Source organism: Gemmobacter aquarius, assembly GCF_003060865.1.
Classification (GTDB): Bacteria; Pseudomonadota; Alphaproteobacteria; order Rhodobacterales; family Rhodobacteraceae; genus Paragemmobacter; species Paragemmobacter aquarius.
Map to the genome: position 1 here is coordinate 1,795,807 of NZ_CP028918.1, position 57,500 is coordinate 1,853,306.

48 protein-coding genes, 1 tRNA gene and 3 pseudogenes (2 of these 52 only partly in view) are annotated in these 57,500 nt (G+C 64.6%); 22 read left to right on the forward strand and 30 right to left on the reverse strand.

The window, feature by feature from the left end; genetic code table 11:
• From HYN69_RS08655 to HYN69_RS08665, 3 genes are all read left to right on the forward strand, one after another.
• On the forward strand, positions 1-927 hold the 3' portion of the coding sequence (locus tag HYN69_RS08655) for a WD40/YVTN/BNR-like repeat-containing protein (protein ID WP_108435388.1). Its footprint begins 216 nt before the window's first position; the window shows 927 of its 1,143 coding nt (coding positions 217-1,143); its start codon lies off the left edge, out of view; its stop codon occupies positions 925-927.
• Between the two features lie 64 nt (positions 928-991).
• Positions 992-1,930, forward strand: a complete 939-nt coding sequence (locus HYN69_RS08660) for a ParB N-terminal domain-containing protein (protein WP_159082407.1) — start codon at positions 992-994, stop codon at positions 1,928-1,930.
• 91 nt (positions 1,931-2,021) lie between these two features.
• Positions 2,022-2,477, forward strand: a complete 456-nt coding sequence (locus tag HYN69_RS08665) for a hypothetical protein (protein ID WP_230426533.1) — start codon at positions 2,022-2,024, stop codon at positions 2,475-2,477.
• 11 nt (positions 2,478-2,488) lie between these two features.
• On the opposite strand, the gene aroB is transcribed toward HYN69_RS08665, so the two are convergent.
• On the reverse strand, positions 2,489-3,598 hold the full coding sequence (gene aroB / locus HYN69_RS08670) for a 3-dehydroquinate synthase (protein WP_108435390.1): 1,110 nt from the start codon (positions 3,596-3,598) through the stop codon (positions 2,489-2,491).
• Between the two features lie 4 nt (positions 3,599-3,602).
• Positions 3,603-4,148: a shikimate kinase gene (locus HYN69_RS08675; RefSeq protein WP_108437112.1), complete on the reverse strand. Its 546-nt coding sequence runs from the start codon at positions 4,146-4,148 to the stop codon at positions 3,603-3,605.
• Positions 4,149-4,379: 231 nt separating this feature from the next.
• Here HYN69_RS08675 and HYN69_RS21690 point away from each other — a divergent pair, with 231 nt between their 5' ends.
• From HYN69_RS21690 to HYN69_RS08690, 4 genes and pseudogenes are all read left to right on the forward strand, one after another.
• Positions 4,380-4,514 carry a hypothetical protein gene (locus HYN69_RS21690; protein WP_268902879.1) on the forward strand — a complete coding sequence of 45 codons (135 nt, stop codon included), beginning with the start codon at positions 4,380-4,382 and terminating at the stop codon, positions 4,512-4,514.
• Positions 4,504-6,054, forward strand: a complete 1,551-nt coding sequence (locus HYN69_RS08680; RefSeq protein ID WP_108435391.1) for a hypothetical protein — start codon at positions 4,504-4,506, stop codon at positions 6,052-6,054. Before HYN69_RS21690 ends, HYN69_RS08680 begins: the two co-directional genes overlap by 11 nt.
• 1 nt (position 6,055) lies before the next feature.
• Entirely contained in the window at positions 6,056-6,991 is a 936-nt protein-coding gene (locus tag HYN69_RS08685) for a site-specific tyrosine recombinase XerD (RefSeq protein ID WP_108435392.1), read from the forward strand.
• Positions 6,946-7,857: pseudogene (locus tag HYN69_RS08690) on the forward strand (transporter associated domain-containing protein); the annotation flags it as partial. The gene HYN69_RS08685 and the pseudogene HYN69_RS08690, both read left to right, overlap by 46 nt.
• A 7-nt stretch (positions 7,858-7,864) precedes the next feature.
• Here the strand turns inward: HYN69_RS08690 and HYN69_RS08695 are convergent.
• Positions 7,865-9,436, reverse strand: coding sequence for a helicase HerA-like domain-containing protein (locus tag HYN69_RS08695; RefSeq protein WP_108435394.1), 1,572 nt, complete (start codon positions 9,434-9,436; stop codon positions 7,865-7,867).
• A gap of 423 nt (positions 9,437-9,859) precedes the next feature.
• Here HYN69_RS08695 and HYN69_RS08700 point away from each other — a divergent pair, with 423 nt between their 5' ends.
• Positions 9,860-10,513, forward strand: coding sequence for an invasion associated locus B family protein (locus tag HYN69_RS08700; protein ID WP_108437113.1), 654 nt, complete (start codon positions 9,860-9,862; stop codon positions 10,511-10,513).
• Positions 10,514-10,559: 46 nt separating this feature from the next.
• On the opposite strand, the gene HYN69_RS08705 is transcribed toward HYN69_RS08700, so the two are convergent.
• Genes HYN69_RS08705 through HYN69_RS08720 form a run of 4 tightly spaced genes read right to left on the reverse strand, consistent with a single transcriptional unit; the run spans position 10,560 to position 14,755 of the window.
• Positions 10,560-11,768 (reverse strand): beta-ketoacyl-[acyl-carrier-protein] synthase family protein, encoded by a 1,209-nt coding sequence (locus tag HYN69_RS08705; protein ID WP_108435395.1) that lies wholly within the window; start codon positions 11,766-11,768, stop codon positions 10,560-10,562.
• Entirely contained in the window at positions 11,765-12,025 is a 261-nt protein-coding gene (locus HYN69_RS08710; protein WP_108435396.1) for an acyl carrier protein, read from the reverse strand. Before HYN69_RS08710 ends, HYN69_RS08705 begins: the two co-directional genes overlap by 4 nt.
• 27 nt (positions 12,026-12,052) lie before the next feature.
• On the reverse strand, positions 12,053-13,147 hold the full coding sequence (gene lpxD / locus HYN69_RS08715) for a UDP-3-O-(3-hydroxymyristoyl)glucosamine N-acyltransferase (protein WP_108435397.1): 1,095 nt from the start codon (positions 13,145-13,147) through the stop codon (positions 12,053-12,055).
• Positions 13,148-13,177: 30 nt separating this feature from the next.
• Complete coding sequence (locus HYN69_RS08720; protein WP_230426534.1) at positions 13,178-14,755, reverse strand: L,D-transpeptidase family protein; 1,578 nt, start codon at positions 14,753-14,755, stop codon at positions 13,178-13,180.
• Positions 14,756-15,107: 352 nt separating this feature from the next.
• Here HYN69_RS08720 and HYN69_RS08725 point away from each other — a divergent pair, with 352 nt between their 5' ends.
• Positions 15,108-15,677 (forward strand): YcbK family protein, encoded by a 570-nt coding sequence (locus HYN69_RS08725; RefSeq protein WP_108435399.1) that lies wholly within the window; start codon positions 15,108-15,110, stop codon positions 15,675-15,677.
• A 47-nt stretch (positions 15,678-15,724) separates the two neighbouring features.
• Here HYN69_RS08725 and HYN69_RS08730 read toward each other — a convergent pair whose 3' ends face one another.
• Entirely contained in the window at positions 15,725-16,465 is a 741-nt protein-coding gene (locus tag HYN69_RS08730) for an RlmE family RNA methyltransferase (RefSeq protein WP_108435400.1), read from the reverse strand.
• On the reverse strand, positions 16,462-17,601 hold the full coding sequence (locus HYN69_RS08735; RefSeq protein ID WP_108435401.1) for a Ppx/GppA phosphatase family protein: 1,140 nt from the start codon (positions 17,599-17,601) through the stop codon (positions 16,462-16,464). The genes HYN69_RS08730 and HYN69_RS08735 overlap by 4 nt, the downstream gene beginning before the upstream one ends.
• 277 nt (positions 17,602-17,878) lie before the next feature.
• On the opposite strand from HYN69_RS08735, the gene HYN69_RS08740 reads away from it, so the two are divergent.
• The 10 genes from HYN69_RS08740 (at position 17,879) to HYN69_RS08785 (ending at position 26,177) form a co-directional block, all read left to right on the forward strand.
• The gene (locus HYN69_RS08740; RefSeq protein ID WP_108435402.1) at positions 17,879-18,184 is read left to right on the forward strand and encodes a virulence factor; all 306 of its coding nucleotides are present in this window, start codon (positions 17,879-17,881) and stop codon (positions 18,182-18,184) included.
• Between the two features lie 35 nt (positions 18,185-18,219).
• Entirely contained in the window at positions 18,220-19,140 is a 921-nt protein-coding gene (locus tag HYN69_RS08745; RefSeq protein WP_108437114.1) for a methylenetetrahydrofolate reductase, read from the forward strand.
• A 15-nt stretch (positions 19,141-19,155) separates the two neighbouring features.
• Positions 19,156-20,136, forward strand: a complete 981-nt coding sequence (locus HYN69_RS08750; RefSeq protein WP_108435403.1) for a methyltetrahydrofolate cobalamin methyltransferase — start codon at positions 19,156-19,158, stop codon at positions 20,134-20,136.
• A gap of 38 nt (positions 20,137-20,174) precedes the next feature.
• Positions 20,175-20,402, forward strand: a complete 228-nt coding sequence (locus HYN69_RS08755) for an N-(5'-phosphoribosyl)anthranilate isomerase (protein ID WP_108435404.1) — start codon at positions 20,175-20,177, stop codon at positions 20,400-20,402.
• A gap of 183 nt (positions 20,403-20,585) precedes the next feature.
• Positions 20,586-21,734 (forward strand): CaiB/BaiF CoA transferase family protein, encoded by a 1,149-nt coding sequence (locus HYN69_RS08760; protein WP_108435405.1) that lies wholly within the window; start codon positions 20,586-20,588, stop codon positions 21,732-21,734.
• A gap of 113 nt (positions 21,735-21,847) precedes the next feature.
• The gene (locus tag HYN69_RS08765) at positions 21,848-23,884 is read left to right on the forward strand and encodes an ASKHA domain-containing protein (protein WP_108435406.1); all 2,037 of its coding nucleotides are present in this window, start codon (positions 21,848-21,850) and stop codon (positions 23,882-23,884) included.
• A gap of 69 nt (positions 23,885-23,953) precedes the next feature.
• Positions 23,954-24,499 carry a sigma-70 family RNA polymerase sigma factor gene (locus HYN69_RS08770; RefSeq protein WP_108435407.1) on the forward strand — a complete coding sequence of 182 codons (546 nt, stop codon included), beginning with the start codon at positions 23,954-23,956 and terminating at the stop codon, positions 24,497-24,499.
• Positions 24,496-25,155 (forward strand): anti-sigma factor, encoded by a 660-nt coding sequence (locus HYN69_RS08775; protein ID WP_159082408.1) that lies wholly within the window; start codon positions 24,496-24,498, stop codon positions 25,153-25,155. The genes HYN69_RS08770 and HYN69_RS08775 overlap by 4 nt, the downstream gene beginning before the upstream one ends.
• Before the next feature lie 222 nt (positions 25,156-25,377).
• On the forward strand, positions 25,378-25,935 hold the full coding sequence (locus HYN69_RS08780) for a fasciclin domain-containing protein (protein ID WP_108435409.1): 558 nt from the start codon (positions 25,378-25,380) through the stop codon (positions 25,933-25,935).
• 168 nt (positions 25,936-26,103) lie between these two features.
• A tRNA-Gly gene (locus tag HYN69_RS08785) sits at positions 26,104-26,177 on the forward strand.
• A gap of 44 nt (positions 26,178-26,221) precedes the next feature.
• On the opposite strand, the gene HYN69_RS08790 is transcribed toward HYN69_RS08785, so the two are convergent.
• Together HYN69_RS08790 and HYN69_RS08795 are read right to left on the reverse strand one after the other, a co-directional pair.
• On the reverse strand, positions 26,222-27,859 hold the full coding sequence (locus HYN69_RS08790; RefSeq protein WP_108435410.1) for a radical SAM protein: 1,638 nt from the start codon (positions 27,857-27,859) through the stop codon (positions 26,222-26,224).
• Positions 27,860-27,977: 118 nt separating this feature from the next.
• On the reverse strand, positions 27,978-29,615 hold the full coding sequence (locus HYN69_RS08795; RefSeq protein WP_159082409.1) for an SPASM domain-containing protein: 1,638 nt from the start codon (positions 29,613-29,615) through the stop codon (positions 27,978-27,980).
• Positions 29,616-29,827: 212 nt separating this feature from the next.
• On the opposite strand from HYN69_RS08795, the gene HYN69_RS08800 reads away from it, so the two are divergent.
• Together HYN69_RS08800 and HYN69_RS08805 are read left to right on the forward strand one after the other, a co-directional pair.
• The gene (locus HYN69_RS08800) at positions 29,828-30,181 is read left to right on the forward strand and encodes a RidA family protein (RefSeq protein WP_108435412.1); all 354 of its coding nucleotides are present in this window, start codon (positions 29,828-29,830) and stop codon (positions 30,179-30,181) included.
• Between the two features lie 626 nt (positions 30,182-30,807).
• A complete protein-coding gene (locus HYN69_RS08805) occupies positions 30,808-32,004 on the forward strand; it encodes a glycosyltransferase (RefSeq protein WP_108435413.1) in 1,197 nt (398 codons plus the stop codon).
• Positions 32,005-32,021: 17 nt separating this feature from the next.
• On the opposite strand, the gene pgi is transcribed toward HYN69_RS08805, so the two are convergent.
• The 12 genes from pgi to HYN69_RS08865 form a co-directional block, all read right to left on the reverse strand.
• The gene (gene pgi, locus HYN69_RS08810; RefSeq protein WP_108435414.1) at positions 32,022-33,623 is read right to left on the reverse strand and encodes a glucose-6-phosphate isomerase; all 1,602 of its coding nucleotides are present in this window, start codon (positions 33,621-33,623) and stop codon (positions 32,022-32,024) included.
• A 4-nt stretch (positions 33,624-33,627) separates the two neighbouring features.
• A complete protein-coding gene (gene pgl / locus HYN69_RS08815; RefSeq protein ID WP_108435415.1) occupies positions 33,628-34,299 on the reverse strand; it encodes a 6-phosphogluconolactonase in 672 nt (223 codons plus the stop codon).
• Positions 34,296-35,750 (reverse strand): glucose-6-phosphate dehydrogenase, encoded by a 1,455-nt coding sequence (gene zwf, locus HYN69_RS08820; RefSeq protein WP_108435416.1) that lies wholly within the window; start codon positions 35,748-35,750, stop codon positions 34,296-34,298. Before zwf ends, pgl begins: the two co-directional genes overlap by 4 nt.
• 135 nt (positions 35,751-35,885) lie before the next feature.
• Positions 35,886-36,575, reverse strand: coding sequence for an MgtC/SapB family protein (locus tag HYN69_RS08825; protein WP_108437115.1), 690 nt, complete (start codon positions 36,573-36,575; stop codon positions 35,886-35,888).
• A 98-nt stretch (positions 36,576-36,673) separates the two neighbouring features.
• Positions 36,674-37,258, reverse strand: coding sequence for an HNH endonuclease (locus HYN69_RS08830; RefSeq protein ID WP_108435417.1), 585 nt, complete (start codon positions 37,256-37,258; stop codon positions 36,674-36,676).
• A gap of 248 nt (positions 37,259-37,506) precedes the next feature.
• The gene (locus HYN69_RS08835; RefSeq protein ID WP_108435418.1) at positions 37,507-38,295 is read right to left on the reverse strand and encodes an FAD binding domain-containing protein; all 789 of its coding nucleotides are present in this window, start codon (positions 38,293-38,295) and stop codon (positions 37,507-37,509) included.
• Positions 38,296-38,310: 15 nt separating this feature from the next.
• The gene (locus HYN69_RS08840) at positions 38,311-40,689 is read right to left on the reverse strand and encodes a xanthine dehydrogenase family protein molybdopterin-binding subunit (RefSeq protein WP_108435419.1); all 2,379 of its coding nucleotides are present in this window, start codon (positions 40,687-40,689) and stop codon (positions 38,311-38,313) included.
• Positions 40,690-40,710: 21 nt separating this feature from the next.
• Entirely contained in the window at positions 40,711-41,196 is a 486-nt protein-coding gene (locus tag HYN69_RS08845) for a (2Fe-2S)-binding protein (RefSeq protein WP_108435420.1), read from the reverse strand.
• Positions 41,197-41,228: 32 nt separating this feature from the next.
• Positions 41,229-41,795, reverse strand: a complete 567-nt coding sequence (locus HYN69_RS08850; RefSeq protein WP_108435421.1) for a CoxG family protein — start codon at positions 41,793-41,795, stop codon at positions 41,229-41,231.
• Between the two features lie 72 nt (positions 41,796-41,867).
• Positions 41,868-44,063, reverse strand: a complete 2,196-nt coding sequence (locus HYN69_RS08855) for a hybrid sensor histidine kinase/response regulator (protein ID WP_108435422.1) — start codon at positions 44,061-44,063, stop codon at positions 41,868-41,870.
• A 2-nt stretch (positions 44,064-44,065) separates the two neighbouring features.
• The gene (locus tag HYN69_RS08860; protein ID WP_108435423.1) at positions 44,066-45,229 is read right to left on the reverse strand and encodes an FIST N-terminal domain-containing protein; all 1,164 of its coding nucleotides are present in this window, start codon (positions 45,227-45,229) and stop codon (positions 44,066-44,068) included.
• Between the two features lie 148 nt (positions 45,230-45,377).
• Complete coding sequence (locus HYN69_RS08865; RefSeq protein WP_230426535.1) at positions 45,378-46,037, reverse strand: response regulator transcription factor; 660 nt, start codon at positions 46,035-46,037, stop codon at positions 45,378-45,380.
• A gap of 189 nt (positions 46,038-46,226) precedes the next feature.
• Here HYN69_RS08865 and HYN69_RS08870 point away from each other — a divergent pair, with 189 nt between their 5' ends.
• Positions 46,227-46,676, forward strand: coding sequence for a transglycosylase SLT domain-containing protein (locus HYN69_RS08870; protein WP_108435425.1), 450 nt, complete (start codon positions 46,227-46,229; stop codon positions 46,674-46,676).
• On the opposite strand, the gene HYN69_RS08875 is transcribed toward HYN69_RS08870, so the two are convergent.
• The 7 genes and pseudogenes from HYN69_RS08875 to HYN69_RS08905 form a co-directional block, all read right to left on the reverse strand.
• Entirely contained in the window at positions 46,673-48,205 is a 1,533-nt protein-coding gene (locus HYN69_RS08875) for a trimethylamine methyltransferase family protein (protein WP_108435426.1), read from the reverse strand. The genes HYN69_RS08870 and HYN69_RS08875 overlap by 4 nt on opposite strands.
• Positions 48,206-48,432: 227 nt before the next feature.
• Positions 48,433-50,061, reverse strand: a complete 1,629-nt coding sequence (locus tag HYN69_RS08880; protein WP_108435427.1) for an alpha-D-glucose phosphate-specific phosphoglucomutase — start codon at positions 50,059-50,061, stop codon at positions 48,433-48,435.
• Positions 50,062-50,071: 10 nt separating this feature from the next.
• Positions 50,072-52,120 (reverse strand): glycogen debranching protein GlgX, encoded by a 2,049-nt coding sequence (gene glgX, locus HYN69_RS08885; protein WP_108437116.1) that lies wholly within the window; start codon positions 52,118-52,120, stop codon positions 50,072-50,074.
• A gap of 74 nt (positions 52,121-52,194) precedes the next feature.
• Positions 52,195-53,627 (reverse strand): annotated as a pseudogene (glgA, locus tag HYN69_RS08890) (glycogen synthase GlgA).
• An 88-nt stretch (positions 53,628-53,715) separates the two neighbouring features.
• Positions 53,716-54,986: pseudogene (glgC, locus tag HYN69_RS08895) on the reverse strand (glucose-1-phosphate adenylyltransferase).
• Positions 54,987-55,032: 46 nt separating this feature from the next.
• Entirely contained in the window at positions 55,033-57,219 is a 2,187-nt protein-coding gene (gene glgB / locus HYN69_RS08900; RefSeq protein WP_108435429.1) for a 1,4-alpha-glucan branching protein GlgB, read from the reverse strand.
• A 39-nt stretch (positions 57,220-57,258) separates the two neighbouring features.
• A protein-coding gene (locus tag HYN69_RS08905) for a glycogen/starch/alpha-glucan phosphorylase (RefSeq protein ID WP_108435430.1) crosses the window boundary here: on the reverse strand, positions 57,259-57,500 show its 3' end. It continues 2,137 nt past the right edge of the window; only the last 242 of its 2,379 coding nucleotides appear in the window; its start codon lies beyond the right edge, outside the window; the stop codon is at positions 57,259-57,261.

Here is a 57,500-nt window from a genome sequence, read left to right on the forward strand (position 1 = left end):
AAACTGGCCAATGGCCAAGGCGATGCCTTCCTTGCCGAACACCCCGAAATCGCCGCGAAGATCGGGATGGAGCCAGCACCCCCCGCCCCGTTCACCGGCCGCCTTTGCGCGATCTGGTCGTTGCACAAGGTCGGGCGCACCCTCTATTGCGGGGCCAAACCCGCCACATTGCTGCAAAGCACCGACGACGGCCTGACATGGTCGGTGGTCGAGGGGCTCTCGAACCACCCCTCGGGTCCAAGCTGGGAACCGGGTGCAGCAGGTCTCACCCTTCACACCATCCTGAGCGACCCCGATAATCCCGCCCACCTCTGGATCGGCATCTCTGCGGCAGGGGTCTTCGCCTCGGAAGACGGCGGCGCATCGTGGGACCGCCGCAACCGCCTCGCGAACGAGTGGGGTCAAGTCAGCGGCGGCCACAGCAACGACGGCTGCGGCCACGAGGTCGGCTACTGCGTCCATAACATGGCCCTCGCCACGGGATCCGACCTGATCTACCAGCAAAACCACCACGGCGTGTTCCGAAGCCCCGATGGCGGGCGCAGCTGGCATGACATCACCGCAGGCCTGCCCTCGTCTTTCGGCTTTCCGGTCGCCGTCAACCCGCATGATCCCGCGATGATCTGGACCTTGCCGCTGAACGGCGACACCAAGGGCCGCTACCCGCCCGACGCACGCGCCCTTGTGTGGAAATCCTGCGATGGCGGCGCGACGTGGCAGGGTCATGGCAAGGGCCTTCCGGACCGCAACTGCTTTTTCACCGTGCTCCGGCAAGCCATGGCAACCGACCGGAACAGCCTGTCGGGCCTGTATTTCGGCACGAACAGCGGCAGCATCTTTGCAAGCCATGACGAAGGCGAGACGTGGCAGACCGCCGCCCAGCATCTTCCAACAGTGCTTTGCGTCGAAACCGTGCCGGACAATTGACCATGCGCGGAACTCTGCCGTCCCGAAATCCGTTAAGCAGTCCACGCATCAACCGAGGCGGCCCGTGTCCGATACGACAGTCTCCATCACCACTGTGTCCAGCCCACCCGGTTCCCGCGTCGCCGAACAAAAGCGCGGCGTCCGCCAACGCCTGCTCGCCTGGCTGTCCAATCGTTTCCAGCACCATGTCCCGGCCTGCACCGACCTGCGCGGCGTCACATCCGACCCGATGCACGCAGCCTATCTCTGGCCGGAAAGCCCGTTCCTGATCGACGTCGCCTCTGGCGCCTGTCTCGGCCTGCATTCGGTCGCCTTTCCTATGTCGCCGCGCGGGCAGAACCCCTTCGTCCAGACCGTCCGCGCCATGGACAAGGGGCTGGACACCTACGCAGGGTCCGCTCTCTACGCCTATTATGAACGCTTCCGGCCCGCCACTGCCGCTGCCGCGATCGGCGTGTCGCCACAGGTTGCCCATCCCGATCTGCTCCGCCCCGCCTCTGCCGCCACCCTGCCGTGGGATTTTCGCGACCCTGCTGCGGCACAGGCCTTCTGGACCGGTGTCTGCGCCCATGATTACCGCCAGCACGGCTTCGATCTGACCTTCAGCGACGGATGGAAGGCATGGGGTCCAGCCACCGAAGTGGCCGGTGCCGCCGAGTTCACCCGCCTTGCCCGCCTGCACCGTTCGATCAAATCGCGCGGCTACCTGCGCCATCCGGCGCATGACGGCGACATACAGGGTGTCATCCTGCGCCATCATGACCAGACCCGCATCCTGTTGACCGCAGGCCAGCACCGCGCCGCCGTCCTCGCGGCCTTGGGTCACGAAACCCTGCCCGTCCGGCTGACCGCTTCGGTGATAGACCGGTCCGGGGTCGCCCATTGGCCGAACGTCAAGCGCGGCATCTTCAGCCAGACGCTCGCGCTTTCCGTCTTCGACCGCATCTTCGCCGGTCGCCAACCCTACGGCCAAGCGTCCAACCGCCTGCGCACCGTTCGGTGATCGACCTGCGGCCTTGGCGTTCTTGACACGCCCACGGCACTGGTCCACACCCGCCGCAACCCCTTCATGACGAGCTGCAAGGATCGACCAAGTGCCCCGTTTCCTGCCCCTCTCCCTCGCCCTTCTTGCCACGGCCGGCCTGACCGCCTGCGGCTCCTCGACCGAGATCCGCATGTATCCCGTGTCCGGCCCCCTCGCGCTAGAACAACCGCTTCCGGTGATCGAGGCGACCGCCAAGAATGCCGACGGCGCTTCGGGCAACCTGAAATTCCGCCTGCCCGACGGCACGCGCTGCGATGGCACATGGGCCTCGGTCGCGCCCAAGGTGGTGTCACGCAACCGTGGCCTGTCGATCCGCCTGTCGGGACCGGGCGGCGATCTGGGCGGCAAGACCGAAACCGTCGGCGGGGTGAACCCGGGCGAGCTGTTCGCCGTCTGCCGTGACAACACCCAGGTGCAGGGCGATTTCGTCATGGGCTCGGGCACCACCAGCGGCACCGGCCAGGCGACCGACACGCGCGGCAACGCCTACCGCTTGCTGTTCTAGCGTCCCGCCTTCTAGCGTAACGCCTCGGCCAGCAGCCCGGTCACCAGACCGGGCGGCACATCCTCGGCCACGAAAGCCTCGCCGATCCCGCGCGCCAGCACGAAACGCAGCCGCCCGTCGATCACCTTCTTGTCCTGCCCCATCAACCCGACCAGCGTCGCCGCATCCGGCAAATCGCCCGGAATGTCGCGCAGATCGGTCTTCATCCCCATCGCCTTCAGATGCGCCCGCACACGGCTTGGCGCTTCCTGCGAACAAAGCCCCATGCGCTGCGACAGCTCGAAGGCCAGCGCGCAGCCGATCGCCACCCCTTCACCATGCAGCAACCGGTCGGAATAGCCCGTGGCCCTTTCCAGCGCATGGCAGAACGTATGGCCAAGGTTGAGCAGCGCCCGCTCGCCCTCTTCCGTCTCGTCACGCGATACGATCCCCGCCTTCATCTCGACCGACCGGCGCACCGCGTATTGCCGCAAGCCCGCATCGCCCGCCGCCATGGCAGGCGCGTTCGCCTCCAGCCAGTCGAAGAAATCCGCATCCCCCAGAAGCCCGTATTTCACCACCTCGCCATAACCGGCCAGAAAATCGCGCGCGGGCAGCGTGGCCAAAGCGTCGATATCGGCCAGCACCAGCGACGGCTGATGGAACGCCCCCACAAGGTTCTTCCCCTGCGGCGTGTTGATCCCGGTCTTGCCGCCAACCGAACTGTCGACCTGCGCCAGCAGCGTCGTCGGTATCTGCACGAACCGCACGCCCCGCCGCAGCACGGCACTGGCGAACCCCACCAGATCGCCGATCACCCCGCCGCCGAATGCTACCACCACATCGCGCCGCTCGATCTTTTGCTCCAGCAGCCATTCCACGCAGACCGCGAACTGCGCCCAGCCCTTGGTCCCCTCGCCCGCAGGCAGCGCAAGCGACGTGACCGCGATCCCCTCGGCCTCGAAACTTGCCACCAAGGCCTCCAGATGCACCGCAGCCACGGTTTCATCCGTCACGACAGCCACCTTGCGGCGTTTCAGCAACGGCGCGATCTCGGCCCCTGCCCGCCCGATCAGCCCCGGCCCGATCCGCACCTCGTAAGACCGCAGACCCAGATCTACGGCGACGGTCTCAATCCTCATTCGTTCATTCCTGTCCCAGAACCTCGGGGCGCGCCGCAAGGGCCGCCACCACCTTCGCTGCCATATCCTCGACCGACAGATCGGCCGCCGAATCCACGACAATTTCGGCCTGCGCGTAAAGCGGCACCCGTGCCTCGTAAAGCTGGCGCAGCGTCTCGCGCGGGTTGGCGGTCCGAAGCAGGGGACGCGTCGTCTTGTGCCGCACCCGCTGCCAGAGCAGGTCAAGATCAGCCCGAAGCCAGACCGAAACCCCCGCCCCCGCGATCAGCGCGCGGTTCTGTTCCGCCAGAAACGCCCCGCCCCCCGTCGACAGGATGCACGGCTCGCCGCGCAACAGCCGCCCCAACACCTCGGTCTCGCGGGCGCGAAAGAACGGCTCGCCGTCGCGGGCAAATATCTCGGCAATCGACCGGTGCGCCGCCTTGACGATTTCTTCGTCCGAATCAACAAACGGCACGCCAAGCAACCGCGCCGCGGCAGTGCCCACGGCCGTCTTGCCCGCCCCCATCATTCCGACCATCACGACCGTCTTCTTCAGCCGCAGCACGATCAAAACTCCGTCATTTCGTTCCCAAAGGCCGCAAAGCGGCACGAACCCGCCACCCTGCACCCCGTTCTTGCCGTCCTGAATGGCGTGATCTTGCAGCGAAAGCCATATATAATCGCGCAAGGTGCCGTGGCATTCATGCAGGAAAGGCCGTATCACCTGTCAAAAGCCGCACGATCCCGTCAGACGGATCGCAACGAATGGCGCGTCGTCGGGCAGAAAAAGGGCAAGCGAATGGGTCGGATCCTCAAGGCGCTGTTGGTGCTGGTACTTCTCGGGCTGGTTGGCCTGACCGGCTTTGCCTATGTCGCCGACCTGACGCCCGCCAAGGGCGAAGTCAAGGTTCCGGTGACGTTGAATGCCGACTGACAAGCCGACCGGACTGGCACTGGCCCTTTTCCTTTTCGCCGCTCCGGCTTGGGCCGAAGACCCGCTGTCCGCCATCGACTGGCTGTCGCAATCCGTCTCGCAACCCGCAGCGCCGGCCAAGACCGGCCCCGTCGAACCGCCCGTGTCCGAGGGCGTGACCAACGGCGATGTCTCGGTTTCGGTCATCGGCGGCCCGTCGCAAGACGCCATCGGCCTGCTGCGCCCCGAGGTGACGGGCCTCCCCGCCAACCTCTGGGGCCTCGGCACCACCGACGGCATCGCCAGCGCCATCGCCCGCGAACGCACCACCACGCTTCCCGCCCTGCGCGGCCTGCTGATGTCGGTCCTGCTGGCCGAAGCTACGCCGCCCGCCGACAGCAAACCCGGCGCGAAACTGCTGCTGGCCCGCATCGACAAGCTGCTCGACCTCGGCGCGCTCGATCAGGCCCGCGCGCTTCTCGACGCCTCCGGTGCCCGCAGCCCCGACCTCTTCCGCCGCTCCTTCGACGTGGCACTGCTGACGGGTGAAGAAGACCGCGGTTGCCGCATCATGGTGTCGTCCCCCGGCCTTGCGCCCACCTTTCCCGCGCGCATCTTCTGCCTCGCCCGCTCGGGCGACTGGAACGCCGCCGCCCTGACCCTGCGGACCGCGCAAGCCCTTGGCTACGTCACCCCCGAGGAAGACGCGCTTCTGTCGCGCTTTCTCGACCCCGACTTGTACGAAGGCGACCCCGCCCTTACCCCGCCCGAACGCGTCACCCCGCTGGCGTGGCGCATGTTCGAAGCCGTGGGTGAACCCCTGCCCACCGCCACCCTGCCCATCGCCTTTGCCCATGCCGAACTGCGCCCGCAAGCCGGCTGGAAAAGCCAGATCGAAGCCGCCGAACGCCTCGCCCGCGCCGGAGCCATCGCCCCGAACGCGCTTCTGGGCCTTTACACCGAACGTGCCCCCGCGGCATCGGGCGGGGTCTGGGACCGAGTTGCCGCCTTCCAGCGGTTTGAATCCGCGCTGAACGGCCTTGAACGGCTCGACATCGAGAAAACCCTGCCCGACCTCTGGTCGCGCCTTGCCGAAGTCGAACTCGAATCCCCCTTTGCCGAACTTTACGGCGAACCCCTCAACGCGCTCGTGCTGGACGGCGACGCCCGCCGCATCGCCTTCGAGGCGGGCCTGCTCTCCCCCGCCTTCGAGACCGTCATCAAAGATCACACCCCCGCCACCCCGCGCGAGATGTTCCTGACCGGCATCGCCAAGGGCGATGTCGCCGCCATCCCCGCCCCCGACAGCCTGTCACGCGCCATAAAACCCGCCTTCACCGGCGCGGCCCTGCCCGATACCCTGCCCGCCGACCTGCAAGCCCTGCTTGACGACAACCGCACCGGCGAGGCGATCTTGTCGGCCATCGACCGCATTGAAAGCGGGGTGCAAGGCAACCTCGTCGCCGTCACCGAGGGGCTGACGCTGCTGCGCGTTGTCGGTCAGGAAAAGATCGCCCGCCGCACTGCGCTGGAACTGATGCTTCTGGAACGGCGTGGCTGACATGGCACCCGACAGCCCCGACCAGTGGATTTCCACCTTCCTCGCCGCCAGCGCAGCCGAGCTTGACGCAGCGCGCAACACCCAGCTTGCCTATGGCCGCGATCTCAAGGATTTCGCCGCATGGCTCGCCCACCGTGGCCAGTCTTTCGCCACCGCCGATCGCGCCGCCGTCGAGACCTACCTGATATCCTGCGAAGCCGAAGGCCTTGCCAAGGCCACCCGCGCCCGCCGCCTGTCGTCGATCCGCCAACTCTACCGCTTCGCCCATGGCGAAGGCTGGCGCAGCGACAACCCTGCCCTGCGCCTCACCGGTCCCGGTGCGACCAAATCGCTGCCGAAAACCCTGACCGTGGATCAGGTCGACCGCCTGCTCGACGCCGCCCGCACCAAGGGCCGCTCGGAACCCGAACGCCTGCGAAACCGCGCCCTGATGGAACTGCTTTACGCCACCGGCATGCGCGTGTCCGAACTCGTCGAACTGCCGGTCGCCGCCGTGCGCGGCGATCCTGCAATGATCCTCGTGCGCGGCAAGGGAGGCAAGGAACGCATGGTCCCCCTGTCCACCCCCGCCCGCGCCGCCCTGCAAGATTGGCTCAAATCCCGCGACGCCGCCGAAGACCGGGCCCGCAAACTCGGGCATCCGCCCGCAAGACACCTTTTCCCCGGCCCCGGTGCCGCAGGCCATCTGACACGCCAGCATTTCCACCTGATGCTCAAAGACATCGCCGTGCTTGCGGGCATCTCGCCCGCCGCCGTCACGCCCCACACCCTGCGCCACGCCTTCGCCACCCACCTTCTAGCCGGAGGCGCCGACCTGCGCGTGATCCAGATGCTGCTCGGCCACGCCGACCTTGCCACCACCGAAATCTACACCCACGTCCTTGATGAACACCTCAAGGCCCTCGTCCTCGACCATCACCCGCTGTCGCGCAAATGACCGGTTTCCTCATCCTCCTCGGCCTCGTCGCCCTGCTGCTTGCCGTGCCGCAATCGCGCCATCGGCTCATCCGGCTTGCCCGCCGCTTCGACCCGCGCGACAAGGCCGATGCGCTGCGCTCCGACATCCTCGGCGGTCCGATGGAGAAAGAGAACCGCGACCGCCTGATCGGTGCGCTCGACCTTGACCAGCGCACCGTCGATGAAATCATGCGCCACCGCCGCCAGATCGAGATGATCGACGCCGACCATCCGCCCGATGCGATCCTCACGCAAATCCTCGCTTCGCCCCACACCCGCCTGCCGGTGTTCCGCGACAGCGACGAAAACATCCTAGGCGTGGTCCATGCCAAAGACGTGCTGCGCGAGGTCGACCGTCTGGTGCGCGGCGAAGGCGAGGGGCTGGCCGCCCTCGACATCGTCAAGGTGGCGATGAAACCCTATTTCGTCCCCGAAACCACCGCGCTCGATGAACAGATGCGGCAATTCCTCAAACGCCGCACCCATTTCGCCCTCGTGGTCGATGAATACGGCGCGCTTCAGGGCCTCATTACCCTTGAAGACATCCTCGAAGAGATCGTGGGCGAGATCAACGACGAACACGACGTCACCCCCAAGGGCAGCACTCTGACCCGAACCGAGGCGGGCGACTACCTCGTCGATGGGGCCATGACGATCCGCGACCTCAACCGCGCGCTCGACTGGAAACTCCCCGATGACGAGGCGAACACGATCGCGGGCCTCGTGATCCACGAGGCCCAGTCGATCCCCGCCGAAGGCCAGGCCTTCAGCTTCCACGGCTTCCGCTTCGAGGTTGTGCAGCGTCGCGAAAACCGCCTGTCCCGCCTGCGTATCCGCCCGCTTTAACGCCCGCTCAACGGCTGCGGAACAACGACCCGAGGATGCCGCGCACCACCGCCTGCCCCGCCTTGGTGCCGATCTGGCGCGCAAAGCTCTTGGCCATCGTCGTCCCGATCGAATCCGCCCGACTTGCCGGTGCCCGTTTCGGTGCCGCCTCGCGCGCCCCGCCGTCATAGCGCCGCGCATTCCGCAGCCCGTCATCCTCGGCCGCCGGACGCTGCTCCCATGGCGAACCACCCCGCGCCTCGGGTGCAGCCTCTGCCGCCGCCTCCTTCGCCGCCGCATCCGCCCGCGCGCGCAGCTTTTCATAGGCGCTCTCGCGGTCGATAACCGTGTCGTATTTCCCCTTCAGCGGCGAAGCCACCATCAACCGCGCCCGCAAGGCCGGATCTATCGGCCCAAGCTGGCTCGACGGCGGACGGATCAGCGTGCGCTGTACCACCCCCGGAATCCCCTTTGCTTCCAGAAACGAAGTGACAGCCTCGCCCGTGCCCACATCCCTGATCGCCTCTTCGGTCTTGAAGGCCGGATTGTCGCGATAGGTCTCGGCTGCCATCTTCAGGTCTTTCTGGTCCTTGGCCGTGAACGCCCGCAGCGCGTGCTGCACACGGTTGCCCAACTGCCCCAGAATGGTTTCCGGCACATCCGCAGGGTTCTGCGTGATGAAATAGACGCCAACCCCCTTTGACCGGATCAACCGCGCCACCTGTTCGACCTTGCTCACCAAAGCGCGCGGAGCATCCTGAAACAGCAGATGCGCCTCGTCGAAAAAGAACACGAGCTTCGGTTTGTCCGGATCGCCCACCTCGGGCAGCGTCTCGAACAGTTCCGACAGCAGCCACAACAGGAACGTCGCGTAAAGCCGCGGGCTCTGCATCAGCTTGTCGGCGGCCAGAATATTGACCCGCCCGAACCCCGCCGCATCGCACAGCATAAGATCGGCCAGATCCAGCGCAGGCTCGCCGAACAGCTTGGCCCCGCCCTCGTTCTCCAGCACCAGCAGCCGCCGCTGGATCGCCCCGATCGACGCCGTCGCCACCAACCCGTAGCGGGTGGAAATCGTGTCCGAATTCTCGCCGATGAACACCAGTAGCGCCTGCAAATCCTTCAGGTCCAGCAGCGGCAAGGCCTCCTCGTCCGCCAGACGGAAGGCCACGTTCAGCACCCCCTCTTGCGGATCGGTCAATTCCAGCAGCCGCGACAGCAAAAGCGGCCCCATCTCGGCCACGGTCGCGCGGATCGGATGGCCCTGATCGCCGAACAGATCCCAGAACGTCACCGGAAACGACCGGTACTGCAAATCCAGCCCGATGGTCTTGGCCCGCGCCATGAACGGTTCGTGCAGCTTGTGCGTCACCGACCCCGCCGCCGCGATACCGGCCAGATCGCCCTTCACATCGGCCATGAACACCGGCACGCCAGCCGCCGAAAACCCTTCGGCCAGCACCTGCAAGGTCACGGTCTTTCCCGTTCCCGTAGCCCCCGCGACCAGCCCGTGCCGGTTGCCATAGCGCAGCAGCAGCGATTGCGGAGCCGCATGCCCCTCGCCGCCGCCACCTACGAAAATGCTTGCCTCGTCGGCCATGACCCGCCCTCCGTTACCCGTCCCACACGCAAGGCGCGACACCGCCCGCGCCATTGCCCGCCAAGATACATGCAACGCCCCGCACCGCCACTGCGTTCTTGCCGGATCCTTCGAGATTCCCTGAAACTGTTAGCGCCCAAACTTAACGATGATTGCGATTTTTTCCATGAATTTCATGTAACTAGTCGCAAATCACATTCCTGTTGACGCATTCGGCATGTTCGCATAGCGTCCCATTCATGAAGTCGGCCAGTCCGACAGGGAGCAAATAATACCGATGGAAAGGGCCGGTCACTCCGGCCCTTTTCCGCATTTGGCAACCGCCCCTTCACGACCGCGCGTTCTGCCTTATTTCGGCGCTGACAGTCACACCCTGCCGTGCTAGACGCACCGTCAAAGAAACCGCGATAAATGGACGATCCCATGTCGAGCATTCTGCCCCGCCTCGTCGTTGCAGGCTTCCTTGCCCTTTCGGGCACGGCGCTTCTGGCACAAGAAGCCACGACCGACGCCCCCGCCGCCCAGGCACCGGCCACCGAAGCACCGGCCACCGAAGCCCCCGCCTCCGATCCGGCCCTGTCGATGGGCACGCCGCCCGCCGATGGCGTGGGGTCGACCTATTCCAAAGCCGCCTTCGACGCATGGGAACAGCGTTGCGTCAAGACCGCCGATGGCAACGACCCCTGCCAGCTTTACCAGCTTCTCAAAGACGCCGAGGGCACTTCGGTTGCCGAGATCAACATGTTCTCGCTGCCCGAAGGCAATCAGGCCGCCGCGGGCGCAACCATCATCGTCCCGCTTGAAACCCTGCTGACGGCTGGCCTGCGTTTCGGCATCGACACCGCCGAACCCAAGGTCTACCCCTTCACCTTCTGCGCCCAGATAGGCTGCGTCGCACGTGTCGGCTTTACCGCCGAAGAACTCGCCGCTTTCAAAAAGGGCGCAAAGGGCGTGCTGACCATCGTTCCCGCGGTCGCCCCCAAGAACACCGTCACCGTCGATGTCTCGCTCAAGGGCTTCACGGCGGGCTTCGATGCCGTCAAGGTGTCGAACGAAGCCCTGCCCAAACAGCCGTGATCCAAGGCTAAACGGACCAACCCGCGCCTTCCCGGCGCGGGTTTTTTCATGCCCGCCGCAGCGCCAGCACCGCGTTCAACCCGCCAAAGGCAAAGGCATTCGACAGCGCCGTGTCCACCCGCGCCTCGCGCGCAACGTTCAGCACCAGATCAAGCGCGCAATCGGGATCGGCGACGCGGTGGTTGATCGTGGGCGCAATCACGCCGTCCTGCAACGCCATCAGGCAGGCCAAAAGCTCGATGGCCCCCGTCCCCCCGATCACATGGCCATGCATCGCTTTGGTCGACGACACCGCAACGCCGCCCACCTCCGCCCCGAACACCGCCCGCAGGGCTGCCGACTCCACGCGGTCATTCGCCGCCGTGCCCGTGCCATGCGCGTTCACATAGCCCACATCCGCCGCCGTCATCCCCGCATCACGCAGCGCCCCCGCAATCGCGCGACCGGCCCCTTCGACACTGGGCATCACAATATCCCCCGCGTCCGAGGTCATGGCAAAACCCGCCACCTCGGCAAGTATCACCGCCCCCCGTGCCCGCGCATGTTCGTAGTCCTCGAACACGAACACCGCCGCCCCCTCGCCCTGCACCATCCCGTTGCGGTCGGCGCTGAACGGGCGGCAAACGTCGGGCGACATGACCCGCAACCCCTCCCATGCCTTGATCCCGCCAAAACACAGCATCGCCTCCGACCCGCCGGTCAGCATCGCCGTGACCGTGCCTGCGCGGATCATCTGGAACGCCAGCCCCATCGCATGGTTCGACGACGCGCAGGCGCTCGACACGGTGAAAACCGGCCCCTTCACCCCGTAAGCCATGCTCACATGCGACGCCGCCGCGCTGTTCATCAGTTTTGGCACCACAAAGGGATGCACGCGGTTCTTCCCCTCGGCATAGACCGCGCGGTAACTTTCGTCCCAGGTTGTCATGCCACCCGCCGCCGTGCCAAGGATCACGCCGCTCTCGAAGCCAAGCGCGCCGTCGAAAACCAGCCCCGACTGCGCCACCGCCTGCCGCGCCGCTTCCAGCGTGAACTGTGTGAACCGGTCGTAAAGCGCCAATTGCCCCCGGTCGAACCGCGCCGCCGAGTCCCAGCCCTGCACCTGCGCGCCCACCCGTATTTGCAACCGCTCGGCATCGGGCACATCCAGCGGCCCGATCCCGCAGCGCCCCTCGGCCATCGCCGCAAAGGTGCCCGCAACGTCATGCGCCAGCGCGTTGACCGTGCCTGCCCCGGTGATGACGACCCGCCTCATGCCGCCTTTTGCGCCAAAAGCCCCTCGACCGCCGCCACCACAGACGCGACCGAGGTCAGGTCGAACCCGCCCGCCGCCGGATCGTTGGCGTTGAACGGCACCGAAACGTCGAACGCCTCTTCTATGGCAAAGATCGCCTCTACCAGCCCCAGACTGTCCACACCCAATTCCGCAAGCGTGCTGTCCGGCGTCACATCCGCAACATCCAGAACCGCCTGTTCCGCAATGATTGCAATGATCTTTTCTTCGATCGTCATGACAGGTCCCCCGTTGTCGCCCGTCTTTTATCCGGCATCCGGCAACCGTTCGGTGACGGTTTTCTCAAGCTCGCCCACGCGCACGGCAAGGCGAGGCAACCGCCGCAGCGCCTTTTGAATCTCGACATGCGTCTCCATCTTAACCGCAGGATAACCCAAGAGCACCCGCCCCGCTGGCGCATTGGTGAAAATCTTGGTCGCCCCGCCTGCGATCACATCATCGCCGACAAAGATGTTGTCATTGACCCCGCATTGCCCCGCCAGCACCACACGGTCCCCGATCCGCGCCGATCCGGCAACTCCGACCTGCCCGCACAACAGACAATCGCGCCCGATCTGCACATTATGCCCGACATGCACCAGATTATCGAGCTTGGTCCCGGACCCGATCACCGTATCGCGGATCGTGCCGCGGTCGATGCAGACATTGGCCCCCAACTCCACATCGTCGCCAATCGTCACACCACCCAGCGAATGGATACGGCTCCAGCTTTGGGCGCGGATTTCCCCGCGTTCCCCGAGCGTTTCGCGGATTTCTTCAACCCCCGACTTTTCAGGCGTGACAAAGGAAAACCCGTCCGACCCCACCACCGCACCGGGCTGCGCGATGAAACGGTCGCCGATCGTGACCCGTGCCCCGATCCGCACACCTTGCAAGATCAGCGCATCCTCGCCGATCACCGCGCCCTCGGCCACCGATACATGGCTCGCAATCCGCGCCCGTGCCCCGATCCGCACGCCCCGCCCGATGGTGACAAACGGCCCGACCGAAGCCCCCGCGCCGATCACCGCGTCAGGATGCACGACCGACAGCACATGCACCCCCGCCGCGATCTCCGGCCCCGCGTCGAACAGCACCGACAGCCCCGCCATCGCCAGCCGCCCGCGCGGTGCAAAAATTGCCGCCTTCAGCCCCAGCCCCTGCCAATCGGCACCGGCCCATAGCAGTGCTGCAACCGCCTGCCCCTCGGCCAGCCCGCCCGCGTATTTCGGGTCCATCGCAAGGGCCAGCGCATCCGCAGCCGCCATCTTCGGCTCGGCGGCGCGCGCCACGGTCAGGTCAAGATCGCCCGCCGCCTCGGCGCCAATCGCTGCGGCAATCTCGCGGATCGTATGGGCCATCGTCAGGTCTCCCGGTCAGTTACGCCGGATTTACCCCTGAACGCCGCGCAAGACCACCCCGGCCTCGGACAAGGCCTGATAAATCCGCGCGTCACGCCCGTAGATATCGCGCCGATAGGTCATCTCGCCTTTCACGGTCGGCCATGCGGTGAAATAGACCAGATGCACCGGCACCGGTTTCACCAGCTTCACCATCGTCTCCACATCGCTGTCGAGCGCGGCCTGAAACACCCCCTTGGGGTCATCGCTTTGCGCCGAAAGCAGCGCATAGGCGAAATCGAACGGGTCGGCCAACCGGATGCAGCCATGGCTATAGGCCCGGATTTCCTTGGAAAACAGGTCTTTGGCCGGCGTGTCATGCAGATAGATGTTATAGGGATTGGGGAACATGAACTTCACCTTCCCCAGCGCATTCCCGTCCGAAGGCGGCTGGCGCAGGCCAAAGGGAAAGGTCTTGGCGCTGAATGACGCGAAATTCACCTGGCCCCGCGGCACCACCCGCCCGTTGCGGTCGACCACCTGCAAATGCCCCACCGCATTGGGGTTCTGCTGCAACAGCGGCAGGTATTCCTTTACGATGATCGACCGTGGCACGCCCCAACTGGGGTTGACGATCATATGCTCCATCAGGTCGGAAAATTCGGGGCTTCGCATATCGGCGACGTTCTTGCCCACCACCGACCGCGTCTGGAACGTGACCTTGCCATGGTCGATGATCTTGGCGGTGAAATCGGGCTGGTTCACCCAGATGTATCGCCCCGTCCGGTCGATATCGCCCATCCAGCGCAACCGCTCCATCGCCACGATCACCGATTGCAGCCGCGCCTCGGGGCTTACGTTGATCTCGGCAATCGTGCCCTCGCCCGCAACGCCATCAGGCAGCAGCCCGTGGTCAAGCTGGAACCGCTGCACCGCTGCGGTGATCGTCGCCTCATAGCTTGCGACCGCCGACACCGGCAGATAGCCCTGCGCCACCAAACGGTCGCGCAGCGCGATCACGGCGCTTCCCTCGTTGCCCGGCTCCAGTTTGCCGCCCGCAACCGGGGCGCCCCAGCCCGCATCCCCCGACACCGCCTCGAGCGCCAGCTTTTCCTTCATCAACCGCGCGTATTCCGGCAGTTTCGGCGGCAAGGACATCAGCACGCCAAGCGGATCCTCCCCCGCTATCGCAACCATCAGCGCCGTCTCGTCCGGCCGCACCACCGTCCGCACGATTCCGGCATCGACCTTCGACGGCTCGAGCACGCCGCTATGCACGTCGCGCGCATAGGCCAGATAGGCGCGTGACCACGCCGCCTCGATCCGCCCCCTGTCGCCCTCTGTCACCGCAGCCCGAAGCATGGCAACCAACGCACCCGCGTCATATCGGGCCACCGGCAAACCGTGGTCGCCTGCCCGCGCGAGAACACCCAGAAGCGCCGAACGCCGCTCCGCATCTGCCGCCCCGGTCCAGACCGGCGCGTAATTCCGGCTTTGGTAAAAGCCAGCCAGCGCGCTATCTTCCGACACATCCGCTGCCAGCGCCTGCACGAAAGCTTGCTCTTCGGCCCGAAGCGGCGCCCCCGCCATACCAAAGGCCAGCCCAAAGCCGACAGCGGTAGCAAGCATCGACGAACGCAGGGAAAACCTGGAAAACACGGCCATCGATACCCTCGCTAACGGCGCCAAAAGTCAACATATCCCGACAGTTAAACGATTCCCGCGTCCTGTCTATTCACATCGCCGCCACCCCGCAGCCAAGGCCCGCAAAGCGGCATGGCGGCAACAGTTACGTAAATCCCCGCTTTGTTCCGGCAGTTTAAGCAAGAATTTGCCTATCGCAGCGCACAGCGTGATCGGGGCTCAATCCGGACTTGGGACGATTTCAATCATGTGCCATAAAGTTGCTGCACTTGGGGAAAAGTGGCACGAAAGCTGCCGATACAGGCGGCAAGGCGAAATTTCGGGGAACGGGCAGTCCATGACCAATACGGCAAAATCGGGTATCACTCGGCGCGGAGTACTGGGCATATTTGCCGCAACCGCCGTCATCGCTGCCCCGACCTACAGCCACGCCTTCGGCGTTTTGCGCGGCGCAGGCGATATCCGCCGCGTGAAGATGTACTCGGGCCGCACCGGCGAAAGCCTCGACACGATCTACTGGGTCGAAGGCGAATATATCCCCGAAGTCATGGACGAAATCACCCATTTCATGCGCGACTGGCGCACCAACGACACCAAGCATATCGACCCGCGCACCGTCGATATCATGGCCGCCGCCCATTCGCTGATGGATGTGACCGAACCCTACATGCTGCTGTCCGGCTACCGCTGCCCCAAGACCAACGCCATGTTGCGCGAATCCTCGCGCGGGGTCGCCCGCAATTCGCTGCACCTCAAGGGTCAGGCCGCCGACCTGCGCTTGAAATCACGCTCGGTCGGCCAAATGGCCAAAGCCGCCGAAGCCTGCGCCTCGGGCGGTGTCGGCCGCTACCCCCGCTCGAACTTCGTCCACATGGATTGCGGCCCGATCCGCCACTGGGGCGGCTGAACGCCACCGCAATCTGCCAAAGAACAGGGCGCCGAAGGCGCCCTTCTTTATTCCCCGGCCTCGTCCACCACTGCGACGCTGCGCCCGCGAAACCCCTGCGCCACCACGAACTTTTCCGAACTGTCCGCACGGCTGGCCGGAGGCTTCACATTGGCCACCTTCTTGAAATTCTTCTTCAGCATCACCTGCATTTCGTTCTCGGCCCCGCCTGCCAGAACCTTGGCGACGAATGTCCCGCCCTCTTCCAGCACGTCAAAGGCAAAGGCCAGCGCCGCCTCGATCAGCGCCACGATCCGCAAGTGGTCGGTTCCCTTGTGCCCCGATGCCGCCGCCGCCATGTCGCTCATCACCACATCGGCACGCCCGCCCAGCCAGCCCTTTACCAGCTCGTCCGCATCATCCGACAGGAAATCCAGCTGGTGCAATTCAGCCCCCGGAATCGCCTCGACCTCCTGCAAATCGATGCCCAGCACGGTGCCGACCGGCTTTTTCGGATTATCCCCCAAGGCGTTCACCCGCCCCACCGCCACCTGCGTCCACCCGCCGGGCGCACAGCCAAGATCAACCACGCGGCACCCCGGTTTCAAGAAACCGTAGCGGTCGTCCAGCTCCAGAATCTTGTAAGCCGCCCGACCGCGATAGCCGTCCTTCTTGGCCTGAATGACATAAGGGTCGTTCAACTGCCGCTCCAACCACAGCGTCGACGACAGCTTGCGCCCCTTGGCGGTCTTGACCCGCACCCGCAACTCGCGCTGGCCGCGCCCCGATGTTCCCTTGATAGCCGTCATGCGTATGGTCCGTCTTCCAGAACGCCATCTGCGCTCATCTGTGCATAAAGAAGCCCCTCGCGCAAACCCCGGTCGGCCACGCTCAGGCGATCCGTCGGCCATATCCGCATCAGCGCCTGAAGGATAGCCGCCCCCGACATGATCAGCGCATGCCGGTCGCGCCCGATGCGCGGATCGGTGCGCCGCCCCTCGGGCCCCAGCGTCAGATATTCGCGGATCACAAGGTCGATCTGGTCCGAGGTCATCTGCAAACCGTCCACCTTGGTCCGGTCATAGCGCCGCAGGTTCAGGTAGCTCGCCGCCACCGTCGTCACCGTACCGCTGGTCCCGATGATCTGGAACCCCTCGCGCGGGTTCTCGGCATTATAGGGCGAGAAACTCGCCAGATTTTCCTCGAAGAACCACGACATCAGCGCAAACCGCGCCCCGTCATCATCGACATCCGCGAACTGGTCCTTAAGCGTCGCCACCCCCAAGGGCACCGAAATCCAGTCCACCACCCGCGCCTCGCGCTCTCCTTGCGCGTTGAAGCCGCGATGCAGCCGCATGATCGACCGCGGGCGTTCCTCGGGCGGCACGGCGGAAAGGTCGATCCAGACCAGTTCCGTCGACCCCCCGCCGATATCCACCACCAGCAACTGCTCGGTCTTGGGGTTGACCAGCGGCGCGCAGGAGATCACCGCCAGCCGTGCCTCCTCTTCCGTGGCGATGATCTCGAGGCTCAGCCCCGTCTCGCGCCGCACTTGCCGGATGAAATCCTTGGCATTCCTTGCCCGCCGACACGCCTCGGTTGCCACCAGCCGCATATTCCGCACGCCGTGCTTTTCGATCTTCTTCTGGCAGATCCGCAGCGCCTGCACCGTCCGCGCCATGGAAGCACGCGACAACCGGCCTGAAGCTTCAAGCCCCACGCCAAGCTGGACAGTCTTTGAAAAGCTGTCCACGACCTGAAACTGGCTGCCCTTTGGCTGGGCAATCAGCATCCGGCAACTGTTTGTCCCCAGATCGAGCGCAGCATAAAGCAGCGCCGATCCGGGATCGGCAGGGGGTGACGGTTCGACCGCAAAAGGCATGCCAAAGGGCACCTCTGCTTCCTGCGGGATCGCGTCCGCCCCCCGGGGACGCTCGGGCGCCATTACCGCCCTCCATTCATGGTTGCTCTCAGGCTAGCCCCTACGCCCCTACAGCGCAAGGCCGCGTTACCCCCTTCGACGCGCTTCATGATCCAGATGAATATTTCGGCGGATCGAAGACCGCGAAACATATCGCCCGCTTGGCTGATCTCGGTTAGTCAAGGTCAGGCGCAAGGCAGGGTCGCTGCTATGGTCGCTAGCCGTCTGCGCCATGTCGAAAACCGACATCGCCAGTCGCGGATCGGCGCTATTACGGAACGAACAAACAAGGGTGACTCGGATGCCAGAAGTAACGGTAGTCTATTGGCGCGACATTCCGGCCCAAGTGATCGTGGGCAAGGGGCGGCGCGGATCAAAGGTCCAGCTTCCCGAACGGTTCGAGCAGGCAATCGACCGCTGCGCCATGAAGATCGGCGCCAAGGACGCAGACGCCTACCTCGCCGAATGGCGCAAGGCTGACCCCTACACCGTCGAAGGCGACGACCCCGACACGATAGCAAAGGCCGAGGCTGACAGGTTGGAAGCCGAATTCGACACCGCCCGCATCAAGCAACTTATCGACGCCGACGGCTGGCACAAAGCCTGATCCCCCCGATCCGCATGACCCTTACGGAGACCCTGATGGCCCTCTTCAACTTCCGCCGCGAGGCAGCCCCCACCCAGCAGACCCCCGCCGCGGTCGAAGCCTTCCTGCAAGGCTACTCCATCGAGGTCATGCCCCGCACGGCTGAAAAAGTCGAAAGCTTCCGCGACCTTCTGCCCGCAGGCACCCGTGTCTACATCGCCCACATCGACGGCACCCCGATCGAAGACATGGTCGCCACCGCCAAGCGGCTGAACGCCGAAGGCTACCCCGTGATGCCGCACTTTCCCGCGCGTATCATCAAGGACCGCGCCACGCTGCTCGACTGGGTCGCCCGGTATCAGGGCGAAGCCAACGTCAAGCAGGGCCTGATCCTCGCAGGCAACCCCGCAGCCCAGGTCGGTGATTTCGGCACCTCGATGCAGCTTCTCGAATCCGGCGCGTTTGACGGTTTCGACCGCCTGCACGTCGCAGGCCACCCCGAAGGCAACAAGGACATCGACCCAGACGGTTCCGACCGCATGGTGATGGAAGCCGCGCGCTGGAAATCGGCCTTCGCCGAACGCACCGATGCGAAAATGGCCATGGCCACCCAGTTCTGTTTCGAGGCCGATCCCGTCATAGCATGGGTCGACCGCCTGAAAGCCGAGGGCGTGAACCTCCCCGTCCACATCGGCGTGGCAGGCCCCGCCAAGCTGCAAACCCTGATCAAATTCGCCATCGCCTGCGGTGTCGGCCCCTCGCTTCGCGTTCTGCAAAAGCGCGCGATGGACGTGACCAAGCTTCTGTTGCCCTACGAGCCGACCGAATTCATCGCATCCTTGGCCGCGCACAAGGCGGAAAACCCCGATTTCGGCATCGAAAGCGTCCACTTCTTCCCGCTCGGCGGCATCAAGACCAATGCCGCATGGGTCACCGAAAACGGCGGCGCCTCGGGCGTCCCTGCCGCACAAGCTTAACGCAAAGGTTCAAGAATGACCCGTACTGTACTGGAATCGAAAACGAAAACCGTCATCATCGGTTTTGACGAACCCTTCTGCGTGATCGGCGAACGCATCAATCCCACGGGGCGCAAGAAGCTGGCCGCCGAGCTGGAAATGGGCAATTACGAAACCGTCATCCGTGACGCGCTGGAACAGGTCGCCTGCGGCGCGACCGTGCTCGACATCAATTCGGGCGCGGTTTTCACCAACATGATGGCGCAAGACCCGCGCTACGCCGACAACAACTTCGTCGAACCGCCGCTAATGAAGGCGCTGATCGAGATCGTGCAGCAAACCGTCGACGTGCCCCTGTGCATCGACAGCTCGGTCCCCGGTGCGTTGGAAGCGGGCCTGCTGGCGTGCGAAGGCCGACCGCTTCTCAACTCGGTCACGGGTGAGGAAGAGCGCATGGAACTCGTCCTGCCGCTGGTCAAGAAATACAACGTGCCGGTCGTGGCGATCTCGAACGACGATACCGGCATCTCGCCCGACCCTGATGTCCGCTTCGCCGTGGCCAAGAAGATCGTCGAACGCGCCGCCGATTTCGGCATTCCGGCCCATGACATCGTGGTCGACCCGCTTGTCATGCCCATCGGCGCCATGTCGTCCGCGGGCCAGCAGGTCTTTGCCCTCGTCCGCCGCCTACGCGAAGAACTGGGCGTCAACACCACCTGCGGCGCCTCGAACATCTCCTTCGGCCTGCCGCACCGTCACGGCGTGAACGGCGCCTTCCTGCCCATGGCCATCGGCGCGGGCATGACCTCGGCCATCATGAACCCCGTGCGCCAGCAGGAAATGGAGGCGATCCGCGCCGCTAACATGCTGATGAACCATGACGCCAACGGCGGCGAATGGATCCGCTTTGCCAAGGTTCTGGAAGCTGTCGAAGGCGGCATGAGCTTTGCCGAAGCCTCTGCCGCAGCTTCCCAAGCCGCCGGTGGCCGCCGCGGCGGGCGCAAGGGCCGCGCCTGATAACGCATCGTTAAGTATGGGGCGGCTAGGCTCGCCCCATGCAGATGATTCGAACCACCGCACCCGAACCTTGGATTGCCGAGATCTTTTCGGCAAAGGCCGCCCTCAGGGGCGGCGTCATCCGTCGTGACGTCGATTGGGTCGAACGCGAAGTCGGCCATGACCGCTTCTGCCACGAGGTACGAAGGCGCGGCTTCCACCTGCTCAGGGCGGGACGCCAATACGTGATCGTCTGTTCACCCGACCCCGTTCAAATCCTGTTTTGACTGACAGAATTTTTCTGCGAAAAATTCCGCAAACGAACTTTCTGCGAAAGTTCCCCAAAGCGCATCACCGATCCTTCGCAGAAGGATCGCCTACAGATTTTTCGCAGAAAAATCTTTCCCTTCATCCTTGCCAACCGCACCCCGCCGCGCTTTCCTCGCACCCAAAGCGCAAAGGCCAGACCCATGCCAGCTCCCCTCTCCGGCGTCACGATCCTCGACCTCACCCATGTCCTCGCCGGACCCTTCTGCTCGACCACCCTCCTCGACCTCGGCGCGCATGTGATAAAGGTCGAACGCCCCGCAACCGGCGATGACACCCGCGCCTTCCCGCCCTTCGTGCAGGGCCAATCCGCCTATTTCGCCGCTCTGAACGCAGGCAAGCAATCCATCGCGCTTGACCTCAAATCTCCACCCGACCGCGCAATCTTCGAAGCCCTCCTCGTCCGCGCCGATATCCTGCTGGAAAACTACCGCCCCGGCGTGATGGAGCGTCTGGGCTACGGCTATGACTTCCTCCGCACGAAACACCCCCGCCTGATCTACGGCGCGGTGTCCGGCTTCGGCCACAGCGGCCCCGATGCCGCCAAACCCGCCTATGACATGGTCGTGCAAGCCCGCGGCGGCGTCATGTCGATCACGGGCGAAGAAGGCGGCCCCCCCGTCCGCGTCGGCGCTTCGATCGGCGATATCGTCGCGGGCATGTATCTCGCCCAAGGCGTCCTCGCCGCGCTCTACGCCCGCGAGAAAACCGGCACAGGCGCGAAAATCGACATCGCCATGCTCGACGCGCAAATCCCCATACAGGAACACGCGCTCGCCATCACCACCGCCACGGGCGAGGCCCCGAAACCGACCGGCGCACGCCACCCCACCATCACCCCCTTCTCCACCTTCCGCACCGCTGACGGTTTCGTCGTCATCGCCGCCGGAAACGACGCGCTCTTTGCCAAACTCTGCGCCACGCTCGGCCTCGACCAATCCGACCCGCGCTTTGCCACCAACACCGCCCGCTGCGACAACGTCCACCTCCTCAAACGCCTGATCGAATCCACCACTCTGACCGCCTCCACCGACCACTGGATCGCCACCTTCGAAGCCGCAGGCATCCCCACCGGCCGCGTCCAGACCATGGCCGAAGCCCTGCACGACCCCCAACTCATTGCCCGCAACATGTTCCTGCCTGTCCAACCGAACGGAACAGGCCCCGCCTTCACCGCCGCAGGCAACCCGATCAAGATGTCCACCCTGCCCGAAGCCACCAGCCGCCCGCCCGCCCCCGCCCTGAACGGCGACCGCGCCGCCATCCTGAACTGGCTGCAAAGCGACCCGTAATCGCACCGCTTCGCCCCGCGTGACGCCCTGAACGCGATTTTTGCCGCGAACAGACATTGCCGTTCCCGTCTTGCGCCTTATGAACAACAGGCGCGAACAGAATTGGTGACCAGATGTCCTCTCAAGATGCCCTCGTGATCTTCACCCCCTCGGGCAAGCGCGGGCGCTTCGCCCTCGGCACGCCGGTGCTGACCGCCGCCCGCCAACTGGGTGTCGACCTCGACTCGGTCTGCGGCGGGCGCGGCATCTGTTCCAAATGCCAGATCACCCCGTCTTACGGCGATTTCCCCAAACACGGCGTTTCCGTCGAATCCGACGCGCTGACCGAATGGAACTCGGTCGAGGAACGCTACAAATCCAAACGCGGCATGGCGCCGGGTCGGCGCTTGGGCTGTCAGGCGCAGGTCATGGGCGATGTGGTCATCGACGTGCCGCCGGAATCACAGGTCCACAAGCAGGTCATCCGCAAATCCGCCACCCAGCGCGATATCGTGATGGACCCCGCCACCCGCCTTTTGTACGTCGAGGTCGCGGAACCCGACATGCACGAACCCACCGGCGATTTCGAACGTCTCGCAACGGCCCTCGATACCCAATGGCAGGTCAAAGACCTCACCGCTGGCCTGCCCCTGATGCGCCGCCTGCAACCCGCCCTGCGCAAGGGTGAGTGGAAGGTCACCGTGGCCATCCACAAGGGCAACCACGACGCAAGCCCCCGCATCCTCGACATCTTCCCCGGCTTCTACGAGGGCGGGCTTTACGGCCTCGCCATCGACCTCGGCTCGACCACCATCGCAGCCCATCTGTGCGATCTGCGCGACGGCTCGGTGCTGGCGTCCTCGGGCCTGATGAACCCGCAGATCCGCTTCGGCGAAGACCTGATGTCGCGCGTCTCCTACGCCATGATGAATCCCGGCGGCGATGTCGAAATGACCCGCGCCGTGCGCGAGGCGATCAACGCGCTCGCCACCTCCATCGCGACCGAGGCGAACATCGACCCCGCCCTGATCTACGAGGTGGTCTTCGTCTGCAACCCGGTCATGCACCACCTGCTTCTGGGCATCGACCCCGTCGAGCTTGGCCAAGCCCCCTTCGCACTCGCCACCTCCGGCTCCATGTCGCTCGACGCCAAAGAGCTTGACCTGACCAACATCAACACCGCCGCCCGCGTCTATATCCTGCCCTGCATCGCAGGCCATGTGGGGGCAGATGCCGCAGCCGTCGCCCTGTCAGAAGAACCCAACAAATCCAAGGACATGGTCCTGATCGTCGATGTCGGCACCAATGCCGAGATCCTGCTCGGCAACGAAACCCGCGTCCTCGCCTGCTCCTCCCCCACCGGCCCCGCCTTCGAGGGCGCGCAAATCTCATCGGGCCAGCGCGCCGCCCCCGGTGCGATCGAACGCGTCGAAATCGACCCCGTCACCAAAGAACCGCGCTTCAAGGTCATCGGCTCCGACCTGTGGTCCACCGATGCAGGCTTTGACGAGGCGACCAAGCAGACCGGCATCACCGGCATCTGCGGGTCAGGCATCATCGAAGCCGTCGCCGAACTGCGCCTCGCGGGCCTCCTCGATCCGGGCGGCCTGATAGGCTCGCCCGACCAGACCGGCACGGCGCGCTGCAGCCCCGAAGGCCGCACACACAGCTACATCCTGCACGACGCCAGCGCGACCGGCGGAGCACGGATCATGGTTACCCAAGGCGACATCCGCGCCATCCAGCTTGCGAAATCCGCGCTCTACGCGGGCGCACGCCTGTTGATGGACGAAATGGGCATCGACCACGTCGACCGTGTCACCCTTGCGGGCGCGTTCGGTGCCCATATCAGCCCCAAACACGCCATGGTGCTCGGCATGATCCCCGATGTTCCGCTCGACAAGGTCACCTCGGCGGGCAATGCTGCAGGCACGGGTGCCCGCATCGCATTGTGCAACATCGGCCTTCGCAACCAGATCGAGGCGACCGTCCACAACATCCACAAGGTCGAAACCGCCATCGAGCCGCGCTTTCAGGAACATTTCGTCGCCGCCAACGCGATCCCGCACAAGACCGACCCCTTCCCGAACCTCAATTCCATCGTCACCCTCCCGGATGTCAGCTTCAACGCGGGCGGCGCAGGCAGCGAAGGGCGCAGACGGCGGCGGTAAGCACCCGCACTCAATAAACTTTCCTTTTCTCCGTCCTGCCTTATAACCGATCCATCTGACAGGACGGACATGACCGAAGACCCGATAGCCGATCTGATCGCCAAGGTGGCAGCGCAGGACCGCGCAGCCTTCCGCGATCTCTATTCTGCGGCCTCGTCGAAACTTCTGGGCGTGCTCCTCCGTATCCTCGGCACAAGAACCGAGGCAGAAGATGCATTACAGGAAGTATTCACCCGCGTCTGGCTGCGTGCCGCACGCTTCGACGCGACAAAGGGGCGCGGCATGACATGGCTCATCGCCATCGCGCGCAACCATGCCATCGACCGCCTCCGCACCAAATCCCCCGCGCAGGCCGGGGCCGAGGGCGACGAGCTCGATGCCGTGCCCGACAGCCGCGCCAATGCCGAAGGCACGCTGATCGCCAAGGGCGAAGCCCGCCGCATCGCCGATTGCTTCGCCACGCTCGAACCTGAAAAGGCGCAAGCCGTGCGCGGCGCCTATCTCGACGGTCTGTCTTACATCGACCTTGCCGACCACTACGCCGTGCCGCTCAACACCATGCGGACATGGCTGCGCCGCAGCCTCCTCAAACTGCGCGAGTGTATGGACCAATGACCGCGGATGACCTCCCCCTCACCCCGCAGGACAACGACGATGCGCTCGCCGCAGAATATGTGCTGGGCGTTCTCGACCTTGCCGACCGCATCGCCGTCGAAAGCCGCGCCGCGAAAGACCTGTCCTTCGCCGCCCGCATCACCGCATGGGAAAACCGCCTCGCCGACCTGAACGACGGATTCGAGGACGAACCCGCCCCGAACCTGATGCCGCAGATCGAGGCCCGCCTCTTCGGCAAACCCGCACCCAAGCGCCGCCCGCTCTTCGGCTGGCTCGCCGGTGCCCTGACCGCCGCCGCCGTTGCGGTTGCCGCCGTGGCTTTCCTCGCCCCCGCACCCCAAGCGCCCGTCGTCGCCACCCTCGGGGCCGAGTCTGACCCGCTCCAGTTCGAGGCCCGCCACAACGGCGCACAGTTGATCGTCGCCCGCGTCGCAGGCACGCCGGCGCCGCAGGGACAGGTGCAGGAACTGTGGATCATCGCCCCCGATGCCGCCCCCGTTTCGCTGGGCCTGCTGGGCGACCAACCCCTGACGGTCGATTACCCCGATGCTCCCGCAGGCTGGACCCTCGCCGTCTCGCTCGAACCGGCAGGCGGCTCGCCCACAGGTGCCCCGACCGGCCCCGTCCTCGCCGCTGGCACCATCACCGACATCTGACAAGCATCCCTCGGCGCCGCAGGTCCAACAACCTGCACGCCCCCTCGCCCCTTCACCCTTGCCCAAATACTCAAACTGCATCGCGATCAGCCTGCGCTGGCGTTCAGGACCGCGCGAAAAATTTTCGCCGAAAATTTTTCTGTCCTGAAACTTCCCGTCACCCTCCCCCGTAACTTGATGGCAAGGCGGGATTGGCCCGCCGCACCAACCGGAGAGAAATCCATGAAGTTCCGTCTCGCAACCGCCATCCTCGCCCTGACCGCCTGCGCCGCCTTCGCCGAATCGCATGGCGGCGACAATCCGATGGTCGGCGGTGCACCCATGTTCGCCGACAAGAACATCGTCGAAAACGCGGTGAACTCGGCCGACCACACCACCCTCGTCGCCGCCGTACAGGCCGCAGGCCTTGTCGAAACCCTGCAAGGCGCGGGTCCCTTCACCGTCTTCGCCCCCACCAACGACGCCTTCGCCAAACTGCCCGCAGGCACGGTCGAGACCTTGCTGAAGCCCGAAAACAAGGAAACGCTCACCAAGATCCTGACTTGCCACGTGGTCGGCAAGGCGGTGATGGCTGAAGCGCTGAACAAGATGATCGCCGACGATGGCGGCAAGCACCCGGTCCCGACGCTCGGCGGTTGCACGCTGCAGGCCAGCTACGAAGGCGACATGATCAAGCTGACGGATGAAAACGGCAACGTGGCGACCGTCACCATCGCCGACGTGAAACAGTCCAACGGCGTCATCCACGTCATCGACACGGTCATGCTGCCGAAGTCGTAAGCCGCGCGCAGGCGCAAGGCAGCGGAACGTCACGCCCTGCCTTGCGTCCGGGAAGGGTCTGGCAACCATAGTCCCCGGTTGCGGGACCATCCCAAGGGGGTCTGCCATGTGCAGGCCCCCTTCTTGCTTGACGCGGCCCGCCCCATCGCTTACCTCACACCCCATAAGGCGGGTGTAGCTCAATGGCAGAGCAGCAGCTTCCCAAGCTGAATACGAGGGTTCGATTCCCTTCACCCGCTCCAGCATCCCCCCGCCGCCCGAACGCCTGACGCGCAGCCTGACAGGCTCAGGCCGGCGGTTGCATCAGCGCATAAAGCTCCGGCATGGCGTCCGACAGGCTTTGCCCGCGCGATGCGTCCATTTCGCGCGTGAACGTCCAGAACTTTGCATTCTCCTCGGGCGAGTAGGATTCCTTTTCAATCGCCGCCGCCAGCGATTCAAGCGGGACGGCATAGGCCCAATCGGGGGCATCCGCCGTCCGCTTTGCGATATGCCCGCGCAACAGGCTGACCGACCGCTCGCGCGCCGCATCGGGCATCGCCCTTATCCCCAGATGCGGTGGATATTGCAGCAGATGCCCGCTGAACTCGATCCCGACCTCCTCGCAGTAATCGACAAGCTCGACGATCCGCAGCGCATTGTAGGCCTGCACCGTCACCGCGGCCCTCATCTCGATCATCTCAAGCGCGGCGAAAGCACGGATGTTGCGGTCTATGACCGACCAGTCCGACGGGTAGCGGATGTATTCGTTGACGGCCCCGAAACCGTCGACACTCATGGCGAGGAGAGTAAACTTGAAGCTGGTAAGGATATCGATCCACTCGTCACCCGCCTGAGTGCCATTTGTCGCCATCTCGAGTCTGATATTCTGCGCGACCCCGCGCTCGATCAGACGGCGCGCAAAGGTCTGCGCTTCCTTGATCAGCAAAGGCTCGCCGCCGATCAGCCGCACAATCTCGAGGCTCTCGGCCCGCTCGAGCAGTTCGTCGGTCATGAAGGCTTCGCTCTGGAACCATTGATCGCCATTCTCGAACCGGCTGAACACCAGCTTGCTGCCGCCTTGGTTCGACCGCAGCAGTTTCACGGCCTCGACCGCGACAGGCCCGCCCGCCACCACGATCTTCACGTCGAGATAGGCCGCAGCCTCCACCCCCTCGACATCGAAGCGCCGCTCGTAGCGACCCGAAACCTGCGCCGTCTCCAGCAAGACATCGTTGGCATAGATGCTGGCTTCGGTCGCCTCGGCAGCGAAGAGCTGTATCGAAAAGCCGCTGACCCCGACCCCGTAGACCGATGCCTTGACGGTGCCGCTGCCATGCACCCAGCTTCGCAGGGTGCCGTCTTCCTGCGCGGGATAGGTCAATCCCGCATAGGTCACGCCAAGCACATGATTTGGCGCGATCAGCGATCCGTCGCGGCGCCACCGCGCCGCAACCGGCCCCGGCGGGGCCCAACGCGAATGCACCGGATCGGCAGCAATCGCCGAAGAATAGGAACTGTTGCACATCCGGCATTTAAGGTTGCACAGGTTGCCGATATCGAGGTCGAGCGCAGAGACGCCTTCTTCAATGCGGAAATCGGCCTCGGCCAGTTTCTTGGCATCCTCGGGCGTCCAGGCCCTTGAAAGCTCGGTCCGCTCCGTCCCCATGCTCTTCATTCCTCCCGCCTCTTGGCGGTAGCAGTAAGAGCACCCCTTGGCTGGCTTGCCGTTCGAAAGATCACGGCGCAGGTCGCGCATGTCCTGCGAATTCCAGATTTCTTCAAGCGTATGCTCATAGACCGACATCGGCGCTCCGTCCTTGTGGATCGGCGTCGTATAGGCGCAGCAGGGCTTGACCTGACCGGAGGGCATGACGTTGAGCGCGCTGAACGGATAGATGCAAAACGGGTCGGCAAGCAGTCCGGTCTTTTCACGCACGGTCATAACTCGCCCCTCATAAATTTACCCGGCGAAACATCGCACAGCTTAATGACCGCGCAAAGCGGTTTGATCCCTGCACCGGTCCCCGCCATCCGAACACCTGACGCGCAGCCCGACCGGCTCAGGCAGGCGGCTGCATCAAAGCGTAAAGCTCTGGCATGGCGTCCGGCAGGCTCTGCCCGCGCGATGCGTCCATTTCGCGCGTGAACGTCCAGAACTTGGCATTTTCCTCGGGCGAATAGGATTCCCTTTCGATCGCCGCCGCCAGCGACTCGAGCGGGACGGCATAGGCCCAATCGGGGGCATCCGCCGTCCGCTTTGCGATATGCCCGCGCAACAGGCTGACCGACCGCTCGCGTGCCGCATCGGGCATCGCGCGTATCCCCAGATGCGGCGGATATTGCAGCAGATGGCCGCTGAAAAGTATTCCCACTTCCTCGCAGTAATCGACAAGCTCGACGATCCGCAGCGCATTATAGGCCTGCACCGTCACCGCCGCCCTCACATCGATCGTGCTTTGCGCGGCGAAAGCGCGGATGTTACGGTCGATCACTGCCCACTCCGACGGGTAGCGGATAAATTCGTTGACCGCCCCGAAACCGTCCAGACTGATGGCAAGATAAACCTTCTTGAACTGCGTCAGCAGCCCGATCCACTCCTCACCCGCCTGCGTTCCGTTCGTCGTGATCGCGAGTGTTATATTCTGCGCCACTCCGCGCTCGATCAGGCCGCGCGCGAAGGCCTGCGCTTCCTTGATCAGCAAAGGCTCGCCGCCGATCAACTGCACGATCTCGAGACTCTCTGCCCGCTCGAGCAGTTCTCCGGCCATGAAGGCTTCGCTCTGGAACCATTGCTCGCCATTCTCGAACCGGCTGAAGACCAGCTTGTTGCCGCCCCGGTTCGACCGCAGCAGTTTCACGGCCTCGACCGCGACAGGCCCGCCCGCCACCACGATCTTCACGTCGAGATAGGCCGCCGCCTCCAACCCTTCGACATCGAAGCGCCGCTCGTAGCGGCCCGAAACCTGCGCCGTCTCCAGCAAGACCTCATTGGCGTAGATGCTGGCCTCGGTCGCCTCGGCAGCGAAGAGCTGTATCGAAAAGCCGCTGACCCCGACCCCGTAGACCGATGCCTTGACGTTGGCACTTTCATGCACCCAGCTTCGCAGGGTGCCGTCTTCGCGGGCAGGATAGGTCAATCCGGCATAGGTGACGCCAAGCACGTGGTTTGGCGCGATCACCGACCCGTCCCCGCGCCAGCGCGCCGCAACAGGCCCCGGCGGGGCCCAACGCGAATGCACCGGATCGGCAGCAATCGCCGACGAATAGGAACTGTTGCACATCCGGCATTTCAGATTGCACAGGTTCCCGACGTCGAGATCCAGCGCAGATACGCCTTCGGCCATCCGATAATCGGCCCCGGCCAGTTCTGCACGGTCCTCGGGCGTCCACGCCTTCGAACTCTCGTTCCGCACCGTCCCCATGCTCTTCATGCCCGACGCCTCTTGGCGGTAGCAATAGGAACACCCTTTGGCCGGCTTGCCGTTCGAAAGATCACGGCGCAGGTCGCGCATATCCCGCGAATTCCAGATTTCCTCGAGCGAATGCTCGTACACCGACATAGGCGCACCGTCCTTCTGGATCGGCGTCGTATAGGCGCAGCAGGGCTTGACCTGACCGGAGGGCATCACATTGAGCGCGCTGAACGGATAGATGCAAAACGGGTCGGCAAGCAGTCCGGTCTTTTCACGCACAGTCATCACTCGCCCTTCAACAAAACACATATTCTTTCCAACATTGCACAGCTTTGGGGCCGCGCAAAGCGGTTTGATCCCCGCGCAGGTTCCCATGTCCGCATCCCGCCGCAGCGGCGGCACGCAGCGCCAAGCTAGCGCACCCCCCCTTTTCTTCCCACCGCGCCACGGCTAGCAAAGACGCCAGAAACCGCCATAGGAAACAGGAGCTTTTCCTCATGAACACCGACATCACACGCTACGGCACCGGACCCCGCATGTCTGAAGGTGTGGCCTATAACGGCATCCTATGGGTTGCCGGTCAGGTCGGCAATCCGGGCGATTCCGTCGCCGACCAGACACGCACCTGCCTGGCCGAGGTCGACCGCATCCTCGCCGCCGCCGGCACCGACAAGACCCGCATCCTGTCGACCCAGATCTGGCTCGCCGACATGGCCGATTTCGCCGAGATGAATTCGGTCTGGGACGGTTGGGTCCCCCAAGGCCACACTCCGGCCCGCGCCACCGGCGAAGCCAAACTCGCAACCCCCGCCTACCGCGTAGAAGTCATCGTCACGGCAGCCCTTCGCTGACCATCAAGCGGGGGACATCCGTCCCCCGCACCCCCTTGCGCCGCGTGACGGGGCGCCACTGCGTCCCGTCACGCGCAGAAAATCCCGCGGACATTCCGCCGCAGGCTATTGCGGACGGGCACTGCCATAGGTGCGGTTCTCGTTTTCACCACACAGATGGCCCAAGCCGATGCGTCGGCTGCAAATTGCAACATCCAGTCGACCGGCGGCGGATTCGTCGGTGCCGTTTCGGTTTGGGTGAACGGCCTACGCACCAACGTTCCAATCGGGGAACGCGGCCTGACCCGCAGCATCGCTTATAACGATCAAGACCTGTTCGACTGGATGCGGTCCGAGTTCGGCATCGCTCCCGATATGCCTATCGGTCACAACGATTGTGCAGGCTCGTTTCGGGTGGGGCAAGCTGTCCGCGTTCAGGATGAAACGCCCCCGCCAGCCGCTGTCATTCCGCCGCCGCCGCCTCCACCGCCTGCTGAAACTCCCCCGACCTGTGGTCCCACTTGCGGCCCGACCTGTGGCCCGAATCTTGGTCCCTGCGGTCCCGCCACCTGAAGCGTCGAATGGCCCGAGCAACAGGCCGACCGTCAGCATGGACGGTCGGCCACCCCATTGAACTGCAGTGAAGAATGACCAAGAACGTCCTCCTCGCCAACGAATTCGGCATCGGGCGAGGCCATATCGTTCAACTCTTGCAAACCGCCCTCGCGCTCGGTCCGGGCTTTACCTTCGAAGCAGCGCTCTACAACCGCTCCTTTGCAGCCGAACTCGCCCCGCTCGGGGCGCTGGTCTATGACGGGCCGGGCTATGTCTACGATGCAAGCCGCAGAACGGGACCAAAATCGGCAACCACCGCCACATGGGGAGAATTCCTCGGCGATCTCGGCTTTTCGCAGCGCGACAGGGTGCGCGATATCGTCATGTGGTGGCACAACGTCCTTGGCCAACGCCGGATCGACCTTCTGGTCGCCGATTACGCCCCCCTTGCCCTGCTCGCGGCACGGGCGCGCGGCATACCGACCATCGCGGTCGGTCAGGGCTACGGCCTGCCCCCCGATCACCTGTCGCAATTTCCGCCGCTGCACGCCGGCCCCCTGTCGCGCCTCCATGACGAGGAAGCGCTCCTCGACAACGTAAACGCCGCCGCGTCGGGGATCGGCCTTGCCCCGCTCGCGGGCCTGCCACAGGTCTACCAAAGCACCCTGCCCATGGTGCGGACCCTGCCCTTCCTCGATGCCTATCAGGGGCACCGGCGCTTTCCTTACGTGCTTCCCAAAATCCCCACCACCAACACCATCGCAGCCAACGGGGACGAGGTTTTCATCTACTTCTCCACCCAGGAACTCAACGATCCCCAGGTGGTCGATGCCTTGGCCAGCCTGCCCCTGCCGCGCCGCGCCTTCCTGCCGACCGCGTCACCCGAAACCGCCGCCCGTCTGGCCGCGTCCGGCATCATCGTCGAGACGCAGCCCGTACCCGCCGACCTGATCGCCGCCCGTTCGCGGCTCATGGTGCATTCCGGCCAGCACGGCACACTCTGTCTCGGCCTGTTCGCGGGCCTTCCCCAGGTCGCCTTTCCGCAGCATATGGAGCAATCCCACCACGCCGATGCAGTCGCGGCACAGGGCACGGCCCGCGTCATCGGCAGGGCCAGCCGCAGCCGTGACCATATCACCGACACCATCCAGTCGCTTTGGTCCGATGCCGAAATGGCCCGCAAGGCGCAAGACCTCGCGCGTTCCCTGCGCCAGACCTACGTCATCGACGCGGACGAGGCCGCACGCACATGGCTTAAACCCCTGCGCGACACCGTGATGTTCACCTGACCGGCGCCACCCGCAGCCTAGCTGCGAAGGTACTCGACCAAAGCTTGCGTCGACCCGTCCTTGCCAGCCGCCGTGGCCTTGCCCTCCAGCACCGGCTGCAAGGCAAGCGCCAACTCCTTGCCCAGTTCCACGCCCCATTGGTCGTAGGAATTGATGCCAAGGATCACCCCTTCGACGAACACCCGATGCTCGTAAAGCACTACGATCTGGCCCAGCACGAAAGGCGTCAGCTTCGGGTACGCCAGCACGGTCGAGGGCCGGTTTCCGGGAAACACCCGATGCCGCGCCTGCCGGTCCAGCTCGTCGCCCACCAGCCCCTTGGCCGCCATTATGGCCCGCGCCTCGTCCAATGACCGCCCGCGCAACAGCGCCTCGGCCTGCGCGAGGCAATTGGACACCAAGAGAAGATGCTGGTGCGACAACTCCGGCTCGTGCCCGTGCCGCGCCACGAGAAATTCGCAAGGCACCACCCGCGTGCCCTGATGGATCAGCTGGTAAAATGCATGCTGCCCGTTCGTCCCCGGCTCGCCCCAGACCACAGGGCCGGAATGGATCGCCAGATCCGACCCGTCCATCGCCACCCGCTTGCCGTTGCTCTCCATCTCCAACTGCTGCAAATAGGCGGGCAACCGCGACAGCCGCTGGTCATAGGGCAGCACCGCCCGCGTGGCAAAGCCGCAGATCTGGTTGTGCCAGATACCGACCAAGGCCAGCAGCACCGGCAGGTTCTCGTCAAACCCCGCCTCGCAGAAATGCACGTCCATCGCGTGCCCGCCGGCCAGAAACTCGCGGAACCGCACAGGCCCCACCGCCAGCATCAACGCAAGCCCGATCGGCCCCCAAAGCGAATAGCGCCCGCCGACCCAATCCTCGAAGCCGAACACCCGTGACGGATCGATGCCAAAGGCCGCCGTCTTCTCCGCCGCCGTCGACACGGCGGCAAACTGCGCGCCGGGGTTTTTCACGACCCGCGCCATCCAGTCGCGCGCGGTCTGCGCGTTTGTCATCGTCTCGATGGTGGTAAAGGTCTTGGATGCCACGATCACCAGCGTCGTCGCAGGGTCCAGCCCCCGCAGCGTATCGGCGATATGCGCGCCATCGACGTTCGACACGTAATGCACCCGCGGCCCGTTGTGATAAGGTGCCAAGGCAAGTGTGGCCATCGCAGGCCCAAGGTCCGACCCGCCGATCCCGATATTCACCACATCGGTGATCGCCCCGCCCTGCCCGGCAAACCGCCCCTCGCGGACATCGGCCGCAAAGGCCTCCATCCGCTCCAGCGTGGCCTTGATCCCCGCCACCACGTTCTTGCCGCCCACGATCACCGTGCCATCGAGATCGCGCAGCGCCGTATGAAGCACCGCCCGCCCCTCGGTCTCGTTGATCGTCTCGCCGGTGAACATGGCCTGCCGCTTGGCCGCAACGCCCGAAGCCTCGGCCAGCGCCACCAGCATGCCCCGCGCTTGCGGGTCGATATTGGTCTTGGACCAGTCGAACACCATCTCGCCCGCCCGCGCCGTAAACCGCTCGGCCCGCGCGGCATCGTCGAACAACGACAGGATAGACCGGTCCCTGACCGCCTCGTGATGCGCCGACAGCGCCTGCCAGATCTCGTTCATCGTCTCACTCCGCCCAATGCACGGTCGCGTTGTCCAGAACCGCCCGCACGGGCGCCTCGAGCGCAGACAGACCCATTGCCCGCTCCAAAGCCTCGCGCTTCTCTGCGCCGGTAATCAACACATGGATGTTCATCGCCCCCTTCAACACCGGCGCGGTCAGCGTGATGCGCGGCTCGCCCGCCGCCTCGGCCCGCAAGGCCATCAACACTGGCGCATCGGCGGCCAAAGCCTCCTCCAGCCGGTCCGCGCCCGGAAACAGCGAGGCCGTGTGCATATCGGCCCCCATCCCCAGCAGCAGAACCGAAATCGGCAGATGCGGAGCAATCCCCTCGGACAGCGCCCCAAGCGCCTCTTCGGGCTGCCCCGCCTCGGCATACAAAGGCACCAGCCGCGCCGCCGCCGCCTTGCCCTTCAGCAACCGCTCGCGCAGCAGGCGCGTGTTAGACCGCGCACTATCCTCGCCCACCCAACGCTCGTCGTTAAGGAACACCGCGACATTGCCCCAATCAAGGTCGACCCCCGAAAGGGTATCGAAAATCGGCCCCGGAGTCGTCCCCCCCGGCACGCAAAGCGAAGCCTTTCCCTCCCGCCGCAGGAAATCGGCCAACTGCCCCGCGATCACATTCGCAAGGCCCAGCATCATGAATTCCCGGTCGGGATAGGTTTCCAGCTTCATTCCCTGATCTCCCGCCAGCGCCGCCCGTCCTTGTGCATCAGCATCAACGCATCTTCGGGCCCGCTTGATCCCGGATCATAGCCTTGCGGCTTCATTCCACGCTCTTCCCAACCCTGAATGATCGGGTCCGCCCAGGCCCAGGCCGCCTCGACCTCGTCACCGCGCATGAACAGGGTCTGGTTGCCTCGGATCACATCCATGATCAGCCGCTCGTAGGCATCGGGAATATCCTCGGCATCCGCTCCCAGCGCATCGGCAAAGGCCATGTCCAGCGGCACCTGCATCAGGCGCATCCCCCCCGGTCCCGGCTCCTTGATCATCATCATCAGGTTCATGCCCTCGTTGGGCTGAAGCCGGATAACCAGCACATTCTCGCGCCAGCCTTCCGCATCGTCAAAGATCGAATGCGGCGGCTCCTTGAAGGTAATCGCAATCTCGCTCGCCCGCGCCCGCAACCGCTTTCCCGTCCGCAGATAGAACGGGGTCCCCTTCCACCGCCAGTTCGAGATATGAACCTTCAGCGCAATATAGCTTTCGGTCTTGCTGGCAGGGTTCTCGGAATGGGCCACATACCCCTCCTGCCCGCCTCCGGCCAGATATTGCCCCCGCACGATATCTTCGGGCTTCACCGCATCCAGCGCACGGATCACCTTGAGCTTTTCATCTCGCACGGCATCGGGGTCAAAGTGATAGGGCGGCTCCATCGCGATCAGACACAGCAATTGCATCAGATGGTTCTGCACCATATCGCGCATCGCACCCGACTTGTCGTAATAGGCCCCGCGCCCCTCGACCCCCACCGTTTCGGCGACCGTGATCTGCACATGGTCGATATACTCGGCCTTCCACAAAGGCTCGAACAGGATATTGGCAAAGCGCACCGCCATCAGGTTCTGGACCGTCTCCTTGCCCAGATAATGGTCGATCCGGTAAATCTGCGCTTCGGTGAAATGCTTGGCCAGCGTCTCGTTCAGCGCCCGCGCCGATGCCAGATCGCGCCCGAACGGCTTTTCCACCACGATCCGGCTCCAGGCATCCGCAATGCCATGCTCGTGCAAGCGTTCCGCAATATCGCCGAACAGCACAGGGGCGACCGAGAAGTAGAACGCCCGCACCACATTCTCGCGCATCATCGCGCGCAAATCGGGCCACCCACCCGTGCCCTTTGCGTCGATCGACACATAACCGATCCGCCCGATGAAGGCGTCGATCACGGCCGCATCCTTACGCGCCTCCGGCACGAATTCGTCGATCGCCTCGCGCACCGTCGCGCGGAAAGCTGCCTCGGTCAGATCGGCCCGCGCCGCCCCGATGATCCGGCTGCCCTCGGGCATCTGGCCTGCCAGAAAGCGCCTGTACAAACCCGGGAAAATCTTGCGCCGCGCAAGGTCTCCCGTCCCGCCGAAAATCACAAGATCGAACGTATCGACCGGAATGACACGCGAAACCATCGGATAACCCCTCGCTGCTGCTCGTCTCGCGCCAAGCTGTTAGCGCTAACGCGGGGCCGCTTTTACCCCCCCGCGCTGCCCCTGTCTAGCACCGCTTTCCGCCCGCACCAACCGCTTCGCTGCACAGCAGCATGTCTACCCCTCGTCCAGCCCCTCCCAGCGTACCCGCAAAAGCCCCGGTTCGGCGGCCAGACGCTGCACCGCCAACTCCAGCGCCTCGTCCGAAACCCCCTCGCCCGACACAGTGGCCGAAAGCTCTACCCCCTCGTCGCCCGAACGCGCCGCGATCTCCGACAGATGCAAACCGCCAAAGCGCAGCACCCGCAGCATCAGGGCGCGCACCTCACCCTCGCCCTCGGCGCGGCAAGTCACCACGACACGGAACGCCCGCAGCACCGGCACCCCCGCCCGGGTCTTCTTCTTGATCCATTTGACCAAAGGCCGCAGCCCGAGGTTCACGAAGACCACGCCCCCCGTAAGCACACCGGCAAAGGCAGGCTGCCCGATCCCCGCCATCAACCCCACCGCCGCCGAACACCACAAGGTCGCCGCCGTGTTCAACCCGTGCACGTTGAACCCGTCGCGGAATATGATCCCGGCCCCAAGAAACCCGATCCCGGAAACCACCTGTGCCGCCACCCGCGTCGGGCTGACCTCGTTCGGCACCAATTGCGAAAAGATCACAAAGGCCGCAGCCCCCATCGCCACAAGCGCATTGGTCCGCAACCCCGCCATGCGCTGGCGCACCTGCCGCTCCGACCCGATCAGCGCGCCGCAGCCCATCGCCACGCCCAGATTGACCGCCGCATCCAGCAACAGGATCATCGAAACCTCCCCGCCCAAAGCGACGATCCTGCCGCGAACGGCGCAAGACGCAAAGCCAAACCCGACAGGTCAGACCCTGCAAGCGCCCCCTGCAACACTCATGCGTCGAGTTCGGCGTCCCAATACAGATAATCCATCCAGCTTTCATGCAGATGGTTCGGCGGAAACCTCCGCCCGTGGCTTTGCATCTCCTCCGCCGTCGGCTGGCGCGGCGGACGCCGCAGTTGCATGTTCACCTGCCGCAGCGTCTTTGACCCCTTGTGCAGATTGCACGGGCTGCAGGCCGCCACCACATTCTCCCAACTCGTCACCCCGCCCCGCGACCGCGGCAGCACATGGTCAAACGTCAGATCGCCCTTGGCCCCGCAATACTGGCAGCAGAATTCGTCCCGCAGAAAAAGATTGAAGCGCGTGAATGCCACGCGCTTCTGGGGTCGGACAAATTCTTTCAGCACCACCACGCTCGGTATGCGGAACTCGGCTTTCTGGCTTCGCACCACATGGTCGTATTCCGCCACGATCTGCACACGGTCGAGGAAGGCCGCCTTGATCGCCTCTTGCCACGGCCAAAGGCTGAGCGGGTAGTAGCTCAGCGGCCGGTAATCCGCGTTCAGCACCAAAGCGGGGTAATGCTTCAGCGCCGCCGGATCGCGCACGAATTGAGTTCTGAAATCGCCGTCCATTCTGTTTTCGAGACTCCGCTTTCGACCCGCACCCCATGGGAAGCAGGGCGGGGAGCCCCGCCCCGACAGTGCAAACTATATATGGCGTAACCTGACTGGCAAGCCCCTCAAACTCTGGTGATACCGGCGTGATGTAACATCGGCATAACCCCGCAAGCCACGGCGGATTTTTCGCAGAAAAATCGTAGCCGCACAGACAAACGGCCCCGCAGTTACGCGGGGCCGTCGTTTCTTCCGGTCGGGCAGGCTCAGTGCGCCGCGTCGACCGCGCGCTTGGTCAGCACCTTGACCAGATGCGCCCGATACTCCGGCGTGCCGTGCAAATCACCGATCATGCCATCCGCCGCAACCGTCAACCCAGCCACCGCCGAGCCTGCGAAATTGCCCGACAGGGCCGTCTCGCCTTCGCTCCAGCGGAACACACCCTCGTTCGACGCACCCGTGACGGCCACGCGCACGCCGCCTGCATATTTCGCGACGAACACGCCGGTCAGCGCAAAGCGGCTCGCAGGCTGGTTGAACTTCACATAAGCCGCCTTTTCCGGCACCGGAAAAGTCACACCCGTGATGATCTCGCCCTCTTCCAGCGCGGTCGAGAACATGCCCTGAAAGTAATCATCCGCCTTGATCTTGCGCTTGTTGGTCACGACCGTTGCACCCGATGCAAGCACCGCCGCCGGATAACAAGCCGCCGGATCGTTGTTGGCCAGCGACCCGCCGATCGTGCCACGGTTGCGAACCGCCGGATCACCGATGCCCGCGGCCAAAGCCGCCAGCGCCGGATAATACTTGGCCGCTTCCGCGGCGACGGTCGCATGGGACGTCGCCGCCCCGATGCTCAGCCCGTCGTCGCCAAGGCAAACGCCCTGCATCTCGGCAATGCCGGTCAGGCTGACCAGCACTGCAGGGGCTGCAAGCCGCTGCTTCATCGTCGGCGTCAGCGTCTGCCCGCCCGAAAGCGCCTGCGCGCCATCGTGCGCCAAAGCCGCAACCGCATCCGCAATCGAGGCGGGCTTTACGAAGTCAAAGTTATGCATTCCCGAAACCCTCCCTTAAGCGTTCATCGCCGACCAGACCCGCGAGGGGCTGACAGGCATGTCGATGTGTTTCACATGGGTATGACCGCCGCGATGCAAAGCGTCGATCACCGCGTTCACCACCGCAGGGGGCGAGCCGATCGCCCCCGCCTCGCCACAGCCCTTCACGCCCAGCGGGTTGTGCGTGCACGGCGTGATGCAGGACGCGTCCACCGTATAGAACGGCACGTCATCCGCACGCGGCATCGCGTAATCCATGTAGGATCCGGTCAGCAACTGCCCGTTCTCGTCATAGGTGGTGTTTTCAAGCAAAGCCTGCCCGATCCCTTGGCCCACGCCCCCATGCACCTGACCCTCCACGATCATCGGGTTCATCACATTCCCGAAGTCATCCGCACAGGTGAACGAACAAACCTCCACCTTGCCGGTCTCGGGGTCGACCTCGACCTCGCACAGGTAAGCGCCCGCCGGATAGGTAAAGTTGGCGGGATCGTAGAACGCCGTCTCCTCCAACCCCGGCTCAAGCGTTTCGAGCGGATAGTTGTGCGGAACGTAAGCCGAAAACGCGATCTCGCCAAACGTCTTGGCCTTGTCCGTCCCCGCGACGCTGAACTTGCCATCGGCAAAGGTGATATCCCCCTCGGCCGCTTCCAGCATATGTGCTGCGATCTTCTTGCCCTTGGCGATGATCTTGTCCACCGCCTTGGTCATCGCCGATCCGCACACCGCCAGCGACCGCGACCCGTAAGACCCCATCCCGAACGGAATCTTCGACGTGTCGCCATGCACGATCTCGATCGAGCTTTCGGGAACGCCCAACTGCTCGGCCACGACTTGGGCAAACACCGTCTCGTGCCCCTGCCCGTGGCTATGCGCGCCCACCATGACGGAAATATTCCCCGTCGCGTTCACCCGCACCGTTGCCGCGTCATAAAGCCCGACCCGCGCACCAAGGATACCCACAAGGTTCGACGGCGCGATCCCGCAAGCCTCGATCCATGTCGAAAGCCCCAGACCCCGCAGCTTGCCCTTGGCCGCCGAAGCCGCACGCCGCTTCTCGAAGCCCGCCACGTCACCCAGTTCAATCGCCTTATCCAGCGTGGCCTGATAGTTGCCCGTGTCGTAAACCAGCCCGACCGGCGTGGTATAGGGGAACATGTCGGTGGTCAGGAAATTCTTGCGCCGCACCTCGAACGGGTCGAGGTTCAACTCGCGGCACATCTTGTCGATCACGCGTTCCAGCGAATAGGTCGCTTCCGGCCGCCCCGCCCCGCGATACGCATCGACCGGCGCGGTGTTGGTAAAGACCGTCTTCACGTTCACATAGACATGCGGCACCTTGTACGGCCCCGCCATCAGCGTGCCATGCAGGAACGTCGGCGTCACCGTCGCAAAGTTCGACAGATACGCGCCCACGTTCGCCATCGTCTCGGTGCGGAAGGCAAGGAAGTTGCCCTCCTTGTCGCAGGCCAGTTCGATCTTGGTCACATGGTCACGGCCATGCGCGTCCGAAAGGAAAGACTCCGACCGTTCCGCAACCCATTTCACCGGACGCTTCAGCTTCTTGGCCGCAGCCAGCACCAATGCCTCTTCGCCGTAGTGGTAAATCTTCGACCCGAACCCGCCGCCCACATCGGGCGCGACAACGGTCAGCTTGTTTTCGGGAATCCCCAGCACGAAGGCCGCGACCAGCAACCGCGTCAGGTGCGGGTTCTGGCTTGTCGTGGTCAGCTTGTAATCGCCCGTTCCGGGGAAATACTCGCCGATGGACGCCCGCGGCTCCATCGCGTTCGGCACCAGACGGTTGTTCACCAATTCCAGCGTGGTGACATGCGGCGCCGACTTGAACGCGGCTTCGGTCGCTGCGCGGTTGTCCTCGATCCAGCCCCAGTCATAGCACTGGTTGTCGGCGATTTCGTCATGCACGCGGTTCGACGCATCGGCCAAGGCCTGCGCCATGTCGATGATCGCGGGCAATTCCTCGATCTCGGTCTCGTCCGAAATCACCTGCGCCGCATCCTTGGCCTGCTGCAGGGTTTCGGCCACCACGGCGGCATAGGCATCGCCCACATGCCGCACCTTGCCATGCGCCAGCACGGGGCGCTTGGGTTCTTTCATCGGGGTTCCGTCACGGCTGTTGATCAGCCAACCCGCCGGGTTGCCGCCCACATCCTTGAAATCCTCGCCGGTGAACACCGCCAGCACGCCCGGCATCGCCGCGGCTGCTTCGGTCGCCACCTTGACGATCCGCCCATGCGCCACGGTCGACCGCACAAAGACCGCATAGGTCTGCCCCGCGATCACCACGTCGTCGGTATAATTTCCCAACCCGCTCAGAAAGCGCACATCCTCGCGCCGCTTCGAGCTGGCGCCAATTCCATAATCCTTCGGCATCTGGTCTCCTCCCCTTCCGCCTTATTCGGCCGCGACTGCGGGCACGTCTTGTCCAGACGCAGCCAGCACAGCCTTGACGATGTTATGATATCCCGTGCAGCGGCAGATATTGCCCTCAAGGTAATGGCGCACCTCGGCTTCGGTCGGCTTGGGGTTTTCCGCCAGCAGCGCCGCCGAAGACATCACCATGCCGGGCGTGCAAAACCCGCACTGCAAACCGTGATGGTCCTGAAACGATTGCTGGATCACGCTCAGCGAGCCATCCGCATTGGCCATGCCCTCGATGGTCTTTACCGTCGATCCCGCCGCATCCAGCGCGAACATCGTGCAGGATTTCACCGCCTTGCCGTCCACATGCACCACGCAGGCGCCGCACTGGCTGGTGTCGCAGCCGATATGCGTGCCGGTCAGCCCCAGCCCCTCGCGCAAGAACCCCGAAAGCAGCGTGCGCCCTTCGACTTCGCCCGAAACGGTCTTGCCGTTCACGGTCATCGTGACCTTCGTCATGTTGTCCTCCCTGTTGTCGTTGTCCGTCCGGTTCAGCCGATCAGCCGCTTGAACCAGCCCTTTTTCTTTTCCCCACCTTCACCGCCCTCGGCCTCACCGTCAACGTCCGAGGCAACCTCTTCCTCGGCCAACTCTTCGTCGGCCAACTCTTCGTCAGCCGGCCCCTCGATGGCCTCCTGAAAGCGGGTAAAGAACTCGTCCGCCATCTTCTTGGCGAAACCGTCGATGATCCGGCTGCCAAGCTGGGCGATCTTGCCGCCCACATTGGCCTCGACCTCGTAGGACAACCGCGTTCCGGTCTCGGTCGCGGTCAGCGTGACATTGGCCCCGCCCTTGGCAAAGCCCGCAGGCCCGCCCTTGCCTTCGCCCGAAATCCGCAACGACTGGTGCGGCACCATATCGGTCAGCGTGACCACGCCCTTGAAGGTCGCCTTCACCGGCCCGACCTTCTGCGTCACCACCGCCTCGAATTGCGTCTCGGGCGTGCCGGTCATGCTTTCGCAGCCGGGCACACAGTCCTTCAGCACATCGGGGTTCAAAATCGCCGCCCAGACGGTTGCCGGATCGGCCTTGATGTCGCGATGGTCGGATAGCTGCATTTTTCTCCCCCGAATTTCCGCCAGCTTAGGCTGCGTCGCGTTCGGCGCAAATGAAACATTGGTCGTATACGACTATGTGACGATCCGAAGCCCTGCCACGAACCCCTGCAAGGCCCGCGCATCCAAAGGCTTGGCCATCACCTCGATCCCCGCGGCCCTGCACCGTGCCTCGAACGGCTCGCCCCGCAGCGCCGTCACCAGCCGCGCCGGAACATCCCCGTGCCGCCCGCGCATGGCCGCAATGAACCCAAGCCCGTCCATACCCCCGCCAAGGTCTTGATCGACCAGAAAGCAATCGGGCAAGATCCCCAATTCCTCCAGCAATTCCAAAGCCACCTCGCCGCTTTGCGCTTCCAGAACGCTCACGCCCCACTTCTCCAGCAACAGCCCCATCGCACGGCGTAACTCGGCATCGTTCTCCACCAGAAACACGATCCGCCCTTCCATCCCGCCCTGCGGCGCCGCCTCTGCCACGCGCTCCTCGACCGCACCCCCGCCATAGCGCGGCACCTGCACCATGAACCGCGTGCCCCGCCCCATGACCGACGCCAATCCCAGCGGATGCCCCAAAAGCGCGCAGGCCCGTTCCACGATCGCCAAGCCAAGCCCCAACCCTTCGGAAGCCGAGGCCCGCGCGTTCAGCCGATGGAATTCCTTGAAGATATTGTCCTGCTCCTCTTCCGGTATCCCCGGCCCTGTGTCGCAGACCTCGATCCGCAGCATCGGTCCCGCCCGCCGCACACCCACCAGCACGCGCCCCCGGTCCGTATAGCGAATCGCGTTCCCGATCAGGTTCTGCAAGATCCGCCGCAGATAGGCCGCGTCCGATGCCACCACCGCGCCCGACGCCACCACCCGCAACTCCAGCCCCTTGGCCGATGCAATCGCCCCGAACTCGTCGCTCAACTGCGAAAGCAAGCGGTCCAGCCGCACCGCCCCGACCGATACCGCCACCTTGCCGCTCTCCAGCTTGGAAATATCCAGCAAGGCCGCCAAAATCCCCTCGACCGACACCAGCGCATTCTGCGCCTTGTCCAGCGCCCCCCGCGCCGCCCCCGTCAGCCCCTCGTCGCCAATCGACGCCAGAAACAGCTTGGCCGCCGAAAGGGGCTGCAACAGATCATGGCTCGCCGCCGCCACGAACCGCGTGCGCGATGCATTGGCCCGCTCGGCATCCCCCAGCGCATCCTCCAGTTCCAGCGTCCTCGCCATGACCCGCGCTTCCAGCGTCTCGTTGGCACGGCTCAGCGCCTCGACCGCAACCCGCTCCGAAGTGACATCGGTGAACGACATCACAAAGCCGCCGTCCGGCATACCGTCGGCGAACACATCCAGAATCATCCCCGCATCGCGCCGCAACTCGAAGCGCAGCGCCGCCTTGGCATCGCCCGCAACCCAGTCGCCCAACCGCCCCCCCGTCATCCCCGCGCCAAAGCGGAAATCGGGGCGAAACCGGTCGAGCACATGGTCGAACCCAGTGCCGATGCGAAACCGCGCCATCGGAATCGCCAGCAATTCCCCCAGCCGCTGGTTCCACCCCACAAGGCGCGCGCCTGCGTCGAAGATACACACCCCCTGCCCGATATGGTCGAGCGTGGCCCGGATCACCCGCGCCTGATCGTCCAGCATCTTGCCGCGCTCTATCCGCTCCAACCGCACGAGTTCCGTCACATCGGTCTGCAAGATCACCGTCCCGCCGTCGCCGGTGCGATGCTCGGACACCTGCACCCAGCGGTCCCAGACCATCGCCACGTTGAACATCACGTGCCGGTCCTGATGCCGCCTCTGCCGCGCCACGGCCCAATCTTCGGCACTCTCGCCTGCGGGCAGTTCCAGAAACGGCGACCTGCTCACCAGCCGGACATAATCGCCAAAGCCCAAACCCGGTTTAAGATATGGCCGCACATCGTTGATATGCATACCAAACCGCGAATTGCACATCACAAGCACGTCGCTTGCGTCAAACAGCGCAAAGCCTTCCTCGATGGTCTCGATCGCATGGGCAAGGTTGCGCCGCGCCGCCTCGGTCTGGCGGTTCGCCTCGGCCAGTTGCGCGTTCGACTCGTTCAAAAGGTCCAGCGCCCGCTCGAGGTCGCGCGTCCTCTCGCGGACCTGATCCTCCAGCATCGCCGCCCGCTGGAACTGGGCATAGGCGGCCCCGGAATCGTCGGTGATCTGCTCGACCCGACGCATCAGCACGGCGGCGATGATCTTCAGCTTCTCGACCTGCCGCTCGGGTGGATCGGCGGGATTGACCAGCATCTCCATGGCTACACCGCCCCGAACCCGGCATCGCCGGGGGGATAGATCGCAACACCCGTCATGGTCTGGTTCACATGCATCGAATTCAACTGCTCGCCATAGGTCGAAAACCCGACCACGCGGTTGTCGCGCAAGATCGCCGAAACCGCCCCCGTCTTCTGCTTTTCCAGCGCCTCCATCCGCCGCAGGATGCAATCGCAGGCCAGAATGACATCGGGCCGCCCCTTGGCCGACAGCGCCGCCAACTCGCGCTCCAGATGCGCCACCATGTCCTGCGGTTCGGCCAGCGTCAGAACCACACCCTCGTCTATGGCCGAAAAGAACACCAGATCCCCGTTCTCGCCCACCTGCTGGATCGCCCGCACATGATGCTTGCCGCCGATCCGCACCACCACGGGATGCGCGGCAAAGGTGAATGTCGTCAGTTGCGCCGGGTCCTTGCCCAAAAGCCGCGCGTATTCCTGCGCCGCAGGCTCGGCGTTGATGGTCCGCACGATGCGCCGCGCAGGGTCGGCGCCCGTCACCACCATCCGCCGCTCGGTCGGCACCAGATGATCCAGACTGAACACCTTGACCCGGCAATCGGTCCGCACCAGTGCCAGCACCGCCGCATTCTGCAACGCCTGCCCGCCATGCAGCACAAAGGTCTGCCTGAACCGCGTCCCGTCCCCCGCACTGCCCCCGAACAGCGGCACCGGCCCCAAGCCGCTCGCCAAAGCCGATGTCAGCTCGTCCTCGCGCACCGAAAGCCCGTCGACCATCAGAAAGGCAAACTCGCCCTGCCACCCCTCGCGCCCGACCGCCAGCCCCTGCCTGCGCCGGATCAACTCGCCGATCAGCGTGTCGCGCGACAGAACCGAAAGGTCCGGCACCAAAAGCACATCCGTCGCGAAATGCGCGGCGGGCAGCCCCACCGCCACGATCTCGCGCTCGCCATAGCCTGCGCCCGAAATCTCGCCCGCGGTTGTGCAGCCGATCACTGGCGCCCCACCGAAGCGCCCCGCCATCCGCCCTGCAAGCCCCCCCATATCGACCTCGGGCGAGATGAACAGGATCACAACCGCAAACGGCCCATCCCCAAGCGCCGCTTCCAAAGCACGAACCGGATGCGCCACGCCCACATCGACACTTGCCCGCGCGACCAATGGCAGGCCCGCCAATCCCTCCCGCATTCACATCCCCCCGACGGAATTTGACGCAAATTCCGTGACGGAGTTTGACGCAAACTCCGCCCCCCGCAAGCAGTCAAAACGCAACTCCCCCGTCAAGGCCCCGGAATTTGCGTCAAATTCCGGCGCGGAAAATGCGTCATTTTCCGCCCTACCCCTCTGGCACCAGACTCGAAAACGACGCAAGCCGCGCAATCAGCACCGCTTGCGTCCGGCTCTGCACCCCGAGCTTTCGCATGATCGCGGTCACATGCGCCTTCACGGTCGTCTCTGCGATGGTCAACTCATAGGCGATCTGCTTGTTCAGCATCCCCTCGCAGACCAGCTGCAATATCTTGGCCTGCTGCCGCGTCAAAAGCCCCAGCCGCGCGATGGCCGCCTCGCGCTGGCTGGCCGGAGCCGCCGGATCGGCCAGCGGCACAAAACCGTCCGGCACATAGGTCACCCCCGCCCGGATCGCCTCGAAGGCAGCTCGGAACACCTCGCGGTGCGAATGTTTCGGCACGAACCCCGCCGCACCTGCCCGCAGCGCAGCCCCGATCACACGGTTGTCGGCCAGCGAAGACACCACGACAACCGGCACCCCGCCCACGCAAGCCTTCAGCCGGATCAGCCCGTCCAGCCCGGTCACATCCGGCAGGTTAAGGTCGAGCACCACCACATCGGGCGCAGCCCCCCCGTCCAAAGCCGCAATTGCCGCCTCCAGCCGGTCCGCCGTCGCAATCGCCTCGATCCCTGCCACCGCCCGCAGCGTCATCGACAGCGCGTCGCAAAACAGCGGGTGGTCGTCCACGATCAAAGCCGAACGCATCGGCCGCTCTCCTGCCCCGTCCATCGCCGCACCCCCTTGTCCACACCGCATCCTACCAAGGCCGCGCAAGTCCCGCTATGCGCCATAAGTCCCGTCACCGGCGGCTTTCCGCGCGGTGCGCCCCACGGCCCTTGGCAGCGCACGCTTCGCCCCGCTATCACCCGCCAGACCCGATCAAAAGGCCATCGCATGACCGTCACGACCCGCCGCGCCACGCTTGCCCTGCTGCTGCTTGCGCCGCTCGCCGCCTGCGCCAGCCGCCCGAAAGAACCCCAATCCACCGGCCCGGCCGAAATCAACCACCTGATCGCGCAGTATTCGCGCGAATATGACGTGCCGGAAAGTCTGATCCACCACGTGGTCAAGGTCGAAAGCAGCTACAACCCTGCCGCCCGCAACGGCCCCTACTACGGGCTGATGCAGATCGTCCCGCAAACCGCCGCCACCATGGGCCACCGCGGCCCGCCGTCCGAATTGCTCGACGCCGCGACCAACCTGCGCTACGGCGTCAAATACCTGCGCGGCGCGCTTCTTGTCGCCCGCGGCAACCCGACCCGCGCCTATGACTGGTATCGCCGCGGCTACTATTACGAGGCCAAACGCATGGGCCTTCTGCGCGAAACCGGCCTTCGCGCCTAATACCACATATCCCCTGCGGCAGCCTTTTTCTCCGCCACATAACCATGCAGCGCCTCGCGCATCCCCGCCTCCATCGGCGGCGGCTCGAACTCGGCCAATCGCTTCTTCCACAGCCGGTTCGCCCGGGTCGCCGCATCGGCAGACCCCGCAGCCTCCCATTTCTCGAACGGCTCGTTGTCGGACAGTTCACTATCCCAGAACGCTGTCTCGTAATGCTGCATCGTATGGCTGCAGCCGAAAAAGTGGTTCCCCGGCCCGACCTCGGCAAAGGCCGAAACCGCCAGTTGGTCGTCGTCGATCTTGATCCCGTCCAGATAGGAATGCAGGCTCCCGCACAGATCGGCATCGAGCATGAACTTCTCGTAAGACATGCTGAGCAGCCCGTCCAGAAACCCCGCCGAATGCAGGATGAAATTCGCCCCGCAATGGATCGCGGCCAGCATCGACATGGTGCCCTCCATCATCGCCTGCGCGTCGGGCAGCTTTGACGTGGTGAAATTGCCCGAACAGCGCAAGGGCAGGTTCAACCGCCGCGCCAATTGACCGATCACCATCGACCCGATGGCAGGCTCGGGCGTGCCGAATGTGGGTGAGCCTGACCGCAAACTCATCGACGAAAGGAAATTGCCGAAGATCACCGGCGCGCCCTTGCGCTCCAACTGCGTAAGCGCACAACCCGCCATCGTCTCGGCCAGGGATTGCGCGATTGCCCCCGCACTCGTCACCGGCCCCATCGCCCCGCCAAGGATGAACGGCACCACCACCGCCGCCTGGTTCGCCCGCGCATAGGCCCGCAGACTGCGCGTCATGGTCCCGTCCCAGACCAGCGGCGAATTCACGTTCACATTGCCAAGGATCACGCAATTTGCATCGACGAAATCGCGCCCGAACACGATCCGCGCCATGTCGATGCTGTCTTCGGCCCGCTCCTCGGCGGTGACCGACCCCATGAAGGGCCGGTCCGACAGCTCCAGATGCGCCAGCACCATATCGAGATGCCGCTTGTTCACCGGCACATCCGTCGGCTCGCAGATCGTCCCGCCCGAATGGTGGAAATTGGGGCTGCCCTGCGCCAGCATCACGAAATTACGGAAATCCTCCAGCGTGCCGAACCGCCGCCCCCGGTCGAGGTCCATCACAAAGGGCGACCCGTAAGCCGGCGCAAAGACCACCGACTTGCCGCCGATCAGCACCGACCGCGCCGGATTGCGCGCATGTTGCACAAACTCGGCAGGCGCATCGGCCAGCACCTCGCGCAGCATCCCCGGCTCGAACCGCACAAGGGTACCCGACACCTGCGCCCCCGCACGGCGCCAATGCTCCAGCACCACCGGATCGTCGCGAAACTCCATCCCCGTTTCGGCCAGTATCCGGTCCGCCGCCGCCTCGATGCGGATCAGGTTCTCCTCCGACAGCACGTCATAGGTCGGAATGTTGCGCACGATATAGGGCCGCCCCACCCGCGCGCCCTTGCCCGACCGCTCCGCCTGCCGCGCAGCCCGACCTGACCGCTTCTGTCCCTCGTCCATCGCCCCGCCCCCATGTCGCTTTTCACCAGCCAACGCCGCTTTTGCCCAAGCGTCCGCCAGAAACACGACTCCCCAAGGTCAATTCACGCCAGCCCCTTTCACACTCGCACAAATATCCTCGGGGGGAGAATGGGCCGGCACGGCCCAGAGGGGGGCGGAAAGCCCCCCTTGCGCGCCCGGCCCCTGGCCGGGCTAACAGGCGTGCGGCAAAGCCGCTCCGTTCGGTTTCAGGTCACCACGTCGGGCGTCTCGCGTCCGGTGAACCCCGCAATCCGCGCAATCCCGTGCGCGGCGCGGATCACCGGCGCCAGCGCCTCTTGCGGGTCAAGATTCAGCCCCGCAGGCCCCGCTGCATAGCGTTCAAGGTACAGCCGCAGTGTCGCACCCTCGGTTCCCGTGCCCGACAGGCGCAGAACAAAGCGTGACCCGTCCGAGAACATGACCCGAACACCCTGCTTTTCGCTCACCGACCCGTCCACCGGATCGGTATAGGCGAAATCATCCGCCCCCGACACGGTCATCCCCTCGAAAACCTGCCCCTTCAGCCCCGCCAAAGCCCCGCGCAGCGCCGCCATCATCGCATCGGCGCGGTCAGACGCCACCGCCTCGAAATCATGACGGCTGTAATAGTTGCGCCCGAACCGCGCCCAATGCTCCGCCAATATCTCGGCCACCGACTGTTTCCGAACGGCCAGAATGTTCAGCCACAGCAGCACGGCCCAAAGCCCGTCCTTCTCGCGCACATGGTCCGACCCCGTGCCGAAACTTTCCTCGCCGCACAGCGTGGCGCGGCCGGCATCCAGCAGGTTGCCAAAGAACTTCCACCCCGTCGGCGTCTCGAAGGAAGCAATCCCCAGCGCCTCGGCCACACGGTCCACCGCCGCACTCGTCGGCATCGACCGCGCCACACCAGCCAAGCCCTTGGCATATCCCGGCGCCAGATGCGCGTTGGCCGCCAGCACCGCCAGACTGTCGGACGGAGACACATAGATCCCGCGCCCCACCACCATGTTGCGGTCGCCGTCCCCGTCCGAGGCCGCGCCGAAATCGGGCGCATCCGGCCCCATCATCTCGTCCATCAGCCCCTTGGCCCAAGTCGGGTTCGGATCGGGATGCATGCCGCCAAAATCGGGCAAAGGCTCCTTGTTCACCACCGTCCCCGCCGCAGCCCCCAGACGCCGTTCCAGTATCTCCACCGCATAAGGCCCGGTGACAGCACACATGCTGTCCATCCGCATCCGGAACCCGCCCTGAAACATCGCCCGGATCGCGCCAAAATCGAACAGCGTCTCCATCAGCGCGGCATAATCCGCCACGGGGTCCACCACATCGACGACCATCGCGCCCAACTGCACCCGCCCGACACGCCCCAGATCGATGTCCTGCGCGTCCAGCATCCGGTATCCGGTCAGCACCTTCGTCCGCTCGAACATCGCTTCCGTCACCGCCTCGGGTGCCGGCCCGCCATTGGCCATGTTGAACTTCACGCCGAAATCCTCATCAGGCCCGCCCGGATTGTGGCTTGCCGACATGATGATCCCTCCATCCGTCTTGTTAAGACGGATCAGATGGCTCGCCGCAGGCGTCGACAAGATCGCGCCCTGCCCCACGATCACCCGTGCCGCCCCGTTCGCCGCCGCCATCCGCAAGATCACCTGCGCCGCACGGTCGTTGAAATAGCGCCCGTCGCCGCCAAGGACAAAGGTCTTCCCTTCCGCCCCGACCACATCGAAAATCGACTGGACGAAGTTTTCCAGATAATGCCGCCCCATGAACACGGGCGTCTTCTTGCGAAGCCCCGAAGTTCCGGGCTTCTGCCCCGCGATCGGGCTGGTGGCGACGGTATGGATGGTCATGGCACTCTCCTCATGCGCGGCCCGCCAGAACGGACCGGAATACAAGAACCGCTTGGGCAGGCGCACGGGTTCCCGGCCCCGCCGCCTCGGGCATCGCGGCATCGGGGCGCGTGGAGTCCAGCATCAACTCCCACCCCGCCGCCGTATCGGGCAGACGCAGCACGCATTCCACCCCGGCATTGAACACGGCATAAACCGCATCTGCCCCCGGCCCCCCGCCCTCGGCAGCCCTGCGAAGTTCGACCCCCAGACAGCGAAACGCCGGATCGTGCCAATCTTCGGCGCGCGGCACCTGCCCGTCCGCCCGCCTCCAGATCACATCGGGCAACCCGTCCCCCGGACGCGGCCGCGCGTGCAAGAACCGCTTCTGCCGCAGCACCGGCAGCGCCGCCCGCAGCGCGATCAGCCGCGCCACGAAATCGCACAAGCCCACGTCGCCCGCCGCCCAGTCGATCCATGTCGTCTCGTTGTCCTGCGCGTAGGCGTTGTTGTTGCCGCCCTGGCTGTGCCCGATCTCGTCACCCGCCAGCAGCATCGGCACGCCCTGCGCCAGCATCAGCGTGGCCAGCATGTTGCGCTTACGCAAAGCCCGCGCCGCCAGCACCACGGGGTCGTCGCTCGCCCCCTCGACCCCCATGTTGTCGCTGTGGTTTTCATGGTGCCCGTCGCGGTTCTCCTCGCCATTGGCGAAGTTGCGCTTGAGCGTATAGCTCACCACATCCTCCAGCGTGAACCCGTCATGCGCGGTGATGAAATTGACCGAACTCGTCGCCGCCCGCCCGTGATGGTCGAACCGCTCGGCACTCCCGAGCAATCGCTTGGCCAGATCCGGCGCCATCCCCGCATCGCCCTTCCACCAGCGCCGCACCCCGTCGCGGAAGCGGTCGTTCCACTCCATGAACGGATGCGGATAGCCGCCAAGCTGGTATCCCCCGGGTCCGATATCCCAAGGCTCGGCAATCAGCTTCACATGCCCCAGCACAGGGTCTTGCCGGATTGCATCGAAGAACCCGCCATTGGGGTCAAACCCCTGCGCCTCGCGCCCCAGCACGGTGGCCAGATCGAAGCGGAAGCCGTCGACATGGCCCACCTCGACCCAGTAGCGCAGGCTGTCCATCACCATCCGCAGCACCATAGGATGCGTCAGATCGAGCGTATTGCCCGTCCCCGTGTCGTTCACATAATGCCGCCCGCCCTGCATCAGCCGGTAATAGCTTGCGTTGTCGAGACCACGGAACGACAGCGTCGGACCCCATTCGTCGCCCTCGCCCGAATGGTTGTAAACCACGTCCAGCACGACCTCCAAACCCGCCGCATGGAACCGCCGCACCATCGACTGGAATTCCCAGATCGCCCCCTTTGTCATGTATCGCGGCTCTGGCGCGAAAAACGCGATCGACTGATACCCCCAATAATTCCGCAGCCCCTTGGCCACCAGAAACCGCTCGTCGGCAAAGGCCTGCACCGGCAGCAATTCGACCGTCGTAACCCCCAGCTTGACCAGATGCTCGATCACGCTGTCAGACGACAGGCCCAGAAAACTGCCACGCAGCCCCTTTTCAACGCCCGCGTTCAGCATGGTCATGCCGCGCACATGCGCCTCGTAGATCACCGTCTCGGCCGCAGGTACCATCGGGGGCGCATCGCCCGCCCAGTTGAAACTCGGGTCCACCACCACCGATTTCGGCACGGCAAAGGCACTGTCGCGCGTGTCATAGGACAGATCGCCCCGCGGGCTGCCCACCTTGAACCCCATCAGCGCGTCCGACCACTTCAGCCGCCCCTCCAGCCCCCGCGCATAGGGGTCGATCAACAGCTTGTGCGGGTTGAAGCGATGCCCCTGCTCGGGCGCATAGGGCCCATGCACGCGGTAGCCATACAACGTTCCGGGCATCAACCCGCCGATATGGCAATGCCAGATATCCCCGTCCCGCTCGGGCAAGGCGATCCGCGCCAACTCCTTCCTGCCGTCCGAGGAAAACAGGCACAGTTCCACCCGCTCGGCATGGGCCGAGAAGACTGCGAAATTCACCCCCTCGCCGTCGAACGTCGCTCCCATCGGCCAGGGCCGCCCGGCGCTGACCGTATGCCCCGCCAGCCGCGATTGCAGCGCCACGTTAATCCGCGCAGGGTTCAAAGCACCAACCCGTCATAAAGTGCTGCATAGGCCTTCGCACTCGTCTCCCAGCCCACCGGATGCCGCATCGCATTCTTCTGCACCACTTCCCATTGCGCGCGGTCGGCAAACAACCCGCAGAGCTGTCGCAACGCCTGACCGAATGCGATCGCATCGGTCGGATGAAACTGCACCCCCGTCGCCACCCCCGCCGAAAGTGCTGCGGGCGAGGCGTGAATGACCGTATCCGCAAGCCCCCCCACCGCCGCCACCACCGGCACCGCACCATAGCGCAAGCCATACATCTGCGTCAGCCCGCAAGGCTCGAACCGGCTCGGCACCAGCACGGCATCTGCACCCGCAAACATGCGGTGGCTCAGCGCCTCGTCATAGCCGATCCGCACCGCCACGCGCCCCGCAAACCGCGCCTCAAGCCCCCGCATCGCCGCCTCGAGTGCCGGATCGCCAGACCCCAGCACCAGCAAAGCCCCCCCGCCGCCACGAAATCGGGCACCACGACCGGCAAAAGGTCGATCCCCTTCTGGTCCGTCAACCGGCTGACCACGATGGCAAGCGGCCCCTCGGGCAGATCGAGACCGAACTCGGCACAGATCGCCACCCGATTGGCCGCCTTGCCCTTCAACGCCTTCACCGAAAACGGCACAGGCTCGGCTTCCGGCGACCAGACGGCAGTATCGACCCCGTTCAATATCCCCGAAACATCCGCCCCGCGCGACGCGATCACACCCTCCAGCCCCATCCCGTATTCTTGCCGCAGCAATTCCGCCGCATAGGTCGGCGACACCGTCGTCACCCGATCCGCCGTCACCAACCCCGCCTTCAGGCTCGACAAGCCACCGTAATACTCCAGCGCACCGGGGTGGAACGCCTCGCGCGGCAGGCGCAACGCATCGATCATGCCAGCCCCCGCCCAACCCTGAAACGCCACGTTATGCACCGTCAGAACCGAGGCCACGCCCCCCGTGCCCCCATAGGTCAGGTAGGCCGGCGCAAACCCCGCCTGCCAGTCATGGGCATGCAGCACATCCGGCTTCCAGCCGTCGACGCCTTCCCGCGCGATCCGCGCCCCCACCCATGACAGCGCCGCAAAGCGCAACGCATTGTCCGGCCAATCGCCCCCCGGACCGGAATAAGGCCCACCATCCCGGTCATACAAATGCGGCGCATCGAGCAGCATCACCGGCACCCCGTCCAGCACGCCGGAAAACACAACGCCCCGCCCGCCGAACAGGTCGTCCTCGCCCCATACCTCCTGCAATCCGCCCAGCCGCCCGCGCAAAGCGCGATAGGCCGGCATCAACACCCGCATCTCCCAGCCGACCGCCGCAAGTGCTGCAGGCAGCGCCCCCACCACATCGGCCAGCCCGCCGGTCTTGACCAGCGGCACACATTCCGACGCCACCGAAAGCACCCGCCCCCTGACCGCCATGCCCGTCCCCCGTTCTTCTCGGTTCAAATATCCTGCAGGGGGGTCCGGGGGGACGCAAAGTCCCCCCGGCCTGTCCACCGTCACGCGCTCAAGAAACCGCCCGCGCCCGCGCGTCAAGCATATCCTGCGTGATCAACACGATACCGCCTTCGCTGACACGGAACCACTTGGCATCTTCCACCGCATCCTGCCCCACAACCAGCCCTTCGGGAATGACCACGTTTGAATCGATCACGCAGCGGCTCAACTCGGCCTTGCGGTTCACCGTCACCCGCGGCAGCGCCACGACATACTCCAACGAAGAATAGCTATGCGTCCGGCACCCGGTGAACAGCAGCGAATTGCTGACCGCCGACCCCGACACGATGCAATCGCCCGACACCAGCGAACTGACCGCCGACCCCCTGCGCCCATCCTCGTCATGGATGAACTTCGCGGGCGGCACGATCTCGGAATAGGTCCAGATCGGCCATGAATTGTCATAGATATCCAGCTTGGGCACGAAATCCGTCAGGTCGATATTCGCCTGCCAGAACGCGTCGATGGTGCCGACATCGCGCCAATAGGGTTCATGCTCCAGCCCGCTCTTCACGCAGCTATCCGCAAACTTATGCGCCATCGCTTTGCCGTTCCTGACGATGTCGGGGATCAGGTCATTGCCGAAATCATGGCTCGAATTGGCATCCGCCATGTCGCGCAACAAAAGGTCGCGCAGGAACGCCCAGTCGAAGACGTAAATCCCCATGCTCGCCAGCGCATGCTTCGGATCGCCCGGAATATGCGGCGGGTTCTTCGGCTTTTCCAGAAACGCCGTGATCCGCCCCGCCTGATCCACATCCATCACGCCGAACGCCGTCGCCTCCGCCACCGGCACCGTCAGACAGCCGATCGTCACATCGGCCCCGGTCTCGACATGCTGGCGCAGCATGATCTCGTAATCCATCTTGTAGATATGGTCGCCCGCCAGCACGACGACATATTTGATCCCGTAGCTGTCGACGATATCGATGTTCTGCGCCACCGCATCCGCCGTGCCAAGATACCACTTGGTCTCGTCCACCCGCTGGCTCGCAGGCAGGATATCCAGATACTCGTTCCGTTCGGCGCGGAAAAAGTTCCATCCCCGCTGGCAATGCCGGATCAGGCTGTGCGCCTTGTACTGCGTCGCAATCGCCATCTTGCGGATCCCGCTGTTAAGCGCATTCGACAAAGCAAAGTCGATGATCCGCGTCTTGCCGCCGAAATAGACCGCCGGTTTCGCCCGCCGGTCGGTCAATTCCTTCAACCGGCTGCCCCGCCCCCCGCCAATACAAAAGCCATCGCCTGAGAAGACAGTCGCGCATTCGGTCTCGGTGTCATCATGTCCCTAGCCCCTCCCGTGGCTGCGGGTTTTCCCCGCCGTAATTCAAGCCTTCCTGAAATAGACCGCCGACAAGGGCGGCAGCGTGACGACCGACGATTGCGCCCGCCCGTGCCACTCCATGGCCTCACTCTCGACCCCACCCAGATTGCCACGGTTCATCCCGCCGTAAACCGCCGCATCCGTGTTGAGGATTTCGTCCCAATGCCCCGCTTGCGGCAAACCAACGCGGTAGCGCCGCTCGACCGGCGTCAGGTTCACCACCGCCACCACCGCCGGATCGCCCGCCTCGCCCTTCCTGACCCACGCGTAAACGCTCGCTTCCGCATCGTTGCTCTCGATCCACTCGAACCCCTCTGCCTTCGTGTCATTCACATGCAAAGCGCGGTTCTCGCGGTAAACCCGGTTCAGATCGCGCACCAGCGACTGCACGCCGCGATGTTCGGCAATCTCCAACTGGTGCCAGTCGAGGCTTTGCTTGTGGTTCCACTCGGCCCCTTGGGCAAATTCGCAACCCATGAACAAAAGCTTCTTGCCCGGATGCGCCCACATGAACCCGTAATAGGCCCGCAGGTTGGCGAATTTCTCCCAATCCCCGCCCGGCATCTTGGTCAGCATGCTGCCCTTGCCATGCACCACCTCGTCATGGCTGATCGGCAGGATGTAGTTTTCCGACCACGCGTAATGCAGGCCGAATGTCATCTGGTGATGGTGATACTGCCGGTAGATCGGGTCTTTCTCCATGTAACTCAGGGTGTCGTTCATCCACCCCATGTTCCACTTGAACCCGAACCCCAACCCCCCGTGGCTGACTGGCCGCGACACGCCCGGAAAGGCCGTGCTTTCCTCGGCCACCGTCACGATACCCGCCACCTCGCCGTAAGCCACCACGTTCATGCGTTGCAGCAGAGCAATCGCCTCGTAATTCTCGCGCCCCCCGTCCTTGTTGGGGATCCACTCGCCATCCTTGCGCGAGTAGTCGCGGTACAGCATCGACGCCACCGCATCTACCCGCAGCCCGTCGAGATGATATTCCTCAAGCCAATACAAAGCGTTGGAGACAAGGTAATTCGCCACCTCGACCCGCCCGTAATTGTAGATCAGCGTGTTCCAGTCCTGATGGAACCCCTCGCGCGCATCGGCATGTTCATACAAAGCCGTCCCGTCGAACCGCCCCAGCCCGTGCGGATCCGAGGGAAAATGCCCCGGCACCCAGTCGAGCAGCACACCCAACCCTTTGCGATGCGCCGCATCGACAAAGGCCCGGAATTCTTGCGGAGTCCCGTGCCGGATGGTCGGCGCGAACATGCCCACCGGCTGATACCCCCAAGACCCGTCGAACGGATATTCCGACACCGGCAGCAGCTCGATATGCGTGAACCCCATGTCGGCGGCATAGCCCACCAATTGGTCGGCCAATTCCAGATAAGACAGCATCCTGTCCCCCGGCGCGCGCCGCCACGACCCCAGATGCACCTCATACACACTCATAGGCGCATCGATGGAATGCCGCGCCCCCCGCGTCGCCATCCAGTCGGCGTCGTTGAATTCCCCCGTCACCCGCCGCACCACGCTCGCATTGGCCGGAGGATGCTCTGACCCGAAGCCCACAGGGTCGGCCTTCAGCGGCCCGACATAGCCGTGCTGGCCACGGATCTCATACTTATAGGTCACACCATCGCCCAGACCCGGCACAAAGGTCTCCCAGACCCCCGTAGCACCGCGCCGCCGCATCGGATGGCGCCGCCCGTCCCAGACGTTGAAATCGCCCACCACCGAAACCCGCTCGGCATTCGGCGCCCAGACGGCGAAATGCACACCCTCCACGCCCTCATGCGTGATGATATGTGCGCCCAGCACCTGCCACAGCCGCCTATGCGTGCCCTCGCCCAGCAGATATTCGTCCATCTCGCCCAGCACGGGACCAAAGCGGAACGGATCGTCGAACTCCCAGACCGTCCCGCCCCCCTCGGCCCGCAGGCGATAGTCTTGCCGCTTGGGCAACGCCGCCACGAACAGCCCCGCGCATTCCGGCACGGGAACCGCATCGACCTCGGTTCCCTTGGCCAGCAGAACCGTCAACCGCTCGGCACCCGGGACGAAAGCCCGCACCACCACGCCCTTGCCAAAGCCGTGCGGGCCCAGCACCCCGAACGGGTCGCCATGACGCCCCTCGCAGATCGCCCGCGCCGCCTGTGGCTCGAACACACCGTCAATCCACGCTTCGGTCATAGGCATCCCCTCCCAAGGCCTTCGCCCCCGATCCGCGCCTTACAGCGCAGACCGGACGCCCCAGATTTCATCCATGTAGCTGCGTATCGTCCGATCTGACGAGAAAAATCCCGACCGCGCCGTATTCATCGCAGCCATGCCCGCCCAACGGTCGGGATCGGCGTAAACCTTGTCCACCTCTCCCTGCACGGCATGGAACGCGTCGAAATCGGCCGCCACAAGGAAATAATCGTGATGCCAGACGCGGTGCACCAACCCATGGTAGCGGTCCGGCTGGGTCG

What these genes read in the sequence shown, in the direction of transcription:
- HYN69_RS08710 (WP_108435396.1), bottom strand. Translation starts at nt 12,025, where the DNA reads ATGACGATCGAAGAAAAGATCATTGCAATCATTGCGGAACAGGCGGTT.
- HYN69_RS08740 (WP_108435402.1), top strand. Translation starts at nt 17,879, where the DNA reads ATGCCAGAAGTAACGGTAGTCTATTGGCGCGACATTCCGGCCCAAGTG.
- glgB (WP_108435429.1), bottom strand. Translation starts at nt 57,219, where the DNA reads ATGACCGAAGCGTGGATTGACGGTGTGTTCGAGCCACAGGCGGCGCGG.
- HYN69_RS08875 (WP_108435426.1), bottom strand. Translation starts at nt 48,205, where the DNA reads ATGGACGAGGGACAGAAGCGGTCAGGTCGGGCTGCGCGGCAGGCGGAG.
- HYN69_RS08790 (WP_108435410.1), bottom strand. Translation starts at nt 27,859, where the DNA reads ATGACCGTGCGTGAAAAGACCGGACTGCTTGCCGACCCGTTTTGCATC.
- HYN69_RS08805 (WP_108435413.1), top strand. Translation starts at nt 30,808, where the DNA reads ATGACCAAGAACGTCCTCCTCGCCAACGAATTCGGCATCGGGCGAGGC.
- HYN69_RS08705 (WP_108435395.1), bottom strand. Translation starts at nt 11,768, where the DNA reads ATGAGGCGGGTCGTCATCACCGGGGCAGGCACGGTCAACGCGCTGGCG.
- HYN69_RS08825 (WP_108437115.1), bottom strand. Translation starts at nt 36,575, where the DNA reads ATGATCCTGTTGCTGGATGCGGCGGTCAATCTGGGCGTGGCGATGGGC.
- HYN69_RS08720 (WP_230426534.1), bottom strand. Translation starts at nt 14,755, where the DNA reads ATGCTTGCTACCGCTGTCGGCTTTGGGCTGGCCTTTGGTATGGCGGGG.
- HYN69_RS08860 (WP_108435423.1), bottom strand. Translation starts at nt 45,229, where the DNA reads ATGCGGGAGGGATTGGCGGGCCTGCCATTGGTCGCGCGGGCAAGTGTC.
- HYN69_RS08840 (WP_108435419.1), bottom strand. Translation starts at nt 40,689, where the DNA reads ATGCCGAAGGATTATGGAATTGGCGCCAGCTCGAAGCGGCGCGAGGAT.
- pgl (WP_108435415.1), bottom strand. Translation starts at nt 34,299, where the DNA reads ATGAAGCTGGAAACCTATCCCGACCGGGAATTCATGATGCTGGGCCTT.
- HYN69_RS21690 (WP_268902879.1), top strand. Translation starts at nt 4,380, where the DNA reads ATGGGTCGGATCCTCAAGGCGCTGTTGGTGCTGGTACTTCTCGGGCTG.
- HYN69_RS08865 (WP_230426535.1), bottom strand. Translation starts at nt 46,037, where the DNA reads ATGCGTTCGGCTTTGATCGTGGACGACCACCCGCTGTTTTGCGACGCG.
- HYN69_RS08685 (WP_108435392.1), top strand. Translation starts at nt 6,056, where the DNA reads ATGGCACCCGACAGCCCCGACCAGTGGATTTCCACCTTCCTCGCCGCC.
- HYN69_RS08735 (WP_108435401.1), bottom strand. Translation starts at nt 17,601, where the DNA reads ATGGCGCCCGAGCGTCCCCGGGGGGCGGACGCGATCCCGCAGGAAGCA.
- HYN69_RS08725 (WP_108435399.1), top strand. Translation starts at nt 15,108, where the DNA reads ATGACCAATACGGCAAAATCGGGTATCACTCGGCGCGGAGTACTGGGC.
- glgX (WP_108437116.1), bottom strand. Translation starts at nt 52,120, where the DNA reads ATGGGAGCGACGTTCGACGGCGAGGGGGTGAATTTCGCAGTCTTCTCG.
- HYN69_RS08765 (WP_108435406.1), top strand. Translation starts at nt 21,848, where the DNA reads ATGTCCTCTCAAGATGCCCTCGTGATCTTCACCCCCTCGGGCAAGCGC.
- HYN69_RS08800 (WP_108435412.1), top strand. Translation starts at nt 29,828, where the DNA reads ATGAACACCGACATCACACGCTACGGCACCGGACCCCGCATGTCTGAA.
- HYN69_RS08700 (WP_108437113.1), top strand. Translation starts at nt 9,860, where the DNA reads ATGTCGAGCATTCTGCCCCGCCTCGTCGTTGCAGGCTTCCTTGCCCTT.
- HYN69_RS08835 (WP_108435418.1), bottom strand. Translation starts at nt 38,295, where the DNA reads ATGCATAACTTTGACTTCGTAAAGCCCGCCTCGATTGCGGATGCGGTT.
- HYN69_RS08745 (WP_108437114.1), top strand. Translation starts at nt 18,220, where the DNA reads ATGGCCCTCTTCAACTTCCGCCGCGAGGCAGCCCCCACCCAGCAGACC.
- HYN69_RS08850 (WP_108435421.1), bottom strand. Translation starts at nt 41,795, where the DNA reads ATGCAGCTATCCGACCATCGCGACATCAAGGCCGATCCGGCAACCGTC.
- HYN69_RS08870 (WP_108435425.1), top strand. Translation starts at nt 46,227, where the DNA reads ATGACCGTCACGACCCGCCGCGCCACGCTTGCCCTGCTGCTGCTTGCG.
- aroB (WP_108435390.1), bottom strand. Translation starts at nt 3,598, where the DNA reads ATGAGGATTGAGACCGTCGCCGTAGATCTGGGTCTGCGGTCTTACGAG.
- HYN69_RS08845 (WP_108435420.1), bottom strand. Translation starts at nt 41,196, where the DNA reads ATGACGAAGGTCACGATGACCGTGAACGGCAAGACCGTTTCGGGCGAA.
- HYN69_RS08760 (WP_108435405.1), top strand. Translation starts at nt 20,586, where the DNA reads ATGCCAGCTCCCCTCTCCGGCGTCACGATCCTCGACCTCACCCATGTC.
- lpxD (WP_108435397.1), bottom strand. Translation starts at nt 13,147, where the DNA reads ATGGCCCATACGATCCGCGAGATTGCCGCAGCGATTGGCGCCGAGGCG.
- HYN69_RS08695 (WP_108435394.1), bottom strand. Translation starts at nt 9,436, where the DNA reads ATGGCCGACGAGGCAAGCATTTTCGTAGGTGGCGGCGGCGAGGGGCAT.
- HYN69_RS08680 (WP_108435391.1), top strand. Translation starts at nt 4,504, where the DNA reads ATGCCGACTGACAAGCCGACCGGACTGGCACTGGCCCTTTTCCTTTTC.
- HYN69_RS08775 (WP_159082408.1), top strand. Translation starts at nt 24,496, where the DNA reads ATGACCGCGGATGACCTCCCCCTCACCCCGCAGGACAACGACGATGCG.
- HYN69_RS08830 (WP_108435417.1), bottom strand. Translation starts at nt 37,258, where the DNA reads ATGGACGGCGATTTCAGAACTCAATTCGTGCGCGATCCGGCGGCGCTG.
- HYN69_RS08795 (WP_159082409.1), bottom strand. Translation starts at nt 29,615, where the DNA reads ATGACTGTGCGTGAAAAGACCGGACTGCTTGCCGACCCGTTTTGCATC.
- zwf (WP_108435416.1), bottom strand. Translation starts at nt 35,750, where the DNA reads ATGGTTTCGCGTGTCATTCCGGTCGATACGTTCGATCTTGTGATTTTC.
- HYN69_RS08755 (WP_108435404.1), top strand. Translation starts at nt 20,175, where the DNA reads ATGCAGATGATTCGAACCACCGCACCCGAACCTTGGATTGCCGAGATC.
- HYN69_RS08770 (WP_108435407.1), top strand. Translation starts at nt 23,954, where the DNA reads ATGACCGAAGACCCGATAGCCGATCTGATCGCCAAGGTGGCAGCGCAG.
- HYN69_RS08855 (WP_108435422.1), bottom strand. Translation starts at nt 44,063, where the DNA reads ATGGAGATGCTGGTCAATCCCGCCGATCCACCCGAGCGGCAGGTCGAG.
- pgi (WP_108435414.1), bottom strand. Translation starts at nt 33,623, where the DNA reads ATGAACGAGATCTGGCAGGCGCTGTCGGCGCATCACGAGGCGGTCAGG.
- HYN69_RS08750 (WP_108435403.1), top strand. Translation starts at nt 19,156, where the DNA reads ATGACCCGTACTGTACTGGAATCGAAAACGAAAACCGTCATCATCGGT.
- HYN69_RS08880 (WP_108435427.1), bottom strand. Translation starts at nt 50,061, where the DNA reads ATGACCATCCATACCGTCGCCACCAGCCCGATCGCGGGGCAGAAGCCC.
- HYN69_RS08730 (WP_108435400.1), bottom strand. Translation starts at nt 16,465, where the DNA reads ATGACGGCTATCAAGGGAACATCGGGGCGCGGCCAGCGCGAGTTGCGG.
- HYN69_RS08780 (WP_108435409.1), top strand. Translation starts at nt 25,378, where the DNA reads ATGAAGTTCCGTCTCGCAACCGCCATCCTCGCCCTGACCGCCTGCGCC.